50 protein-coding genes, 2 tRNA genes and 1 rRNA gene are annotated in these 48,446 nt (G+C 36.0%); 1 reads left to right on the forward strand and 52 read right to left on the reverse strand.

Annotated features, from left to right (window positions below; translation table 11 throughout):
- Nucleotides 1-420: 420 nt before the first annotated feature.
- The 42 genes from lysS to metG form a co-directional block, all read right to left on the reverse strand.
- Nucleotides 421-1,920, reverse strand: a complete 1,500-nt coding sequence (lysS, locus tag AC22L0_RS28510; protein WP_000369667.1) for a lysine--tRNA ligase — start codon at nucleotides 1,918-1,920, stop codon at nucleotides 421-423.
- A gap of 159 nt (nucleotides 1,921-2,079) precedes the next feature.
- Nucleotides 2,080-3,078: a tRNA dihydrouridine synthase DusB gene (dusB, locus tag AC22L0_RS28515; RefSeq protein WP_087964913.1), complete on the reverse strand. Its 999-nt coding sequence runs from the start codon at nucleotides 3,076-3,078 to the stop codon at nucleotides 2,080-2,082.
- Nucleotides 3,079-3,101: 23 nt separating this feature from the next.
- On the reverse strand, nucleotides 3,102-3,305 hold the full coding sequence (locus AC22L0_RS28520) for a helix-turn-helix domain-containing protein (protein ID WP_000387024.1): 204 nt from the start codon (nucleotides 3,303-3,305) through the stop codon (nucleotides 3,102-3,104).
- Nucleotides 3,257-3,772: a 2-amino-4-hydroxy-6-hydroxymethyldihydropteridine diphosphokinase gene (gene folK / locus AC22L0_RS28525; protein ID WP_001059447.1), complete on the reverse strand. Its 516-nt coding sequence runs from the start codon at nucleotides 3,770-3,772 to the stop codon at nucleotides 3,257-3,259. Before folK ends, AC22L0_RS28520 begins: the two co-directional genes overlap by 49 nt.
- Nucleotides 3,769-4,131 (reverse strand): dihydroneopterin aldolase, encoded by a 363-nt coding sequence (gene folB, locus AC22L0_RS28530; protein ID WP_000358062.1) that lies wholly within the window; start codon nucleotides 4,129-4,131, stop codon nucleotides 3,769-3,771. The genes folK and folB overlap by 4 nt, the downstream gene beginning before the upstream one ends.
- On the reverse strand, nucleotides 4,132-4,992 hold the full coding sequence (folP, locus tag AC22L0_RS28535; RefSeq protein WP_002103948.1) for a dihydropteroate synthase: 861 nt from the start codon (nucleotides 4,990-4,992) through the stop codon (nucleotides 4,132-4,134).
- Nucleotides 4,967-5,839: an aminodeoxychorismate lyase gene (gene pabC / locus AC22L0_RS28540; RefSeq protein ID WP_000909872.1), complete on the reverse strand. Its 873-nt coding sequence runs from the start codon at nucleotides 5,837-5,839 to the stop codon at nucleotides 4,967-4,969. The genes folP and pabC overlap by 26 nt, the downstream gene beginning before the upstream one ends.
- A complete protein-coding gene (pabA, locus tag AC22L0_RS28545) occupies nucleotides 5,833-6,420 on the reverse strand; it encodes an aminodeoxychorismate/anthranilate synthase component II (protein ID WP_000602296.1) in 588 nt (195 codons plus the stop codon). Before pabA ends, pabC begins: the two co-directional genes overlap by 7 nt.
- 5 nt (nucleotides 6,421-6,425) lie before the next feature.
- A complete protein-coding gene (gene pabB / locus AC22L0_RS28550; RefSeq protein ID WP_001189719.1) occupies nucleotides 6,426-7,823 on the reverse strand; it encodes an aminodeoxychorismate synthase component I in 1,398 nt (465 codons plus the stop codon).
- 222 nt (nucleotides 7,824-8,045) lie between these two features.
- Nucleotides 8,046-8,969, reverse strand: coding sequence for a cysteine synthase A (cysK, locus tag AC22L0_RS28555; RefSeq protein WP_001261719.1), 924 nt, complete (start codon nucleotides 8,967-8,969; stop codon nucleotides 8,046-8,048).
- A 113-nt stretch (nucleotides 8,970-9,082) separates the two neighbouring features.
- Complete coding sequence (gene hslO / locus AC22L0_RS28560) at nucleotides 9,083-9,958, reverse strand: redox-regulated molecular chaperone HslO (protein ID WP_000656372.1); 876 nt, start codon at nucleotides 9,956-9,958, stop codon at nucleotides 9,083-9,085.
- Nucleotides 9,959-9,964: 6 nt separating this feature from the next.
- A complete protein-coding gene (locus AC22L0_RS28565) occupies nucleotides 9,965-10,753 on the reverse strand; it encodes a type III pantothenate kinase (RefSeq protein ID WP_000578368.1) in 789 nt (262 codons plus the stop codon).
- Between the two features lie 244 nt (nucleotides 10,754-10,997).
- Nucleotides 10,998-12,899, reverse strand: a complete 1,902-nt coding sequence (ftsH, locus tag AC22L0_RS28570; RefSeq protein ID WP_001079672.1) for an ATP-dependent zinc metalloprotease FtsH — start codon at nucleotides 12,897-12,899, stop codon at nucleotides 10,998-11,000.
- 85 nt (nucleotides 12,900-12,984) lie between these two features.
- Entirely contained in the window at nucleotides 12,985-13,527 is a 543-nt protein-coding gene (gene hpt / locus AC22L0_RS28575; RefSeq protein WP_000981844.1) for a hypoxanthine phosphoribosyltransferase, read from the reverse strand.
- Entirely contained in the window at nucleotides 13,524-14,954 is a 1,431-nt protein-coding gene (gene tilS, locus AC22L0_RS28580; protein WP_000655458.1) for a tRNA lysidine(34) synthetase TilS, read from the reverse strand. Before tilS ends, hpt begins: the two co-directional genes overlap by 4 nt.
- Nucleotides 14,955-15,184: 230 nt before the next feature.
- Nucleotides 15,185-17,656, reverse strand: a complete 2,472-nt coding sequence (spoIIE, locus tag AC22L0_RS28585; protein WP_487272558.1) for a stage II sporulation protein E — start codon at nucleotides 17,654-17,656, stop codon at nucleotides 15,185-15,187.
- A 259-nt stretch (nucleotides 17,657-17,915) separates the two neighbouring features.
- Nucleotides 17,916-17,987, reverse strand: a tRNA-Glu gene (locus AC22L0_RS28590).
- Between the two features lie 13 nt (nucleotides 17,988-18,000).
- Nucleotides 18,001-18,074, reverse strand: a tRNA-Met gene (locus AC22L0_RS28595).
- A gap of 159 nt (nucleotides 18,075-18,233) precedes the next feature.
- Nucleotides 18,234-18,719: a S1 domain-containing RNA-binding protein gene (locus AC22L0_RS28600; protein ID WP_000021451.1), complete on the reverse strand. Its 486-nt coding sequence runs from the start codon at nucleotides 18,717-18,719 to the stop codon at nucleotides 18,234-18,236.
- Between the two features lie 87 nt (nucleotides 18,720-18,806).
- On the reverse strand, nucleotides 18,807-19,166 hold the full coding sequence (gene divIC / locus AC22L0_RS28605) for a cell division protein DivIC (protein WP_001208739.1): 360 nt from the start codon (nucleotides 19,164-19,166) through the stop codon (nucleotides 18,807-18,809).
- A complete protein-coding gene (gene yabQ / locus AC22L0_RS28610) occupies nucleotides 19,163-19,816 on the reverse strand; it encodes a spore cortex biosynthesis protein YabQ (protein ID WP_000059777.1) in 654 nt (217 codons plus the stop codon). Before yabQ ends, divIC begins: the two co-directional genes overlap by 4 nt.
- Nucleotides 19,813-20,121, reverse strand: a complete 309-nt coding sequence (gene yabP / locus AC22L0_RS28615) for a sporulation protein YabP (protein WP_001059104.1) — start codon at nucleotides 20,119-20,121, stop codon at nucleotides 19,813-19,815. The genes yabQ and yabP overlap by 4 nt, the downstream gene beginning before the upstream one ends.
- 58 nt (nucleotides 20,122-20,179) lie before the next feature.
- Entirely contained in the window at nucleotides 20,180-20,455 is a 276-nt protein-coding gene (locus tag AC22L0_RS28620) for an RNA-binding S4 domain-containing protein (protein WP_001234876.1), read from the reverse strand.
- Between the two features lie 14 nt (nucleotides 20,456-20,469).
- On the reverse strand, nucleotides 20,470-21,930 hold the full coding sequence (gene yabN, locus AC22L0_RS28625) for a bifunctional methyltransferase/pyrophosphohydrolase YabN (protein WP_000014241.1): 1,461 nt from the start codon (nucleotides 21,928-21,930) through the stop codon (nucleotides 20,470-20,472).
- A gap of 12 nt (nucleotides 21,931-21,942) precedes the next feature.
- Nucleotides 21,943-23,544, reverse strand: coding sequence for a putative polysaccharide biosynthesis protein (locus tag AC22L0_RS28630; protein ID WP_000387590.1), 1,602 nt, complete (start codon nucleotides 23,542-23,544; stop codon nucleotides 21,943-21,945).
- 230 nt (nucleotides 23,545-23,774) lie between these two features.
- Nucleotides 23,775-24,311: a stage V sporulation protein T gene (spoVT, locus tag AC22L0_RS28635; protein ID WP_000648302.1), complete on the reverse strand. Its 537-nt coding sequence runs from the start codon at nucleotides 24,309-24,311 to the stop codon at nucleotides 23,775-23,777.
- A 136-nt stretch (nucleotides 24,312-24,447) separates the two neighbouring features.
- The gene (gene mfd, locus AC22L0_RS28640; RefSeq protein WP_487272559.1) at nucleotides 24,448-27,978 is read right to left on the reverse strand and encodes a transcription-repair coupling factor; all 3,531 of its coding nucleotides are present in this window, start codon (nucleotides 27,976-27,978) and stop codon (nucleotides 24,448-24,450) included.
- Nucleotides 27,979-28,083: 105 nt separating this feature from the next.
- A complete protein-coding gene (locus AC22L0_RS28645) occupies nucleotides 28,084-28,308 on the reverse strand; it encodes an anti-sigma-F factor Fin family protein (protein WP_000399438.1) in 225 nt (74 codons plus the stop codon).
- 70 nt (nucleotides 28,309-28,378) lie between these two features.
- Entirely contained in the window at nucleotides 28,379-28,939 is a 561-nt protein-coding gene (gene pth / locus AC22L0_RS28650) for an aminoacyl-tRNA hydrolase (RefSeq protein ID WP_000767702.1), read from the reverse strand.
- Nucleotides 28,940-29,011: 72 nt separating this feature from the next.
- Nucleotides 29,012-29,965 (reverse strand): ribose-phosphate diphosphokinase, encoded by a 954-nt coding sequence (locus tag AC22L0_RS28655; protein ID WP_000107420.1) that lies wholly within the window; start codon nucleotides 29,963-29,965, stop codon nucleotides 29,012-29,014.
- Nucleotides 29,966-29,986: 21 nt separating this feature from the next.
- On the reverse strand, nucleotides 29,987-31,366 hold the full coding sequence (gene glmU / locus AC22L0_RS28660; protein ID WP_000071039.1) for a bifunctional UDP-N-acetylglucosamine diphosphorylase/glucosamine-1-phosphate N-acetyltransferase GlmU: 1,380 nt from the start codon (nucleotides 31,364-31,366) through the stop codon (nucleotides 29,987-29,989).
- A gap of 312 nt (nucleotides 31,367-31,678) precedes the next feature.
- Entirely contained in the window at nucleotides 31,679-31,972 is a 294-nt protein-coding gene (spoVG, locus tag AC22L0_RS28665; protein ID WP_000454041.1) for a septation regulator SpoVG, read from the reverse strand.
- 152 nt (nucleotides 31,973-32,124) lie between these two features.
- Nucleotides 32,125-32,499 carry a RidA family protein gene (locus AC22L0_RS28670; protein ID WP_000869811.1) on the reverse strand — a complete coding sequence of 125 codons (375 nt, stop codon included), beginning with the start codon at nucleotides 32,497-32,499 and terminating at the stop codon, nucleotides 32,125-32,127.
- Nucleotides 32,500-32,618: 119 nt separating this feature from the next.
- Nucleotides 32,619-33,467 (reverse strand): pur operon repressor, encoded by an 849-nt coding sequence (gene purR / locus AC22L0_RS28675; protein WP_000702466.1) that lies wholly within the window; start codon nucleotides 33,465-33,467, stop codon nucleotides 32,619-32,621.
- A 54-nt stretch (nucleotides 33,468-33,521) separates the two neighbouring features.
- Nucleotides 33,522-34,391 (reverse strand): 4-(cytidine 5'-diphospho)-2-C-methyl-D-erythritol kinase, encoded by an 870-nt coding sequence (ispE, locus tag AC22L0_RS28680; RefSeq protein WP_000772104.1) that lies wholly within the window; start codon nucleotides 34,389-34,391, stop codon nucleotides 33,522-33,524.
- A 196-nt stretch (nucleotides 34,392-34,587) separates the two neighbouring features.
- A complete protein-coding gene (gene sspF / locus AC22L0_RS28685) occupies nucleotides 34,588-34,767 on the reverse strand; it encodes an acid-soluble spore protein SspF (protein ID WP_002094215.1) in 180 nt (59 codons plus the stop codon).
- Between the two features lie 91 nt (nucleotides 34,768-34,858).
- Nucleotides 34,859-35,119 (reverse strand): biofilm formation stimulator Veg, encoded by a 261-nt coding sequence (gene veg / locus AC22L0_RS28690; protein ID WP_000044347.1) that lies wholly within the window; start codon nucleotides 35,117-35,119, stop codon nucleotides 34,859-34,861.
- 226 nt (nucleotides 35,120-35,345) lie between these two features.
- Nucleotides 35,346-36,209 (reverse strand): sporulation peptidase YabG, encoded by an 864-nt coding sequence (gene yabG / locus AC22L0_RS28695; RefSeq protein ID WP_000242868.1) that lies wholly within the window; start codon nucleotides 36,207-36,209, stop codon nucleotides 35,346-35,348.
- 110 nt (nucleotides 36,210-36,319) lie between these two features.
- The gene (gene rsmA / locus AC22L0_RS28700; protein ID WP_000651548.1) at nucleotides 36,320-37,198 is read right to left on the reverse strand and encodes a 16S rRNA (adenine(1518)-N(6)/adenine(1519)-N(6))-dimethyltransferase RsmA; all 879 of its coding nucleotides are present in this window, start codon (nucleotides 37,196-37,198) and stop codon (nucleotides 36,320-36,322) included.
- A complete protein-coding gene (rnmV, locus tag AC22L0_RS28705; RefSeq protein ID WP_000692835.1) occupies nucleotides 37,195-37,752 on the reverse strand; it encodes a ribonuclease M5 in 558 nt (185 codons plus the stop codon). The genes rsmA and rnmV overlap by 4 nt, the downstream gene beginning before the upstream one ends.
- A gap of 214 nt (nucleotides 37,753-37,966) precedes the next feature.
- Nucleotides 37,967-38,734: a TatD family hydrolase gene (locus AC22L0_RS28710; protein ID WP_000895843.1), complete on the reverse strand. Its 768-nt coding sequence runs from the start codon at nucleotides 38,732-38,734 to the stop codon at nucleotides 37,967-37,969.
- Between the two features lie 166 nt (nucleotides 38,735-38,900).
- Entirely contained in the window at nucleotides 38,901-40,883 is a 1,983-nt protein-coding gene (gene metG / locus AC22L0_RS28715; protein ID WP_487272560.1) for a methionine--tRNA ligase, read from the reverse strand.
- 485 nt (nucleotides 40,884-41,368) lie between these two features.
- On the opposite strand from metG, the gene abrB reads away from it, so the two are divergent.
- On the forward strand, nucleotides 41,369-41,653 hold the full coding sequence (gene abrB, locus AC22L0_RS28720; RefSeq protein WP_000843036.1) for a transition state genes transcriptional regulator AbrB: 285 nt from the start codon (nucleotides 41,369-41,371) through the stop codon (nucleotides 41,651-41,653).
- A 20-nt stretch (nucleotides 41,654-41,673) separates the two neighbouring features.
- Here the strand turns inward: abrB and rsmI are convergent, their stop codons facing one another.
- The 10 genes from rsmI to rrf form a co-directional block, all read right to left on the reverse strand.
- Nucleotides 41,674-42,549, reverse strand: a complete 876-nt coding sequence (rsmI, locus tag AC22L0_RS28725) for a 16S rRNA (cytidine(1402)-2'-O)-methyltransferase (RefSeq protein ID WP_000267821.1) — start codon at nucleotides 42,547-42,549, stop codon at nucleotides 41,674-41,676.
- Complete coding sequence (locus AC22L0_RS28730) at nucleotides 42,518-42,808, reverse strand: GIY-YIG nuclease family protein (RefSeq protein WP_000414350.1); 291 nt, start codon at nucleotides 42,806-42,808, stop codon at nucleotides 42,518-42,520. The genes rsmI and AC22L0_RS28730 overlap by 32 nt, the downstream gene beginning before the upstream one ends.
- Nucleotides 42,795-43,535, reverse strand: coding sequence for a tRNA1(Val) (adenine(37)-N6)-methyltransferase (locus AC22L0_RS28735; protein ID WP_087964917.1), 741 nt, complete (start codon nucleotides 43,533-43,535; stop codon nucleotides 42,795-42,797). Before AC22L0_RS28735 ends, AC22L0_RS28730 begins: the two co-directional genes overlap by 14 nt.
- A gap of 82 nt (nucleotides 43,536-43,617) precedes the next feature.
- Nucleotides 43,618-43,968, reverse strand: coding sequence for a DNA replication initiation control protein YabA (gene yabA, locus AC22L0_RS28740; RefSeq protein WP_000412063.1), 351 nt, complete (start codon nucleotides 43,966-43,968; stop codon nucleotides 43,618-43,620).
- A gap of 14 nt (nucleotides 43,969-43,982) precedes the next feature.
- Nucleotides 43,983-44,810: a PSP1 domain-containing protein gene (locus tag AC22L0_RS28745; protein WP_000272429.1), complete on the reverse strand. Its 828-nt coding sequence runs from the start codon at nucleotides 44,808-44,810 to the stop codon at nucleotides 43,983-43,985.
- Nucleotides 44,811-44,815: 5 nt separating this feature from the next.
- The gene (holB, locus tag AC22L0_RS28750) at nucleotides 44,816-45,799 is read right to left on the reverse strand and encodes a DNA polymerase III subunit delta' (RefSeq protein WP_000169563.1); all 984 of its coding nucleotides are present in this window, start codon (nucleotides 45,797-45,799) and stop codon (nucleotides 44,816-44,818) included.
- Between the two features lie 35 nt (nucleotides 45,800-45,834).
- Nucleotides 45,835-46,461, reverse strand: a complete 627-nt coding sequence (gene tmk / locus AC22L0_RS28755; RefSeq protein WP_000677214.1) for a dTMP kinase — start codon at nucleotides 46,459-46,461, stop codon at nucleotides 45,835-45,837.
- Between the two features lies 1 nt (nucleotide 46,462).
- Nucleotides 46,463-47,884, reverse strand: coding sequence for an aminotransferase class I/II-fold pyridoxal phosphate-dependent enzyme (locus tag AC22L0_RS28760; protein ID WP_087964919.1), 1,422 nt, complete (start codon nucleotides 47,882-47,884; stop codon nucleotides 46,463-46,465).
- 71 nt (nucleotides 47,885-47,955) lie between these two features.
- Nucleotides 47,956-48,135: a sigma factor G inhibitor Gin gene (locus AC22L0_RS28765; protein ID WP_000776279.1), complete on the reverse strand. Its 180-nt coding sequence runs from the start codon at nucleotides 48,133-48,135 to the stop codon at nucleotides 47,956-47,958.
- Between the two features lie 188 nt (nucleotides 48,136-48,323).
- A 5S ribosomal RNA gene (rrf, locus tag AC22L0_RS28770) occupies nucleotides 48,324-48,439 on the reverse strand.
- Nucleotides 48,440-48,446 lie beyond the last annotated feature (7 nt).

The following is a 48,446-nucleotide window of genomic DNA, read 5'->3' on the forward strand; positions in this document are numbered from 1 at the left end:
GGCACGCCGCCAGCGTTCATCCTGAGCCAGGATCAAACTCTCCAATAAAGTTAGTTTGTCTAGCATCTAAAATAAAAATTGACGTTTCACGTTGTTTGTTTCGTTCAGTTTTCAAAGAACTACTTTGTCGCTCAGAAGCGACTTTATCAATATAACATTTCGTTATATTTTCGTCAACAACTTTTTTTAATAAGTTGTTTTTCGTTTGTTTTGTTTGTTACCTTTCGTGGCAACGAATATAAATATACCAGTTTGATTATTAAAATGCAATAGTTTTTCTAATAAAATTTTTAACTTAGTAAAAAAGTATAAAAACAGCACATTTCTTCTATATAAATATAATTTCTCGCACTATCAAGATTTACTATACCCACGCAACTCATGCTCAAATAAAAAAAGCTTTGGAGAAATCTCCAAAGCTTAGTCTTGTTTATGGCGCATAGCAGGGAATAATAATACATCACGAATAGATGGTGCATTTGTTAATAACATAACTAGACGATCAATACCGATTCCTAATCCACCCGTAGGAGGCATACCGTACTCAAGAGCTTCAATATAATCGTCATCCATCATGTGAGCTTCGTCATTACCTTGTTCGCGCTCTTTTAATTGCGCTTCAAAACGTTCTTTTTGATCGATTGGATCATTTAACTCAGTGAATGCATTTGCATGTTCACGCGCAACGATAAATAATTCGAAACGATCTGTAAATCTTGGATCTTCATCATTCTTTTTCGCAAGCGGCGAGATTTCTACCGGATGACCGTAAATAAATGTTGGTTGGATTAATTTATCTTCTACTTTTTGTTCGAAGAATTCATTTATAATATGACCAACTTCCATTGTATCTTTAATTTCTACATTATGTTCTTTTGCAAGTTCACGCGCTTCTTCTATACTCATCGGATTCCAGAAATCAGCTCCAGAGTATTGCTTAATCGCATCTACCATATGAAGACGTGTCCATTCTGGTTCTAGATTAATTTCATAATCACCATACTGGATTGTTGTTGTACCCAGTACTTTTTTCGCGATATGAGCAACCATATCTTCTGTTAACTTCATAATATCTTTATAATCAGCGTATGCTTCATATAATTCAATCATCGTAAACTCAGGGTTATGACGAGTTGATACACCCTCATTACGGAATACACGGCCGATCTCATATACTTTTTCTAAACCACCCACAATAAGACGCTTTAAATGTAGCTCAATTGCGATACGCATATATAATTCCATATCTAACGCATTATGGTGTGTAGTGAAAGGACGCGCAGAAGCTCCACCTGCAATTGCATGCATCATAGGTGTTTCCACTTCAAGATAACCGTTGTCATCTAGGTATCTTCTCATCTCACGAATAATTTTACTACGAGTAACGAACGTTTCACGACTTTCCATACTTGTAATTAAGTCTAAGTAACGTTGACGGTAGCGTTGTTCAACATCTTTTAATCCATGGTATTTATCTGGTAATGGACGAAGAGATTTCGTTAATAGCGTAAAGCCTGTTGCTTTTACTGAAAGTTCTCCAACGTTTGTTTTGAACACTTTACCTTCAATACCTACTAAATCACCTAAATCTGCTGTTTTAAATAATTCGTACTCGTCATCTCCAACAGCATCTTTACGAACATAAATTTGAACTTGTCCATGTAAATCTTGAACATGTGCAAATCCAGCTTTCCCTTTTCCGCGTTTTGTCATAATACGACCAGCGATAGAAACAGCGATTTCCTTCTCCTCTAATTCCTCTTTAGAGAACTCTCCATATAGACTCACTAAGTCAGTTGTTGAATTTGTGCGTTCAAATCTTTTACCGAACGGGTCAATTCCTTGTTCACGTAAATTATGTAGCTTTTCACGACGAACAATCAATTGGTCGTTTAATTCTTCGTGGTTCATGTTATCCATGATATTGATATCACTCCAGCTCTATTTAATTTTACAATATATACAGTATAGCATTTTCTACTCAACTAGAAAAACTGCCAGCAACTAACTGGCAGCTCTTCTTTCTTTCACGTAATTATAGGAAGTGTATAGAAGAATGTCAATCTCCTATGTCCATTATTAACCAACGTAAATTGTTTGTTGTTTCGCTTCCACTTCTTCTACAAATGTACCTAACACATTCGCAAGGTCTTCCCGTGTGTTACAAGCATTAATACCATTACGTACACTCGCATTACCACGAACACCTTTTAAATACCAAACTGCATGTTTTCTCATCTCTCTTACAGCGACACTTTCATTCTTTAAGTCGATAAGACGATCTAGATGCAACATACATACATCAATTTTCTCGCGCACTGTTGGTTCCGGCATTAATTCACCTGTCTCCAAATACTTTACCGTACGATAAATCATCCACGGATCTCCAAGAGCAGCACGCCCAATCATAACACCATCTACACCGATTTCATCAAGCATACGCTTTGCATCTTGCGGCGTTGCGACATCACCATTTCCGATAACCGGGATATTTACAGATTGTTTTACTTGTTTAATAATATCCCAATCCGCTTTTCCTTCATACATTTGCACTCGTGTACGTCCGTGAACCGCCACAGCTTGGCCACCAGCACGCTCAACAGCCCTAGCATTTTCTATTGCGAAAATATGTTCTTCATCCCAACCGATACGCATTTTAACTGTAACCGGCTTTTCAACAGCATCTACAACCGCTGCTACTATTTCATATATTTTATTCGGGTCTAAAAGCCACCTTGCTCCAGCATCACATTTAACGATTTTCGGCACTGGACAACCCATATTAATATCAATTATGTCTGCTGTCGTATATTTATCTACATATTTCGCAGCATCTACAAGAGTTTCTTTCTCTCCACCAAAAATTTGTAAACTTAATGGCTTTTCTCTCTCGTCGATATATAACATATCTAATGTTCTTTTATTATTAAGTAATATTGCCTTATCACTTACCATTTCAGCACAAACTAATCCGGCACCAAATTCTTTTACTGTTAAACGGAATGCAGAGTTACACACTCCCGCCATCGGTGCTAGTACAACCGGATTTTTCATCTCGATATTTGCAATCTTTAACAATCAATCTACTCCTTCCTGTACAATCACTTTGGCATTAATTCCTCTATCGAAACATTTAATGCCTTAGCAACTTCTACTACAAAATCTTGAGAAGGCGATCTATTCCCTCTCTCAACCTCACCTAAAACAGATACAGATACCCCTAGTGCTTTAGCAAAACCTTCTTGTGTGTAACCTTTTAGCTTTCGAAAAGCACGAATGCGTCTTCCCCATTTTTCTGCTTCCATACCGTTACTCCCTCTCGCCTTTTCATTTCTTCTACTTGTGAACATGAAATGTTTTGTTTTATGTCTTGATTAATTTCTAACAACGGAACGATAACAAAAGCTCTTTCAAACATCCGCGGATGCGGAACAATAAGATTCTCTGCTTCAATATTCTCTTGATTATAAAGTAAAATGTCAAGGTCGATAGTCCTCGGCCCCCACCTAATTTCCCTTTTTCTTCCTAGGTCATTTTCTACTTTTTGTGTTACTTTCAATAATTCTTGTGGTGATAAATTGGTAGAAATTTTTATAACTAAATTTAAAAAGCAACTTTGGTCAGTATAGCCAACTGGCTCAGTTTCATATACAGATGAAATATCATCAACCTGAATATAAGGATTTTTATTTAAAAACTGAATCGCTTCGGTTAGATACGTATAACGCTCTCCAATATTTGACCCTAATGCAATGTAAGCTATATTGTTCATGGACGTTCTCTCGTAATTTCTACTGCTACAGCACGATAATGACCCGGTATCGGTGGATCCGGCTTAATTACCTTAATTGTACAGCGCGAAATACTTTCATATTGTTTTAATATATCTGCAGCAATATTTTCAGCGATACTCTCCACAAGCTTATACTTTCTATCCTCAACAACTTTTCTACATAATTCGAAAAGCTCGCCATAATTGACCGAATGCTCTAAGTCATCACTTTCCCCTGCACGCTTTAAATCCAACTCCACCGTTAAGTCAACTTTAAATCTCTGACCTAATTTATTCTCCTCTGGGAACACGCCATGATAACCATAAAACTCCATATCATGGATATAAATTTTATCCAATTACCTTACCCCCTTACCAATCATCGCATCCATCATTTTAGCCATACGCGCCATTTCTTTCACATCATGGACACGAACAAACTCACAGCCCTTTTCAATACCAAGACAAACAGTAGCTCCCGTTCCCTCAAGGCGTTCCTCTACTGGCAAATCTAATACGTGCCCAATAAAGGACTTTCTCGAAGTACCTAAGAGAACCGGATAACCTAGCACATTTAACTGTTCTAAATTACGCATCGCCTCTAAGTTCTGCTCAGGTGTTTTAGCAAAACCGATACCTGGATCTAAAATAATATTCTCATCTCGCACACCAGCATTTTTAGCAATTTTAATACTGTCATACAAATCAGCAATCATATCCGCCATTAAATTACGATAATTCATGTTATCGCGGTTATGCATTAAAATGATGGGTACATCGTAATGAGCTGCGACTTCAGCAATTTTCGGCTCCGCCTTCGCTCCCCAAATATCATTAATAATATGAGCACCAGCCTCAATTGCTTGCTTTGCAACTTCAGCTTTATATGTATCGATAGATATAGGCAATTTTACTTCTTTTGAAACTGCTTGAATCATCGGGACAACTCGCTTTATTTCTTCTTCTACTGATACTTTAGCAAAACCCGGGCGAGTAGATTCGCCACCAATATCAATAATATGAGCACCTTCACCTTGCATTTCTTTTGCGTGACGTACCGCAGCATCTACCTCGTTGTAACTCCCACCATCAGAAAACGAATCTGGTGTTACATTTAAAATCCCCATAATTAATGTCTTTTCATTTAAATTCAATGTATATTCGCCGCAGCGTAAATCATAATCCCACTTCAAACTACACATCTCCTCTTCGTAATTCATTTTTGCTCCATAATTTCTCTCTTTGCATTCCATAAAGGTACATTAAACTTTTTGTAACCACTCCTACTTTACCCGGAAAATCCTGCGCTTCTATACGATAAAGCGGAACAATTTCTTGAATGGAGTTTGTTACGAAGACTTCATCCGCTGAAAGTAGCTCATCTTTTGTAAAGAAACCTTCCTTTACTTCTATATTTAATTCTTCAGCACTCTTTATAATAAACGCACGAGTGATACCATTTAAAATCCCTGTCTCTAACGAAGGTGTATATAAAACATCACCTTTCACAAAAAATAGATTGGAAACAATACCCTCTGCAACATAACCTGCTTCAGTAAGAAAAATACCTTCCTTACTCACAACATTTCCAATTTCACGCTTCCCTAAAATATTATTTAAATAATGATGAGACTTCAGACGAAATGTTCCTTCCGGTGTATTTCGCACTTGTTTTAGAATAACACCTTCTTTTTCCACTACATCTCCTGGAGCTGTTAAAGGTTTTATAAAAACAATAACCGAAGGCTCTTCATACATTTCCGTTTGTAATCCTATTTCATCTATACCCGCTGATACATTAAAACGTACATATGCATGCTTCAATTCATTCTTAGCGAGTAAATCTTTCAAAATAAGCATCACGTCATTTTTTGTCATTGTCCATTTAATTTGCAATGTATCCAGCGCTTCTATTAAACGGTCATAATGATCATCCAATAAGAAAGGATGACCATTATAAATACGAAACGTTTCAAAAACTCCAAGACCATATAAATAACCATGATCATAAGGAGAAATTTTCGCTTCACTTGCTTCTACATACTGACCATTTACGTAAATTAACATAACGTTGCACTTGGACTGTATTTACAAATGAAATTCTGTAACAACTCTTTCCCATGAGAAGTCATAATAGATTCCGGATGGAATTGCACACCCTCTATCGGCAATGTCTTATGACGAAGTGCCATAATTTCTCCTTCCTCTGTCCAAGATGTTACCTCTAAGCAATCGGGTAACGTCTCTTTCTTAACAATAAGGGAATGATAGCGCGTCGCAGTAAACGGATTAGGAATATCCGAAAAAATCGTCTTTCCATCATGATGCATAAGCGACGTTTTCCCATGCATTAATCGTTCTGCACGGACAACCTCTCCACCAAACACTTGTGCAATGGATTGATGCCCTAGACAAACTCCAAAAATCGGAATCTTTCCAGCAAAGTATTTAATAACTTCCATACTAATCCCCGCTTCATTAGGACTACATGGACCTGGAGAAATCATTAGAAAATCTGGTTTCATATTCTCAATATCTGAAATGGTCACTTCATCGTTACGTTTAACAACGAGCTCTTGTCCAAGTTCTCCAAGAAACTGCACTAAATTAAATGTAAAAGAATCATAATTATCAATCATTAATATCATTTCTCTCACCTAACCGTTTCTTCGCTACGTTCTTTTGCACGCCATAAAGCAATCGCCTTTTTTAACGACTCTTTATATTCATTTTCTGGATTTGAATCAATTACAATTCCCGCCCCTGCTTGTACATGAGCTTTTCCATCTTTAGCAAGAAGCGTTCTAATTACAATATTCAATTCTGTATCTCCAGAATAACCAATCCAACCGATTGAACCTGTATAAATCCCTCTTCGAACAGGTTCTAATTCCTCAATAATTTCCATCGTACGTATTTTCGGGGCACCAGTAATTGTTCCCCCAGGGAATACAGCCTTCACTAAATCAAAAGCATCTTTATCTTCTTCCACCTCACCACGCACATTAGAAACAATATGCATAACATGTGAGTATTTCTCAATTACCATAAATTCATCTACTTCTACAGTGCCATATTTACAAACACGTCCTAAATCATTTCTTTCTAAATCCACAAGCATTACATGCTCTGCTCTTTCTTTTTCGTTCTCAATTAATTCTCTTGCTAATTCTTCATCCTCTTGCTCATCCGCGCCTCTAGATCTCGTTCCAGCAATTGGTCTTGTACTTACTTCAGTTCCTTGTTTCTTAATTAACAACTCTGGCGATCCACTAACAATTTGAAAATCCCCAAGCTCCAGGTAACCCATATATGGAGATGGATTAATTTCACGAAGACTTGTATAAATTTCTAGTGGGTGTGTCTGTAACGTTCTTTCTTGTCTCGTCGACAAGTTTACTTGGAACACATCACCCGCCCCAATATATTCTTGAATACATTCAACTGCCTTCATAAAGCCGGCTTCAGTAAAAGCAACTGCTTCACTTTTCTTTTCAGGACTTTCAAAGGGCACAGTCACTTCAGGCGCTTCTGTCATCCAAAGACTCTTCCACTCATTTAGCCGTTCTTTTGCCTCTTCATATTTATCTACATAATGCGTAATAACCCATAACACTTGTTCTTTTTGATCATAGACAAATACGTCATCAAATAATAAAAAGAAGATGTCAGGTATATTAATATCATCTTCCGCAAGAGAAGGCAGCTTTTCAATATAACGGATACAGTCATAACTGAAATAGCCAATTGCACCACCTTGAAAAGGCGGATACTCTGGGTTATAGTCCGTCTTCCATTGTTCCATATATTCTTGCATTAAATCTAACGGATTCCCTCGTTTTATTGTTTCCTTACCACTTTCACTTATATGTAACGTTTCATCCTTCCCTCGGATTACCGCTACTGGGTTCAGCCCTACAATGTTATAACGACCGCCACGGCCGCTTTCTAACAAAATATGTTGCGATTTACCCTGAGAAAGAAATTTATATTGCTTAAAGAAATCTAACTGATATGGAATAGAAAGCGCTAAAGATTTTCTTCGTTGCATATCAACACCCCGTCTTCTTTTATCCCACCTTCTTAGATTAACCAGCTCAAACTACATAAGTTATTTATATAGAGATTGATTATACTCGAAGGCTAGTGAAAATAATTTAATTATACTACCTCTTATTTTACATGAAGTTTTCTAGTCATTCACTCTTTTCCTATTTCCAATCCCAAAAGAAAAAGCACCCTTTTTCAAGGATGCTTTTTCAATCGCGTTTAATTATGATTCAAATTGATAAAGTGGTGTACTTAAATAACGTTCACCGTTACTCGGGATAATAACAAGTACCTTTTTCCCTTTACCTAACTTTTTCGCAACTTCTGTTGCTGCATAAATAACTGCGCCTGAAGAGATACCAACTAAAATACCTTCCTCTTTAGCCACTCTTCTCGCATATTCAAATGCTTGCTCTGTTTTCACTTGAATAATTTCATCATATACTTCTACATCCAACGTCTCCGGAACAAATCCCGCCCCAATTCCTTGGATTTTATGTGGACCTGGTTTCCCACCAGATAATACTGGTGAATCTGCAGGTTCTACTGCATAAATTTTAATATCTTTATACGCTTCCTTCAGTACTTCACCAGCACCAGTAATCGTTCCACCTGTACCAATACCTGCAATAAACGCATCTAATTGGTCACCCATTTGTTCAATAATTTCTGGACCTGTTGTTAAACGGTGAATTTCTGGATTCGATTGGTTTTTGAACTGTTGTGGTATAAAGTAGCCATGCTCTTTTGCTAATTCAGTCGCTTTACGAATTGCTCCACCCATTCCTTCAGGCCCTGGAGTCAATACTAATTCCGCACCGTAAGCACGTAATAAATTACGACGCTCAATACTCATTGTTTCTGGCATTACTAAGATTGCATTATATCCTTTAGCAGCCGCTACCATCGCTAAACCAATTCCTGTGTTACCACTTGTCGGCTCAATGATTGTATCGCCCTCTTTTAATAATCCATTTTTTTCAGCATCTTCAATCATAGCTAATGCGATACGATCTTTAACGCTACTCCCCGGATTCATAAATTCTAATTTTAAGTATATATCTGCGCTGTCTGATTCTACGATGCGGTTCAACTTAACGATCGGCGTTTTCCCGATTAATTCTGAAACTGATTGTGCCACTCGCATTCCTGTCACTCCTAACACCGAGTATTTTTATTGGTTTTATCTATATTTAGATTTTGTCAGAAAATTCCCTGTTTGTCAATTCATTTGGAGGATTGCTCCTCTTAATTCCCTTATTACAAATTCTCGATTAAATTTGTAATATCTTCTTTAGAGAACTTGTATCGTTCATTACAGAAATGACAGTGAACTTCTGTCTCTTCCTCTTCTTCACGAACTTGCTCTAACTCTGTTTTACCTAAACTAATTAATACACTCTCAATACGCTCGCGTGAGCATGTGCAATTAAATTGAACATCCATTGTTTCTAATACTTTTACTTTATCTTCTCCAAGAACTGCATATAGTAGCTCTTCCGGAGAAAGTCCTTGTTCAATCAACGTTGATACAGGTGGAATCTTTTGTAAACGGTCTTCAATAAATGAAATCGTTTCATCTTGCGCACCCGGCATAATTTGAAGGATGAATCCACCTGCCGCTAATATGCTATCATCTCCATTTACAAGAACACCAACACCTACAGAAGAAGGCGTTTGTTCAGAAACTGCAAAATAATACGTAAAGTCTTCTCCTAATTCTCCTGAAACGATTGGAGATTGACCAATAAACGGCTCACGCATTCCAATATCTTTAATTACAGTTACAAACCCCTCTGTACCTACCGCTTGATATACACGTAACTTCCCTTGTTCTGTTCCTTCAAAATCAACATGCGGATTCGTTACATAACCACGTACATCTCCATTTGCATGAGCATCTACTAAGATAGGACCAATCGGACCGTTACCTTCTACCTTAATCGTTAACTTTTGCTCACCTTTTAACATTGCGCCCATCATTGTACCCGCAGTTAAAGAACGCCCTAGTGCCGCTGAAGCTGTTCTCCATGTATCATGACGTCTTTGCGCCTCACTTACTGTATTTGTTGTACGTACACTATACGCACGCACTTCTCCATCAAACGCTAACGCTTTTACTAAATAATCTTTCATACGTATTTATTCACCTTTCTCATGCTGTAAATTTGCATTACGTTCATATAACATGTATAAACCTTTTAACGTTAAAAATGGATCTACAATATCAATTACATTCGATTCTTCGGAAATTAATTTTGCTAATCCACCTGTTGCAATAACTTTAGGTTCTTGTCTAGCTTCTTCTTTCATACGCTTAACAATACCTTCCACTTGTCCAACATAACCATAAAGAATACCCGATTGCATCGCACTTACTGTATTTTTCCCAACTACACTGCTTGGTTTTGTAATTTCGATACGAGGAAGTTTTGCTGCTCTGCTATATAAAGCCTCTGCTGAAATCATAATTCCTGGCGTAATAACTCCACCCATATAATGCTTTTCTTCGTTAATATAACAATATGTAGTAGCCGTACCAAAATCAACAATAATAAGCGGACTTCCATATAAGTGGATTCCTGCTACTGCATTTACAATTCGGTCTGCGCCTACTTCACGCGGATTTTCATATTTAATATTTAGCCCCGTTTTTATCCCAGGCCCTACTACAAGCGGTTTAATTTTAAAATATTTTTCACACATGCGCTCTAAAGCAAACATAATTGGTGGTACGACTGAAGACACAATAATACCTTTCACATCTTCAAACGAAAGACCTTCATGCTCAAGCAATTGCTTTACAAGCATTCCATATTCATCTTCTGTCTTATGACGATCTGTTTCCATGCGCCAATGCTGACGAAGTTCCCCCTCTTCAAACACACCTAGTACAGCATTTGTGTTCCCTACATCCAATACAAAAATCATATTCTCACCACTTATCTTATTTAATCTATATTTGTGCAGTATGTATAAAACTTATAAAAACATCATATCACACATACTTATATAATCAGCTTTCCTATCCTCATCATTTTACAAAAAGATTGCTCTCTATTTCAATTTTTAATACTAGTTTTACTTAAATTACTTTATCCACTAAGTTCTCAATAGTAATTAACAAAGGTTTTAACAAACAAAAAAGGAGTGACGATAGTCACTCCTTCGTTTCTTACTTATCTTCTTTATCTTCATCGTCTTTCTTCATGTTGATGTTTACTTTCACATCATCTGAAGATGTTGGACGTTCTGGCAATCTGCCGTAATCACATAAATGATTGATTTGCTCAGCATCTAACGTTTCTACTTCAAGTAACGTTTTTGCAATAAGATCTAGCTTATCACGATTTTCAGTAAGAATGTCTTTTGCACGAGCATAACATTCTTTCATAATCGTTTGCATTTCTACATCGATATCGTGTGCAATTGCATCACTGTAGTTTTGCTCTGAATGGAAGTCTCTTCCTAAGAACACTTGACCACCTTGCGAACTACCAAATTGCATTGGTCCAAGCTTATCACTCATACCGAATTCTGTAACCATACGTCTTGCAATGCCCGTCGCACGTTGGAAGTCGTTGTGAGCACCTGTACTCACTTCACCAAATACAATCTCCTCAGCTACTCGACCACCAAGTAAACCAGTGATTTTATCAAGTAACTCTGGCTTTGTCATGAAGTAACGATCTTCTTTCGGAAGCATTACTGCATATCCACCAGCTTGACCACGAGGGACAATTGTTACTTTATGAACGACATCAGCTTCATCAAGAACAACACCAATTACAGTATGACCCGCTTCATGGAAAGCAACGATATTACGTTCTTTTTCAGAGATAACACGACTTTTCTTAGCCGGACCTGCAATAACGCGATCCGTTGCTTCATCAATGTCACTCATATCAATTTTCTTCTTATCTTGACGCGCAGCTACTAAAGCAGCTTCGTTTAATAAGTTTTCAAGATCAGCACCAGAGAATCCTGGCGTACGAGTTGCAATTGCTCTTAAGTTGATATTCTCATCAAGCGGTTTATTACGAGCATGCACCTTCAGTACAGCTTCACGGCCATTTACATCTGGCCGATCTACTGTAATTTGACGGTCAAAACGACCTGGACGTAATAATGCTGGATCAAGAATATCAGGACGGTTTGTCGCAGCGATGATAATAATACCTTCGTTTGCACCGAATCCATCCATTTCAACAAGTAATTGGTTCAACGTTTGCTCACGCTCATCATGGCCACCACCAAGACCTGCGCCACGTTGACGCCCTACTGCATCAATTTCATCAATGAAAATGATACAAGGAGCATTTTTCTTTGCATTTTCAAATAAATCACGTACACGTGATGCACCGACACCCACAAACATCTCTACGAAGTCAGAACCACTGATAGAGAAGAATGGAACGCCAGCCTCACCTGCAACAGCACGTGCTAATAAAGTTTTACCTGTACCTGGAGGTCCAACTAATAGGACACCCTTTGGAATACGAGCACCAACTTCAGAGAACTTACGAGGGTCTTTCAAGAATTCAACTACCTCAACAAGTTCTTGTTTCTCTTCATCCGCACCAGCAACATCTCTGAAACGAACTTTTTTCTTTTCATCATTATATAACTTCGCCTTACTTTTCCCGAAGTTCATAACACGGCTACCGCCGCCTTGAGCTTGGTTTAATAAGAAGAAGAATAAAATGAAGATGATGACAAATGGAATGATTGAAGTAAAGAATGTTACCCAGGCACTTGTTTCTTCTGCTGGTTGATACTTAACTTCGGCACCTTTCGCTTTATCATTAATTTTCTTTTGTAATTCCTCAGTATTTGGTGCATAAGTAACAAATTGTTCTCCTTGGCTAGAGTTATTGAATTGTCCTTTTACCTCAAATACACCATTTTTCGGTTGAAGTTGCACATTACGCACTTCACCGCTTTCTAGTTTAGTAATGAATTTGTCGTAGCTAACTGATGTCGTTTTTTGTGTCGAACCATTAAAATAGCTCACGATTCCAATTACTACTAAGAATATCAGTAAATAAAAGATGGTATTACGGAAGATACGATTCATTCCTAACCTCCTCTCACGGCATAAACACTATAGTAAATCGTAACATAGAAAAACTTTCCTATACAATTGTGAAGCCTATATTTAATTAATTTGAGTAAACGCTTGGTTTTAATACGCCTACATAAGGAAGATTACGGTACTGCTCTTTATAATCTAATCCATATCCTACTACAAATTCATGTGGAACAGTAAATCCAACATAATCCGCTTTCAGATCAACCTTACGGCCTGTTGGCTTATCTAATAATGTAACAATTTTTACAGACTTCGCTTTACGATATTTGAATAAGTCTACTAAGTAGCTTAGTGTAAGACCACTATCAATAATATCTTCGACGATTAAAATATCGCGACCTTCTACAGAAGTATCAAGATCTTTTAAAATTTTCACTTCGCCTGTTGAAACTGTAGAGTGACCGTAACTAGATACAGCCATAAAATCCATTTCAAGATATGTATCTGTTCTCTTTAATAAATCTGCCATGAATGGCATTGCGCCTTTTAATACACCAATCGCAAGAGGTACTGTGTTTTTATAATCCTCTGCAACAATTGCACCTAGTTCGCGCACCTTTTCTTGTATTTGCTCTTCAGAAATTAATACTTTTTCGATATCTTGATTCATCATTTCATTATCCTCCCGGAAGACTCCTTGCTTTTGTAGTGAATAATCATATATTTATCCTTCTTTGCCATCTCTTTCGAAATTGCAAATGCAGACCGCTTCAACAAGGGTACCCAAATAATGGTCCCACTTGCATCACAAACGACCGGCCATTCTTCTCTTTTTTCTTTCGGTACTTTTGCTTCGATAAAAATAGCTTTTATCTTTTTCGTGCCATTCATACCTTGTATTGACATGCGATCTCCATTTTCCCTAGAACGAATACGAAGTGGATATGATATATCATTATACTTAGCAACAAATACTGTTTCATTCATGTTACTTGGTATATCTTCGCTCACCTCTGTTACAAATTCATCCCCGTTCAATAGCGTAATGGTCCCGGGTACTGATAAATCTTGTAAAAAAGGAGAAACAATTTCTTGTTTAAATCTAAAGCTACACTCCTCGTATGTACGAACAATTTTCAAATCACCTGGAAAATCAAGTGAACCTGAAGGTTGTGTCCGCTTAAAAAACTCAATCACCTTGTCAATATGTATGGAAGAAAGAGAAGATGGAATCTTATATTCATAAAGATAGTTTAATATTAGTTGAATCCCTCTTCTTTGTAAAGGCATAGACATGGATTCAAAGGCAGGAATTGATAAGCTAATTTGTTTATCACTTTTTTTTGTAATTACTTTATTCATTTTCTCAAAAGCTAATTCCTGCAAATAAGCCTCATCCTCTTGCATCTGCACGCTAAATTTTTGGAATTTCTCATGCACTTGTGGATTTTCTTCTTTCAAATGAGGAAGGACATATTTACGTAATCGATTCCTTGTATATACTTCCTTTTTATTACTCGGATCTATACGTGGCATTAAATTTAGCTTATTACAGTAATCAACAATTTCTTCCTTCGTTACCCCAAGTAACGGCCTAATTAAATACCCATTATGAAAAGGACGCTTCACTGCAATTCCTGCATATCCTTTCGGAGTACTCCCTCTTACAAGACGCATTAAAATTGTCTCGACTTGATCATCTCCATGATGTCCAAGAGCAACATATCTTGCATCATATTTCTTCATTATTCTTTCCAAAAATGCATATCTGCATTCTCTAGCAGCAACCTGTGCATTCATTCCGTATTGCTGTTGATATTGTGATACATTAATCCTTATCGTTTCACAAATAATTCCCAGTTCTTCACAAAGGCCCTGCACAAACCGTAAATCCTCATGAGATTCATCACCTCTAAACATATGATCCACATGAGCTACTACAATTTCCAACTGTTTTTCCGCTCTTTTTTCTAATAAATAATATAAAAGCGCTAACGAGTCAGGACCACCAGAAACTCCCACAACAATTGTTGAATCATTCTTTAATACATCATGCTGCTTTACAAAGTCATCTACTTTTTCAACAAATGTATCTTTCAACTTCGTAATCACCTTTCATTAAACAAGAACAGCAACGTTAGTTGCCTTGTCTACAATGGTACAACTTTTACAAACATTGTGCAAAAAAAAGATATACAAAAATTACATTTTTATCTTACATCCTCCGTGTATATTCACAAAATTAATAACATTACCTTTTTCCACAAAAAAACCTAGGTATTCACCTAGGTTTTTAAAATCAAATTATAGATAAACATTCCACTTACATTTTACTGCGCCTGCATTCCTACAATCGGAATCGTAGCCCACTTCGGCATATTTTTCTTCACTTTTGCCACTACAATAGTCATATCATCATTTATATAACCATCACAAGAGCGAATCACTTCTTCCATAATGATATCAGCAATTTCTTGCGGGTCTTCGGTTTGCAATTCTTTAATTTTTCGTTTCATCCACAATTCATGATTCTCCACATGCTGTGCTCCTTCAAAAATCCCATCGCTCATCATAATAAGAATATCGCCCGTTTTTAATTGTTCACCCACCACATCAACTTCAACATCTTCAATGATTCCCATCGGCAAATTACTTGCTTCAATTTTCAAAATATTATTTGCGCGTTTAACAAAACTCGGCGTTGATCCAATCTTTAAAAACCTTGCACTCGCATCCCGCAAATCTACCATAGCTAAATCTAACGTCGTAAACATCTCTTCTGTCGTTCTCAAAGAAAGAATTGAATTGATAGACTTAATTGCTATTTCTTCATCAATGCCCGATTGGAGTATTTTTTGTAATAATTTCACCGTTTCCTTACTTTCCATATGAGCCCTTTGCCCATTCCCCATACCATCACTAATTGCAAGTGCATATTTACCAACACTTAAATCCATCATCGCATAAGAGTCACCCGAAACAAATCCACCGCCTTTTGCAGCTGTAGCCAATCCTGTATCAAGAGAATACGTCTTCGCCGAACCAAATGATATTAAACTATGGCCATTTGGATAAGAAGACTTTTCTTCATGTTTAACGACAATATTTTCTTTAAGGATATCCGAAAGCATCGGTGCAACTAACTTTTCACATTCACCATGTTCATTAGATGCAACTGGAATTAACATTTCAATATCAATACTTCCTCTATCTAAACAATAAATATCAACATGCTCTACTTCGACACCAAAATCACGGAATGCTTGCATAATCTGTTCTTCCTGCACTTGATGATTTTCACGCTCTCGTTGTATCTCCTTAGCAAAATCCTCCATAACCTTTGATACACCTAATAGTTGCTCCGCTACTATTCTACGATTTTCCTTCATTTGTTTTCGTAATTTTTGTCCCTCATAGAAGTGATCTAATTCACCCGCTACTAAATCCGTCACTTTTTTCCCTCTCACACAATGCTTGTCCCACTCACGAACTAATTTACGATTATGTTGCAGGGTTCCTTCTTCCGTTTCATTCATTATTTGTTTCATATAATCGTACGTTTTATCAAAATTCACTACCCAGCATTGATCCTTTTTAAAGCATGTTTGACATGTTTTCGCAGTAATTGTACTCAAAAACAAATCTGCTTCTGTCTCTTTATCTTCTTCCTCTACATACCCATATACAGAAAAGCTATTAGATAAAGCAGCAAATACATTTGCAAATTGGTTGATTTTATTTGCTGTAACATCACGCATCCTTCTTAAATATTGTTGTTGGTCTTGCGAATGCTCTTGTGTACCTGGCATAAATTTAGCAATACGATCCAAAACAAGCTTCGGTGTTAATAAGAAGATAACAATCGCTACACCTGACTCAATTAAAGTTGTTACAATATTTGTCTGTTTGTCCACATATAATGTAATTAAGCTTGTCCCAATTAATAAACCTAAACTAACACCTAAACGCTTCCCTTCTTTTAACAATCCACCAAGCAATCCAGAGAAAGCAAGAAGGCTAAGCTGAGACAAGCTAGACACATTTGCTAAACTTAATATTAGTCCTGTTACAACCCCTACTGTGGATCCTGTGGCAGCACCTGCAATAAATGCAAATACTAGCACTAAATACCTTGTAAAAATATGTTGAATAGAAGCATCATATACAAACCAATCTGTTGTACCCGTTAAAACAGATGCTAGTAATATAATCAAACAAACAATTTCTTCCGTCTCTAATGCCTGTTGTTTTCCTTTCCTTTCCACTAAAAGCGGGACGCTTTGTAAAAATATCATAGTTAATACGAAACTAAGCCCAGCCTCAATGGTACTAACGAGTAAATCGTACATGGTGACAGTTTGTTGCGCAAAATATACAACAACTAAGTGTGCGGTTAATGCGGAGATAAATACTTGAAATGGAACAAGTCCAACAGTTTTACGTGTAAATCGACTAAAGAAGATATTATAAATGAAGAAGGTAAAGATAGATGCAAAGGTAAAAAACAAATTATCTATCGATACCGAAAGAGCTCCTCCCATTAGAGCTAAAAATGCTAGCGGCATCTTATCCCGCTTCATAACATAAACAGCAGCAAAAAATGGCAGTGCAAACGGTAAAATATTTGTTAATATATATGCTCGTCCCAAAAGAAAACCAATAACAACAATAATAAATCCCCATCTAAAGAAAACTTTCTCAAATTTCATTCGCAACTTACTCGTCCACTTTATTCCTCCAAGCTGACTCTCATTCATTGCCAATGCACTTGTATTCATAGTATTCCTTCCTGCTTTAGGCATATTTTTAACACCACCTGCATAGTTTAATTACTGTCATTATAAAAGATGATTGTTGGTTTTTTTGTCAAAACAACAGTTTTCACTTTTATAATCGTTCGACTTTTTATTCGAAATAACTCTACAGATATACACGGTATGTAAGTTATTTTTGAGATTTTAATTAAATATTCAGAAAATATAGGGTGATTTTGTAGAAGTGTTGTATATCTTAATTTATTTAACAAAAAAAGATCATGCAAATTTGCATGATCTTTTTAGATGACCCGTACGGGATTCGAACCCGTGTTACCGCCGTGAAAGGGCGGTGTCTTAACCACTTGACCAACGGGCCGTTAAATTAAATATAGCGGCGGAGGGGATCGAACCCCCGACCTCACGGGTATGAACCGTACGCTCTAGCCAGCTGAGCTACACCGCCATGTCGTCTTATTTAACGGACAATTAGTATCTTACATCAGATACTAATTAAAGTCAACACATCTCAAAAACTTTTTTAAAAATATTTTTAACATATAAAAAAGCACCCTGAGCCATCACTCTGGGTACCTCTCTATATGTTAAAAACTAAACGTCCTTATTATCCGCGACGCGCGCCACGGCCACCACGTTTAGACTCTGTGTTACGCTTTAAAGAAGTTAAACGATCTTCGCTATCTTTTAAGAAGCGTGCCATCTTTTGCTCAAATGTTTCTTTCGGAGCTCGGTCGTTACCGCCACCGCGATTATCTCTGTTGAAAGAGCGATTATTACGTTGTGGACGTCCAGAACGTTGTTGATCACCACCGCGTTGGTATTCACCGCGTGGACGATCTCCTTCTGTTTTTTCACGTTCTTTCGCTTTTTTGATAGATAAACCAATCTTTCCATCTTTTTCAACATTAATAACTTTTACTTCTACTTGGTCGCCCACTTTTAAGTGATCGTTAATATCTTTTACATAGTTATCAGCAACTTCACTAATATGAACAAGACCCGTTAAGCCCTCTGGCAGCTCCACAAAAGCCCCAAAATTTGTAATACCTGTTACTTTACCCTGTAACTTGCTGCCTACCTCGATTGACATAAAAAAAATGCTCCTCCTTAGTGGTTAAAAAGTCAAATTTTACTTTATTATATATAATCCTAAAATATAGTGTCAATAAGACATACTCTACTTAGAAACAGGAAAAATTATCTCCCCTTTACCAGAGAAGAAATAATCCCTTCTAGCAATCTTTAATACGTACTCTTCATCATTTAACTTTTGAACTTCGTCTTTTAGACTTTTTTCTTTATTCGTTAATGAATCCAGTTCTTTTTTCATGTCCTTAACTTTTGCTTCTTTTGCTTTAATGGAACTGTTTTGTTGATAAAACGTTACACTAATACTCGCAATAATTGTAAAAGTAAAGACAAGAAAAACCGCTAAACGGCGATAAAGTCGCTTCCTGTTCTCATCCGTTTGTATTATATGCTCTTTAACAGGATTTGGACTCTGTTTTTCGATTGTTCTTTGTCTCAGTTCCCTCATTTCCGAGGTCCCCCTAACTTCTTTTTTATATGCTCCCATAGTTGGAAGATATGTCCCTTCAATTTTGCTATATATTGCAGGAACCCTATATGTTTCACTATAAAAAGTTTAACACGATTAGGGAGAAGTTTCCATATGAGCGAAGCAATAAATCGAACAGGCCAGAAAAAAACTTTCCATATGAAAAGTAATATCCAAATCACCATTTTCCATAACACATGTCCAATTGAAAGCAGTATACGAAATAAGAATAATATAAATGCAATAAATAGCTGCGCTATAATAATAACAGGTTTTATCATGAGTAGCTGTATAATTCGAACAAAAAAATATGTTGTTTGCATAAAAATATAGATGAGAAAATTTAACAGCTTCATGTATAGTGCCTTCAGTAAGCTTTGATATGCCGCAAAACCACATAATAATGCCAAAAACACATATATACGTAGCTCAGCTTCATTTACGAGAAGCAATACATAAAAGACGGATAATGCTTGGACAATCCAAAATAATATATCATGTATAAATACAAGCCAACGTTTACGTTCTTGGCGCTTTAAAAAACGTTGATATGTATCTAAAGACGCTCCAATCCAAGCACCCATTCCAATCATTGAAAGCATTGTATACAACTGAATTGTTAAGCTCATTTAAACAACTTACTAAAGAAACCTTTAGTTTTTTCCCCTTGATTTTCATCAATATACAGCATCTCATTAACTTTCCCTTTAATCGACACAATACCTTTTTCCACATCTAAATTTTTCATTTGTAAATTTTGACCACGAATTGTTAAAAAACCCATTACGGTCTCTAGTAAAAACTCTTCGCTATCAAAACTCTCTACCTGCTTCACACCGGTAATATCAATTATACGCCTGCCACGCATAATAATGTCATGCTCTACAGAAACATTTTGTTGATTAGAAGACGTAGGTGAGTAACCATTATTCACGTAAATCCCCCCATAGGTTTTTACTAGCTAATAGTAATGTATGAGGGGATAAATGATTTTAGAACAAGCCTTCTTCCGCTTTTACTTTTTCTTCACGAACTAAGCTATACATATTTGCTGCATCTTCTTTTTTAGTTGTTTCTTTTAATTCATTTATTTTCACAGTCACTATTTTTTGACCAAAACGAATTGTTAATTCGTCAGCTACTTTCACATCAGAACTTGCTTTTGCCACTTGACCATTAATAGATATTCTTCCTTGATCAGCTACTTCTTTCGCTAATGTTCTTCTTTTAATTAAACGTGATACTTTTAAAAACTTATCTAGACGCATATCAAATCCCCCTATTAGCGCTCTGTCTGTTTCGCTTCTTCCCATAAAACATCTAACTGTTCTAATGATAAATCTTTCATCTCTTTATTCATTTCAGCTACTTTTGCCTCCATGTATAAAAAACGACCAGTAAATTTCTCATTAGTTGAACGTAACGCCTCTTCTGGATCTATTTTGTAATGACGAGCTATATTAACAAATGCAAATAGTAAATCACCAAACTCACCCAGCATCTTTTTCTCATCCATATTTGTAACCTCTTGTTGGAACTCTTGCCATTCTTCCAAAGCTTTCTCTATCATCGGTTGCACATCAACCCAATCAAATCCAACCTTACCAGCTTTCTTCTGAATTTCATAGGCGCGTAGTAACTGCGGCAAACTTTTGGGAACGCCATTTAAAACAGATTCTTTCACGAATCCTTTTTCTTGTTTTTTAATTTCTTCCCAATTTGCAATCACTTCATCAGCGCTGTTTACATCCGTATTTCCAAACACATGCGGATGGCGACGAACCATTTTCTCAGATAGAGTTCGAATGATATCATCTATAGAGAACCAACCTTCATCTTCTCCGATTTGAGCATGAAGCATAACTTGTAATAATATATCACCTAATTCTTCTACTAAGTGATCATCATCCTCTTCATCGATTGCTTCCAACACTTCATAAGCTTCCTCAATTAAATATTTCTTTAATGATTGATGTGTTTGCTTTTTATCCCACGGACAACCATTTGGACCACGAAGTTCCGCAATAATTTCTCTAAGAACATCAAACTGTTGATACAAGGACGCACGCTCCTGAACTGGCGGCACGTACACACTCGTTAAATTATTCAATTCCGTTTCATGATCTAACATGTACAACGGTACCTTCTTTACTTGTTCAAATGAAGTTCCTGCAGCTGTTACGATATACACTTCATAATCATCTGGTAACATCTCCATTAATGTTAATTTTACATCAGATGCAACGAATGCATCATATACTTGGCAAAAGATTAAATGTTGACGCAGTTCTAATTGCCCTCTTTCAAATGATGTAGCATCAAGTAATTGGAATCCTTCAATCGGATCAATCTTTAGACTTGCAAACATAGGATCAAGGAAACTTTGTCCCCCCTCAATTCGCACTTCAACATTTGAAACTTCTCCTTTTTCCAACAGTAGCTGAACTGTTCTTTCTGCTACAAGTGGATGCCCGGGAACAGCATAGATAATTTCTGTACCTTCAGCTTGTTCTAGCAATTTATTCGCAATTGTTTCATATACAATTTCAAACGTATCATGTGCTTCATATACAGCATCAAAAGACGTATATTGTACGCCTTCTTTCTCCAATTCTTCTATAACTGGATGTTCTTTCGTTCTAACAAACAGATGGTCTGCTTCTTTTATTTTTCGATATACACCCATCGTTAGCTGATCTAATTCACCAGCTCCTAAACCTAAAATAGTAATGATTCCACTCACAACCAGTCACCTCTATCCACTCTTCTTCAATGAACCTTCTTTTTTCTCTTGTTTCATAACGGTTCCTAATTCTTTTTTTGTAAATACACGTAATTTCAAAATAAAAAACATATATGTCAATCCGCCAATGGCTACACCTAACAACGCTTCAAGTGTCGCGCTTCCTCTATGTTCCGTATCAATTACTAATCCAGACATCTGTAACACACGTGTGAACATCATTAATACAAATCCCATACAGATACCACTAATTACTATCCCTAACATATTTCGCTTATTGATAAGTGACCCTGATACAGCTCTCGTAAGCAACAAAGTATTTAGTCCAGAGATTATAATTAACGCACATAAAGTCGCAAAGGCTGCACCTTTCACACCAAAATAAGGCATGAATATATAATTTAACGCTAACTTTAAGCAACCTCCAAATACAACAAATAATGCTGGCTTAAACGTTTGCCCCAATCCTTGTAAAATAGAAGCTGTCGTAATTGACAATGAACTAAATAAAATAGATAACGATAAAATAGATAAAACATCTGATCCATCACTGTTTTCAAACAACATAATATTCGTAGGTTGAATAATACAAGTTAGTCCAATAGCTGCTGCAAGTCCAATAACACATGTTATTTTCACTGCTAACTTTACCTTTTCTTGAATAAAGGAAAGATCTCCTCTTTCCTTCGCCGCTGTAATAATCGGAATAAGTGACAACGAGAAAGAAGTCGTCACAACAGTACCTAATTGCATTAGCGGAATACTTCTATCATAAACACCCTTTAATACCTTTGCATTTTCAGCCTGTTCTCCCGCACCAATAAGTAAGCTGTAAAAGGACACTGAATCAGCCATCTGTATAAAAATAAGCACTAAATTACTAACACAAATCGCTAACCCCTGCCAAAAAAGGATTTTAACTATTTTCCTTTTACCCTTAATTCTCGCTGCACTTTTGAAGAATATAGAACGAAAATCTTGACGCATATACAATATAAGTACAATAATCCCAATAAGACCTCCCGCAATTGAGCCTAACATAGCCCCTGCACCAACTGTATATAAATCAAATCCGTGAGCAATTAGGAATAGCGATAAAAATACAATAATAGAAACTCGAATTGTTTGTTCTATTACTTGCGAAACAGCCGTTGGCATCATATTATTAAATCCTTGAAAATACCCTCTTGCTACAGACAAAAATGGCATCAATAAGAATGAAAATGAAATAACACGTAGTAACTTATCTAAGTGTATATCGCCCATAGCTACCGCAATTGTTTCGGCCCCAAAAAACAATGTAAAGAAGCCTATAAAACCAATTCCTAATAAGAACCAAAAAGATACACAAATAATTTCTTCTGCTTCTTTTTGTTTTCCCCGCTCTAATCGTTCTGCAACCATTTTCGAAATGATAACAGGAAATCCATAAGTAGCTAAAATTAAACAAAATCCATAAAACGGGTAAATTTGTTGGTAAATATAAAACCCAATATCCCCCGCTATATTTTGATATGGAATACGGTAAAAAGCGCTTAATACTTTTGTAACGAAACTTGCAATCGTTAATATAATAGCCCCACGCCAAAAGGCTTGATACTTCTTCGCTTCCATACAAGAAAACTCCTTTTTCTATTCTCACCTCTCGTATTATATCATAAAGAAAAGAACAAACTCCCTTCCCAACACGGGTAATAATGAGTTCCTACACGTTAAAAATATTCAACGAAAAAAGGTAGCAAAGTGCTACCTTCATTCAATATACATATATCTCCAAATAATTGATTTCTCAAAAAGAAAGATCATAATTAGGAAAGATTGCTACTTCTAAAATCAATATACCCTTACTGTTCCATTTGTTTCGCTAAGAAACTGGCAGCAGTATTAACCGCTTTATGCTCGATCTCGCTTATAATAGCTTCTTTTGAAAAAATAATGACGGCTCCAATCGGATCTCCGTTTGCAACAATTGGTCCAACTGTATAAGAATGAACCTTTTCTGTTACACCATCAATAATGGAAATATCACTTTCATCCGTCATAATAACAGACTTTCGTTCTTCCATCGTTTTTTCAATTAAATCGCCAACACTTTTATTTAAGTATTCTTTTTTCGATACGCCTGATACTGCGATGATAGAATCTCGATCACACACAAGCACATTATGTCCTAAGCTGTCATATAAAGCATCAGCATATTCTTTTGCAAAATCACCTAGCTCACTAATTGGAGAATACTTCTTTAAAATTACCTCTCCATCGCGATCAACAAATATTTCTAGTGGGTCTCCTTCTCGAATACGTAAAGTTCTACGAATTTCCTTCGGGATTACGACCCTGCCTAAATCATCAATTCGACGTACGATTCCAGTTGCTTTCATTCTAATGCTGCCTCACTTTCTACTGATGATCAAAGTGGTGAATTTACCTGTTCATGTAAAAATCACCAACTGTTAGATATAGTATTTTACACATTAGTTCTTCTATGCACGTCGAATTGTATTTTTTTATCTTATTTTAGGCATTTATTACTTCTTTTTTTACATCTGGTAAGCCTTTTAATAAATTTTCAGCAATCGTTAACCACTTCGATGTCTCTAAGCCATTTGTTTTCATAACAATTTTCAATTGTGATCCTTCCATTCCTAAACCAATCATACGTCCAAAACTATTTCCGAGCATGAATAATTTTCCACCATCAATATTTTGACTTGCTTGTTCAGAAAACAGGAATGTTACTTCAAATTTATTCTGCTTAATTAATTCAATTTGTTCTTTCATTGCCAACACTTTAATATTTGCAATTTGTAATAAATAACCAACTTCTTGTGGATAATCGCCAAATCTATCGATCATTTCTTCCTGCAATTCTTCAATATCCTCAATTGCAGAAACACCTCTAAATTGTTTATACATCATAATTTTTTGCTTACTATCTGAAATATAAGCATCTGGTAAGTATGCATCTACCTCTAAGTCAATTTCAACATTAACTATATTTTCAGTCCCATCTGTTCCTCTACGCTGTTCAATTGCATCTTTTAACATTTGAGAATATAGATCAAATCCGACAGAATCAATAAATCCATGCTGTTCTGCCCCTAACAAATTACCTGCTCCACGAATAGATAAATCTCTCATCGCAATTTTGAAACCAGATCCAAGTTCCGTGAACTCTTTAATTGCTTGTAGACGCTTCTCTGCAACCTCTGACAGCACTTTGTCACGTTTATATGCAAAGTATGCATATGCAACACGATTAGAACGTCCAACACGCCCACGAAGCTGATACAACTGTGATAATCCCATACGATCTGCATCAAATACAATTAACGTATTTACATTCGGAATATCTACACCCGTCTCAATAATTGTTGTACTTACAAGAACATCATGCTGTCCTTCTAAAAATGATAGCATAACAGACTCTAATTCGCTTTCGTTCATTTTCCCATGTGCGTACGTTACGCGGGCATCTGGAACTAACATCGAAATTTCATCTGCTTTTCTTTCAATATCCTCTACACGGTTATATAGGAAGTAAACTTGACCACCTCTTGCAAGCTCTCGCTCTATCGCCTCTCGCATTAACGCTGGATTATACTCGACTACATACGTTTGGACTGGGAAACGATTTTCTGGTGGTGTCTCAATAACAGATAAGTCGCGCACACCAAGCATAGACATATGAAGCGTCCGCGGAATCGGAGTTGCCGTTAATGTTAATACGTCAACATTCGCCTTCAATTGTTTAATTTTTTCTTTATGTGTCACACCAAATCTTTGTTCTTCATCAATAATAAGAAGCCCTAAATCTTTATAAGTAACATCTTTAGATAAAATACGATGTGTTCCGATTACAATATCTACTGTTCCATCCTTTAAGCCCTTAATTGTTTCATTTTGTTGTTTCCTCGTACGGAATCTACTTAATAAGCCTATATTGATTGGATAATCTTGAAAACGCTCTCGAATTGTTTCATAGTGTTGCTGCGCAAGAATCGTTGTCGGTACTAAAATTGCAACTTGTTTTTCATCCATAATCGCTTTAAATGCCGCACGAATAGCCACTTCAGTCTTTCCATACCCTACATCACCACAAAGGAGCCTATCCATCGGGCGTCCGCGTTCCATATCTTTTTTAATCTCGTCAATAGAACGTAACTGATCCTCTGTCTCTTGGTATGGGAAAGATGATTCGAACTCTTGTTGTTCTGCCGTATCTGGCGTATATGCATAGCCTTTTGAAGCTTCGCGCTCAGCATATAGTTTAATTAGGTCATCCGCAATGTCTTGTACAGATTTTTCAACTTTCGTTTTAACCTTTTTCCAATCATTCCCACCTAATTTGTAAACTTTCGGATCCTTACCTTCAGATCCTACATATTTTTGAACTTGATCAATTTGTTCAATTGGAACGTATAGCTTATCATTACCTTGATATTTAATATTTAAATAATCTTTATGAACACCATTAATCTCTAATGTCTCAATACCTAAAAATTTACCTATACCATGATTTACATGAACTACATAATCTCCAACTTTTAATTCCGAATAACTTTTAATACGTTCAGCATTCGATAGCTTTTGTTTACGTTGTGATTTTTTAACTTTCTTATGAAAAAGCTCCTTTTCAGTAATGACAACAAGCTTTTGCATCGGCATTTCAAATCCTGCATGTAAATCACCTACAGCAATTTGTAACCTTCCAGGCAATAAAATATCTGTACCTTCTACAATATCTGCCTCAATATCATAATCACTTAAAATATGTTGTAATTTTTTCACACGTTCATCATCTGTTCCGAGTACAACAGTCGTAAAATGCCCTTCATTCCATCTATCAATTTCTGTTTTTAACAAATTCATCTGTCCATGGAAATCTTGCATTGTTTTACATGTTACATTAACAATATTTTGCGGATGTGTGTGTGCGATATGACGCAAGAATAACGTTAAATATACAAAACTTCTTTTTTTATGATGAAGAAACCCCTCGAATGGGTGAGAGAAAGATAAATCTTGAATAATTGTTCCTTCACCAAGAAGTGATATATACCATTCCGCCTCTTCTGTTTCAAGATGTGATGCTGTTTCTTGAATACGGGAAATCTCATCTAAAATTACAACACCATCTTCTGGTAAATAATCTATCAGACTAGCAGGTTCTTTATAGAAAATAGATAAGTATTTAAACATCTGTTCTATACTTTGCCCGTTTTTCAACATCTCAATTTCATGACTTACCGTCTCAAGCACTTTAGTCTTTAGTTTATCATCAGAAAGTTTTTGCATCGTCTTAGTCAAGCCTTCTTCAAGATGCTGAATTCCTGATTTTAATTCTTCCTGTGAAAATAAAAACTCTGTTGCCGGACCAAACCTAACGTTTTCTTTTTTACCTTGAGAACGCTGTTCATCCACATCAAATAATCGAATAGAATCGACTTCTGTATCAAAGAATTCAATACGAAATGGTAGTTCTTCAGTTAAAGGATAAATATCTAATATTCCCCCACGCAAACTGAACTCCCCTGGAGCTTCTACCATCGACTTACGTTCATAGCCAATATGATGTAAAGTATGCAAGAGCGCATCTAAATCAATCTCTTGCCCTAGATTGATTTCAACTTGCTTTTGCTTCCACAATTCTTTTATTGGTAAAAATCTACGCAATCCTGCCACTGGCGCTACAATGATTCCATTCTCTCCCGCAGCCAAGCGATTTAACACATCTATACGTTGCGCCTTCAATTCTGGACTTGCAACTCCAATTTCCGATGCTATCAGTTCATTCACTGGATATAACCACACATCTTTTTCACCAAGTAACGCCACTAAATCTTCATGTACTTTTTGTGCTTGGTATAAGTTATGTGTCACGATTAATTGTGATTTTTTTGTTTTTTTATATAAAGCCGCCATTAATAATGAACGAGAAGACGTTGCCATCCCTGATATAAGTTGTTCTTTTAACCCATCTTCTAACCCATTAATAACCGATTGTATCTCTTCATTTTTATAAAATTGCTCTAATAAACCTATCATTTTTAAAACTCCTCTCAACATAAAGAGCAAGTCATTCTATTTTATGCAAATATTTTGGAAAAGGAAAACAGAAAAATGCTTTGGACATGCCAAAGCGACAACATTTTATTGCAGAAATTTTTCATACTCATAATACTCAGGATAAGATGCGAGCGTTTCTTGACACGATTCACAAATCGTTTTTATATATATATTTCCATTCTCATGAAAATGAATCATTTCTACTACTTCTTGCTCCGTTAGTTGAAATAAAACGTCGCTATATACTTTTTCTGCGTTAATGGAGCCTACATTACCTCCGCAGTGTCTGCAATAATAATACCCTTCCATACTAGCCTCCTAAAAATTCAATTACTACTAGTATGGGTAAAACAAAAGAGAAATATTCCCAATCTCATTTTTAACTATTGAAAGTATTCATGATTTGAAGAAAAGGCTTATTTAGCCACTCTTCACATGCATCCGCTGCTTTTTCAATAGAATGGTTAACATCCGGAATCTCTTCAGATGTAAAGCGTCCTAATACATAATCGACTACCTTCATTCCATTTTTCGGGCGATCAATTCCCATACGGATACGTTGAAATTCTTGTGTTCCTAAGTGCGAAATCGTTGACTTTACACCATTATGTCCACCAGCACTACCTTTCATGCGAAGACGCAATTTACCTACAGGAATGTCTAAATCGTCGTACATAACAACGAAGTCCTCAACATCAATTTTATAATAATCCATAAGTGGACGAATACTTTCCCCAGATAAATTCATGTATGTTAGCGGCTTTAATAAGATTACCTTTTCTCCATTAACAAACCCTGCACCAAATACACCTTTAAATTTTTGTTCATTCAAAGAAATGTTCCAACGCTTCGCAAGTTCATCAATGGCCATAAATCCAATATTATGCCTTGTTAATTCATATTCTCTACCTGGGTTCCCAAGTCCTACTATCAATTTCATTCTTGTACCACTACTTTCTTTTTTCGATACGAAAAGACGTAACCAATTTTGGTTACGTCTCATTCTATCCAATTAATTGAATAATACACTCACAGATTCTTCTTCGTATACACGAATGATTGCTTCTCCGATTAATGGAGCAACTGAAAGTTCATGTACTTTGTCGATTTTCTTCTCTTCTGGTAATACGATAGAGTTCGTTACAACTAACTCTTTAATGTTTGAATTTTGAATACGCTCAATTGCTGGACCAGATAATACTGGGTGTGTACAGCAAGCATATACTTCAGAAGCACCGTTCTCAACAAGAGCGTTTGCTGCTAATGTAATTGTACCAGCTGTATCAATGATGTCATCAATTAAAATCGCTGTTTTGCCTTCAATATTACCGATAATGTTCATTACCTCTGAAACGTTCGGGCGAGGACGACGCTTATCAATAATAGCGATTGGCGCTTTTAGACGATCTGCCATTTTTCTCGCACGAGTTACACCACCATGATCAGGAGACACGATTACGATATCTTTAAGACCTTTTGTTTCAAAGTAATCAGAAAGAATCGGTACACCCATTAAGTGGTCGATTGGGATATCAAAGAACCCTTGAATTTGTGGAGCATGTAAATCTAGAGTGATTACACGAGTTGCACCTGCTGTTTCAAGCAAGTTTGCTACAAGTTTCGATGTAATTGGTTCACGAGAACGCGCTTTACGGTCTTGACGCGCATAACCATAGTAAGGAATAACAATATTAATTGTTTTCGCAGATGCACGTTTTAATGCATCGATCATAATAAGTAATTCCATGATATGTTCGTTTACTGGGAAGCTTGTAGATTGAATAATGAATACATCGCAACCACGGATACTTTCTTCAATGTTAATTTGAACTTCTCCATCACTAAAACGATCAACAGAACATTTTCCTAGTCCTACTCCAATATGCTTTGCAATCTGCTCAGCAAGTTCCTTATTAGAGTTTAAAGAGAATACTTTCAAATTAGAATTTAGATATTGAGTCGACATCTAGATTAACCCTCCACATTATTATGATTTTTTCTTATTCAGCAATTGATCAACATAGTCTTCTTTGTTAACTTGACGTGCACGTGCTACCGATAATGCTTTTGATGGAACATTCTCTGTAATTGTAGAGCCTGCCGCCACATAAGCACCATCTTCAACTGTTACTGGAGCAACAAGGTTTGAATTACATCCAATAAATACCCCATTACCAATCACAGTTTTGAATTTATTCTTACCGTCATAGTTCACCGTAATTGAACCACAACCAAGATTCACGTCTTCTCCAACTTGTGCATCCCCGATATAACTCAAGTGTGAAGCTTTACTTCTATTACCAAAGACAGTTTTTTTGATTTCCACGAAGTTTCCAACGCGTACTTCGTCTCCAATAACTGAATCTGGGCGAATATGTGCAAATGGACCAACCGATACTTCTGTACCAAGCTTACTATCATGTACAGTAGATTGTCGAATTGTCGTACGATCTCCAATTTCACTATCGCGAATTACTGTATGCGGTCCAATTTCACAATCAGAACCAATTACAGTGTTCCCCTCAATAATTGTTCCTGGATGAAGAACTGTATCGCTACCGATAATTGCATCAGCAGAAATATAAGTGTTACTTGGATCAATAATTGTAACACCATTTACCATGTTCTTTCGGTTGATACGGTTTTTCATAATAATTTCCGCTTGCGATAGAGCGACTCTGTCGTTAACACCTAACGTTTCATCGAACTGCTCTGTTTGATAAGCTGATACGATATGACCTTCATTTTTTAAAATCTCAATAACATCTGGAAGGTAATATTCACCTTGCACGTTATCATTTGAAACTTTAGAAAGTGAAGCAAATAAAGCCTTATTATCAAAACAATACGTACCTGTATTGATTTCTTTAATAGCTAATTCTTTCTCATTTGCATCTTTATGCTCAACAATCTTTTCAACATGACCATTCTCATTACGAACAATACGGCCATATCCAGCAGGCTCTTCTATGTATGCTGTTAGCACCGTCGCCATTGCTCCTGCTTCTTTATGTTGCTGAAGTAATGCTTCCATTGTTTCAGCAGTTATTAGAGGCGTATCACCACAAATAACTAAAGTTGTTCCTTCTTCATTTGCAAGTACACTTGCAGCTTGATCTACAGCATGTGCTGTACCAAGTTGTTCTGCTTGTAATGCAAATTCACTTACGTTCCCTAGCTGTTCTTGTACCATTTCAGCACCATGTCCAACAACCGTTACAAGTTTCTGCAATCCTAATTGAGATACTTGATCGACTACGTGTTGTACCATAGGTTTTCCACATACAGGATGCAGCACTTTGTATAGCTTAGACTTCATACGTGTGCCTTTACCTGCAGCTAGAATCACTGCAAATCTGTTTGACATATAGACCCTCCATCGCAACCTATTTATCCATTAAAGATATTATCCTAAATCATCATATATTTCAAGAAACACATTTTAACTATTAAATTTTACCATAATTCTTATAAGATGTTTTACTCTTTAGTATCTTTTTTAAGAAATAAGCTATACTATTTAAAATGATTTTGAAAAAATTAGTAGTTTCTTCTTTTTATGTTAATAAATTATACAGTTTCCAAATATAAAGCAAAAAAAACAAACCCCTGTAAATGCTTACAGGAGTTTGCTACAAAATTATAAGGCTTTTTGTCAAAAGCCCTTTTCATTCGAATTTTACGAAGCACCTGCTTCTTCAAACTCAACCTCTTCTAACTCGCCTAAACGATGATACTCTGTTAAAACCGCATCTTGAATTTTAGAGCGTGTACCAGAATTAATTGGATGTGCAATGTCACGGAACTCTCCATCTGGAGTACGTTTACTTGGCATTGCTACAAATAATCCATTATTACCATCAATTACACGAATATCATGAACAACAAATTCATGGTCTAGAGTAATAGAGGCAATTGCTCTCATGCGGCCTTCTGTGTTTACGCGGCGTAATCTTACGTCAGTCACTTCCATCTTGTGTTCACCACCCTTTTCTAAATAAGCGATATATTTGTATAAATTCCACAAATTTTCTATTTTCCCTTTAATTTTTTAAAAATTTTTAAGATAAAAATTTTTAAAGTAGTTGAATATAGAGATTAGTGGAGGTTATCGCTTACAAAAGGTTACTTAACTAGGGCGATTACTTCAATTTCAACGGAAACATCTTTCGGTAATTTTGCTACTTGCACACAAGATCGAGCTGGTTTATGAGTAGAGAAATAAGAGCTATACACTTCATTCACAGCATTAAAATCATCCATGTCCTTTAAAAATACTGTTGTTTTTACGACTGTATCAAATGAAGCACCTGCTTCCTCTAATACCGCTTGTAAATTTTGAAATACTTGTTCTGTTTGTACTGTTACATCTCCTGTTACAAGCTCCCCATTTGCCATCAATGGAATTTGTCCTGAGCTATAGAACATGTTATTTACAATAATCCCCTGTGAATAAGGTCCAATTGCTTGTGGTGCCTTGCTTGTTTGAACAACTTTCATACTTTTCACCCTTTTATTATTTATTTTACTCTTTAAAAATAGTGTACGAAAGGCAGTTTGTCCATCTATTTTATAATCTATAAATAAAATAAAAAAGATAGAGCTATCTGCTCTATCTTTTATTCCGCCTCTACAAGCCCTTCATCAAATGGTGCAAGAGAATAATTCCCTTTTTCCACTTGAATCGTTTTTTCTTTCACATCAACTTCCGATAGACGAATTAATGATACAAAATTATTAATTAGTCGTTCTTCAATATCTGTGGATTCTACTAATACACCAATACCAACAACATTAGCCTTGAATTCTTCTAGCATACTCATCATACCTTGAATTGTTCCGCCAGCTTTCATGAAGTCATCAATAATTAAAACATTCGACCCTTCTGGAAGACTGCGTTTTGCTAACGTCATTGTTTGAATTCGTTTAGAAGAACCCGACACATAGTTAATACTAACAGTCGGACCTTCTGTTACCTTATTATCTTTCCTTGCAATTACAACTGGTACATCTAAGTAATTTGCCACTGCATAAGCAAGTGGAATCCCCTTCGTTGCCACCGTCATAACTGCATCAATTGGTTGCCTAGCAAAAACAGAAGCAAACAAACGACCTGCGCCATTAATATGGCGAGGATTACTCAATAAATCTGTCATGTATAAGTAACCGCCAGGCAAAATACGATCTGGGTTTTCAAATAAGCCACAAAGCTCATCAATAATTAGATCTGCCTCTTCTTCACTTATATACGGTATATATTTCACTCCTCCTGCTGCTCCTGGTATCGTTTGCAATGTGCCGACCCCTTGTTGTTCAAACGTTTGCTTAATAATAACTAAATCTTCACTAATGGAAGACTTAGCCGATTGATACCTTTCAGCAAAAAAAGTGAGAGATACTAGCTGACGAGGGTTTTGTAGCAAGTAATAAGTCATATCGACTAATCTTGTACTTCTTCTAATTTTCATACTCTCACCTCAAATCACGAATATTCTAAACAAATCATAACGTATTATACGTCTTTATTCAAGCGTTTCTCGCTCTCCTAATAAACGTACCGCATAGACTTGTTCACAAAATCCTTTTAATCCGTTATAAATGCGATGCATTCGTGAATCATGGTGTACAAGTCCAAATACAGTTGGACCACTTCCACTCATTAATACAGCATCCGCTCCAAATCGCTTCATCTGTGATTTAATACGGGCAACTTCAGGATGCATTCCAAATGTTACATCTTCTAAAACGTTACCAACAGTATCACAAATTCCTTTATAATCACCAGAATTTATGACATCAACCATTTTATCTACATTTGGATGTGTAACTCGATTTAACTTTAAATTTCCATACACATCAGCAGTAGATACACCTATATGTGGTTTCGCTAAAATAACCCAACAAGAAGGCGGAGTCTTTATATGCTCAATTTTCTCTCCTCTTCCAGTGGCAATTGCTGTGCCTCCGTATACACAGAACGATACATCTGATCCAATTTCTGCACCAAGCTCTGCTAACTCATCAATTGTAAGCCCTAAATTCCATAATTTATTAAGACCACGTAATGTCGCTGCTGCATCACTACTTCCACCTGCTAATCCAGCTGCTACTGGAATCGTTTTTTCAATAGTAATAGATACACCTTTTTTTACATTAAACTTCTCTTTTAATAATTTCGCTGCCTGATAAGCTAAATTTCGTTGGTCGTCTGGGACATACCGATTATGGGATAAAATTTCAATACGGTCTTCTGCTAATTCCGTTAGTTCTAGACGATCTGCTAAATCAATGGTTGTCATAATCATTTTCACTTCATGATATCCGTCTTGTCTTTTTCCCAGTACATCTAACGACAGATTAATCTTTGCTGGTGCTTTCACTAGTAGCTTCAATCTATTCACCCACTCTATGTACTCAATCTTTTATCGTTTATTTTACCATAAATTTATAGTAAGACGATGACACTTCCCTAATTATAACGAAAAGCATTCAGAATGAAACTACTTATGTAAAATGATGGCACCTTTTAGAGTACAAAAAGCCGAGGAATGTCTCCTCGGCTACCGTAGCACAGAAAGTATCTTACAACTACTGGTTTCGTTTCATTAATTGCTGTTCTGCAATTTCTATAGCACGTTTCACCATGTTACCAGCATCTTTCGCACGAATTCCGCCCCATCCTTCTTTCTGAACAACATCATAAAAGCCAAGCTCTTTTGCTAGCTCTTCTTTAAATTGGTTTGACATGACACCTCTTCGTCTACTCAATGCAGAGTCCCTCCTTATTTTGCTACGGTATAGTTAGTATGCAAAATAATATAGCTTTTCATTTATGGGAATATATGTAATGATATATGGATTATAAAATGACCTCATTATGAGGGTCTCCATAAAATGTTAACTCTACTGTCTCTGTTAAAACATCTGCATAACTATAAGATACACGTTGCAACGCATCTTCTTGTTGATCCAATTGTACAACAAAAACGGAACGGTATGTTTCTGCTAGTACACCTGATTGCTCCACAGTTTTTCTTCTTCCACTATTTGCTTTTAACATAAGTCGCTGTCCAAGATGGTGATCTAATTCGCTTTTTATTTCATCTAAACGTTTTGACATATACTTCGCTACACCTCGCTGTAATTTAGATTGAACACTTAAAGCACGATATATCTATCCTAATTATTAACCGCGATTCACAGCTAATATCATCCTGCGTTTGAATAGATAGAAGAAATACTATATTGTAAAAGTATCATTACGTAGTCTTTACGTTCTTACCTCTTTTTATCCAAATTCATTTAAATCCTTCCATACAAAAAAGCAAGATACATATGTACCCTGCTTACTCTTCGTAATGTTGAAAAGGTAATCCCGTTCGTAAAATCCCTCTCGTTTCAATTCCACCTAGTCCCTTTTCACCAGTAATTGTATTACGTACGACATCCCATACATTGACTCTCTCCATAAATGAAGTAAAACTAATTTTACCAACTACATATACAGGATCTAGTGCATGAATATTAATTCTAGATGGTGAACTAGCGAAATTGGCCCCTGCACGAATTAGTGCCTCAAAATGTGATTGACATGCCCCAGCAAAAATAACAAGTTGATCCAATGATGGATATTTTTTCCGCACTTCACGAACAGCCTGTACAAAATGCCTTGAATGCCTATATGCCGCTAAATCTCCCTTCACTCCTTTTGATTTTGTATATGCATCATGTCCTGTAATAACGAGAATGTCTGGGCGAAAGTGATCTATTAAGTCTACTACTTTTTCATGCATCTCCGTTTCTTTACAATGAATACCTTGAACAGGAACGCCAATTTTATTATATAAATCTAAGCACTTGCGCAAATATAAAGGGTCTCCATCTATATGCAATACACGTCCCGGCATTTGAAAATAATTTACCTCACTTGTGTATCCACCAGTTGAAGTATGTTCATGCCTTTGTTTCATCAGTACATAATCTTGTTGAAACAAACGATACGTGCGCTCCATTGTTTCTTTCTCACGCTTCACCCTTTTTTTATGTTCTCTTTGATCTATACTAATTAAATCTTCAAGTGGCGCATCCGCCACCAGTCTAATTTCTTCTCCAAACAATATAGCTATCTCGCCTTTTATTTCTATAATACGAAAAAGAATATCCCTCTTATGAGAATATCGTTCCACTAATTCTCCAACATGTAAAACCATTCTCCTACCTCCAAACTCATTAGGCCATCTTACCTGTTTTTAAAGTATGAATTTAGAGAGAGAAAGGTGACAAAAGGGACAGTTCAACTTGAACTGTCCCTTTCATATTCTTATGATAATTTATGAAGAACTAATGCATTACTTAATGTTGCAAACTCTTCAATAGATAGCGTTTCGCCTCTTCGCTTTGGATCAATTCCTACTTCTGTTAAAATTCGATCCAATAACTCCTTATCTTTCGGGAAACCATTTAAATTATTTGATAAATTATTCATTAAAGTTTTACGGCGCTGTGCGAAACTTGCTCGTACTACTTCAAAGAAGAACGTTTCATCTGTCACCTCTACAACCGGTTTAGGACGCTTTAGAAGGCGGATAATTGCAGAATCAACATTTGGCTGTGGTACAAACACTGTACGCGGTACAGTCATAACTGTTTCAACCTCTGTATAGTACTGAATGGCAATCGATAAAGAACCATACTCTTTTGTTCCAGGTTTAGCAGCTAAACGATCTCCAACTTCTTTTTGCATCATAACAACAAATCCACGAACTGGTAACTTTTCTTCAAGCAATTTAAATAAAATTGGCGTTGTAATATAGTATGGTAAGTTAGCTACTACCATTACATCTTGCCCTTCTTCAAATTGCTCATTAAATACTTCATGTACATCTGCTTTTAGTACGTCTTTATTAATAACTGTAACATTACCATATGGCGCTAACGTCTCATCTAAAATTGGTAATAGTCTTTGATCAATTTCAAAAGCCACTACTTTTTTAGCACGCTTCGCTAATTGCTCTGTTAATGCACCAATACCTGGTCCAATTTCAATTGCACCACTTTCTGAACCAATTTCTGCATGATCGACAATACGATTTAATACATTTGTATCAATTAAAAAGTTTTGTCCTAAACTTTTTTTGAATGAAAATCCATACTTTTCAACAATGTCTTTTGTACGATTTGGCGTTGCGATATCCTTCATTTTTTTTCCTCCTGTATTACTTGCTTATAAGCTTCTGCAAATGATTCCTTTGAAACTTGAAACATCTGTAATCGTTTATGTAACTGTTTTGCATTTGTATAACCAATCTTTAATAGCTTACCCATTCTTTCTCTGCGGCTCTTTGCCATTTCTCCGCCCACTAAGCCTGCATCGACTAAATCACTCCAACTAATTTCACTTGTGTAAGCTTCCATTTCTTCATGTATATTCTCTAGAGCACGGCGAATCGACTCATTAGAAGCATGTTCAATCCCAACACCCTTTTTCCTTTTAGCAAGCGCTTCTTCCTTCGGTAAAAAAGCATGCTTACAGCCAGGAACCTTGTCAGAAATAATTTTTCGAATACGCTCTCCAGGATAATCCGGATCTGTGAAAATAATAACGCCCCTTTTTTGCTGCGCTAATTTAACTTGCTCAATAACATGATCACCGATTGCTGAACCGTTCGTTTCAATTGTATCCGCATCAACAGCACGCTTAATCGCAACTGTATCATCTTTACCTTCTACAACGATAATCTCTTTTATTTTCATGCTTGCCTCCACACTCATTTCGTCTCTACTTAGTAAAACAAAAAAATGACGACTTTTCCATTATTATTTTCCCCATTCTTATATTTTAAAAAATAGAATAGAAAAATCTTTGTTCTCTGTCCTTATTGTAACACTTCATCATTCACATTTATTTTCTTGATTACTTCTACTAGTGTTTCTCAAAATAAAAAAGAACAGGTTTCACCCGTTCTTTTTATTCAACTCCAAATAAAACTTTTGCATTTTTAGTTGTCATTTCTGCTACTTCCTCATAAGAAATTCCTTTTAAATTCGCAATTTCTTCTGCTACGAGTTTTACATAACTCGGTTCATTTCGTTTCCCGCGAAATGGATGCGGCGTTAAATAGGGACAATCCGTCTCTATTAACAATTTCTCTAATGGAATCTCCGTAGCAACTTCTTTCGGTTTCTTAGCGTTTTTAAATGTAACTGGTCCACCTAACGAAATTAAAAAGTTCATATCAACACATCGCTCTGCTACTTCTACGCTACCGCTAAAGCAATGCATAATGCCTCCTACTTCAGCTGCATTCTCTTCTTCTAGAATATCGACAATATCTTGAGTTGCATCGCGGTTATGTATAATAATCGGCAAATTTACTTTTTTCGCTAATGCAATTTGTTTACGAAATACTTCTTTCTGTATTTCTTTTGGAGACTTATCCCAGTGATAATCTAAGCCCATTTCTCCAAGTGCAACGACTTTAGGATGAGAAGCAAGTTCTTCTAACCAAGCTAAATGTTCTTCTGTCATGTCGATTGCATCAACTGGATGCCAGCCAACCGCAGCGTAAATAAAATCATAGGCTTCAGCTAATTCCATCGCCTTTTTTATCGTTACTTCATCAAAACCAACAACAACTGTATAAGTAACTCCCGCTTCTTTCATTCGGGCAATAACCTCTTGCAAATCTTCTTCGAATTGCTCTGCATTCAAATGTGAATGTGTATCAAACAACATAATACATAACTCCTTTTATATTGAAATCAAGTTTATTCTACAAAAATAAGTTCTTTAATAACTTAACGATAACAATACTACAATCTTAATGCAAAAATAGAGAGTGTAAAAAGAAAAAAGACGCTTCACACATGTTACACGTGAAACATCTCTTTTCTTGTCTTAATTACTTGATTTTTGTACCATTTGGTAGATTTTGGTCAATTGATGCTAATGACAATACGCCATTCTCTTCACCCGCTAAAATCATACCTTGCGATAATTCACCGCGTAATTTTACAGGTTTTAAGTTTGTTACACAAATAACCTTTTTACCTTTTAAGTCTTCCGGCGAATAGAATTTTGCAATTCCAGAAACAACTTGACGCTTTTCTGTGCCTAAGTCTAGTTGAATTTTTAACAACTTGTCTGCTTTTTTCACAGGTTCAGCAGATAGTACTTCAGCTACGCGTAATTCTACTTTAAAGAAATCATCAATTGTAATTTCTTCTGCCTTCGGTTCTTCTTCTTTTTTCTCTTCTACTTTAGGAGCAGAGCTTTTCATTTGTTCTTTAATGTACTCTACTTCCACTTCCATTTCTAAACGAGGGAAAATTGGGTTTCCTTTTTCTACTTTTGTTCCAGCTGGAATGCAGCCAATTGTAGATAGACTTTCCCAAGATTTATGAGCTTCATCAGTAAGGCCAAGCTGAGCAAACATCTTGCTTGGTGCTACTGTTAAGAATGGCATAAGCATAATACCTGTTTGACGAAGTACTTCTGCTAAATGAGCCATTACAGAAGCTAACTTTTCACGATCATTCTCATCTTTTGCTAATACCCATGGTTGTGTTTCATCAATATATTTATTCGTACGACTAACTAGTTGCCAAATAGATCCTAACGCTACAGAGAACTCCATATTCTCCATTGCTTCTTCTACTTTTTTCAAAGTATCTTGTGCAAACGCTACTAACGTTTCATCAAATTCCGTCACATTTTCTTTAAATGCAGGGATTTCTCCGTTAAAATACTTATCAATCATAGCTACTGTACGATTTAATAAATTACCTAAGTCATTTGCTAAGTCGAAATTAATACGCTCCACAAATCCTTCTGGTGTGAATACACCATCAGATCCAAATGGAACTTCACGAAGTAGGTAATAACGTAATGCATCTAATCCGTAACGATTGATTAATGTAACTGGATCTACTACGTTTCCTTTTGACTTACTCATCTTTCCATCCTTCATTAAAATCCAGCCATGAGCAAAGACTTTCTTCGGAAGAGGTAAATCTAATGCCATTAAAATTATCGGCCAATAAATTGTATGGAAACGAACAATTTCTTTCCCAACTAAATGCACATCTGCAGGCCAGAATTTTTTATATTTCTCTTCATTTGCTGTTCCATAACCTAACGCCGTAATATAATTAGATAATGCGTCAACCCATACGTAAATAACATGTTTTGGGTTACCAGGAACACGAACTCCCCAGTCAAATGAAGTACGAGAAACCGCTAAATCTTCTAATCCTGGTTTAATAAAATTATTAATCATTTCATTTTTACGAGACTCCGGCTGAATGAAATGTGGATTATCTTCATAGAACTTTAATAGTCTGTCGACATATTTACCCATTCTAAAGAAATAAGATTCTTCACGAACAAGTTCTACATCATGACCACTATCTGGGCTTTTTCCTCCAACTACTTTGTCGCCTTCCATAATTGGATCTACTAATTGATGCTCTGTATAGAACGTCTCATCTTGTACAGAATACCAACCTTCATATTCATCAAGATAAATGTCACCTTGATCTACTAATTGCTTAAAGATTTTTTCGACAACATCTTTATGACGATCTTCAGTTGTACGAATAAAATCATCATAAGAAATATCCATCTTCTCCCAAAGCTCTTTAATTCCTGCAACAATGTTATCAACATATGCCTGTGGCGTAATATTTAACTCTTCTGCTTTCTTTTGGATCTTCTGTCCATGCTCATCAGTTCCTGTTAAATAATGCACATTATAACCTTGCATACGCTTATATCGTGCCATCGCATCTCCTGCTACTGTCGTATAAGCATGTCCAATGTGTAATTTTCCACTTGGATAATAAATTGGGGTAGTAATATAAAAGGACTTATTTTCCTCTGTCATTGTTTTGGACCTCCCGAATAACCTCATATGTATTTATAAACAGTATATCAAAAACTCATATATAAAGTGAAACTTTAATCAGTAGGGTTTTTGTTCCTCCCCACTAATTATTAGCCCACATTAATTGGGCTTTTACGAGCAGCCCAAATCTAACTTATCTTCTTTACGCCAACCTAATTTTAAATTTAGGTCTTAATGCTCGATATCTTTATCATCTATTGCTCATATTTCACAAAAATATACAATCTCCACTTTTAATTTATTATTTTTTCAGAAAATAATGTAAATAATTGTGGAATTTCCTCTCAATCTATTATATATAAGAAATAAGAAATCTATAAATCTTTTTAAAAAATATAGAATTTAAGAATTGACGGAAATGTAAATGATTGGTATCATATGTCCATAGGGTATTTTGTCGAAAAATGACGAATCTAAAAATAGACTCGAAACTTATAAACTATTTATTTAGGAGGAAAAAAATTATGAAATCTACTGGTATTGTTCGTAAAGTTGATGAATTAGGTCGTGTAGTAATTCCAATCGAATTACGCCGTACTTTAGGTATTGCAGAAAAGGACGCTCTTGAAATCTATGTTGATGACGAAAAAATCATCTTAAAGAAATATAAACCAAACATGACTTGCCAAGTAACTGGTGAAGTATCTGACGGTAACCTTTCTTTAGCTGAAGGTAAAATCATCTTAAGCAAAGAAGGCGCTGAGCAAATCTTAAACGAACTTCAAGATTATATCGAAACAGCAAAATAAGCTTCTCAATTATGAGAAGCTTATTTTTTATCGACATGATAGATTTGATATACATCTCTTTTCGACAAATCTCGATCTTTAGCGACTGTTTTAATCGCTTCTTTTGAATTCATACTTTTTTCATTTATATAATATTCAATATGATCATATACCGAAAGAGATTCCCACCATTGTTCTTCTGGAGCAGGTTCTTCTGTTGAACCAGCTACTAAAATACAAAACTCACCACGTACTTCATTTTGCTTCGTCCACTCAATTGCTTCTTCGATTGTCCCTCGAATAAATTCCTCAAATTTTTTAGTTAACTCTCGACATAATACAATCTCTCTATTTCCCAACACTTCCTGCATCGAAATTAAAGTATCGTCTAAACGATGAGGCGCTTCATAAAACATCATTGTAGTTTGTACATAACGAAGCTTTTCTAACTCCATCTTTCGTTCCTTTTTGTTTCTCTGCAAGAAACCATAGAAATAAAACTGCTTTGTTTCAAGACCGGATGCAATTAATGCTGTAAGGGCTGCATTTGCTCCAGGAAGCGGAATTACATGATATTGCTCAGCTACTGCCTCAACGACAATATCGTAACCTGGATCAGAAATACACGGCATACCAGCGTCGCTAACAAGTGCTACATTCTTTCCATCCTCTAATTTCTCTAATAGTTTCTTCCCACTTACTTCTTTATTGTGCTCATGATAACTCGTAACAGGTGTTTCAATTTCAAAATAATTACAAAGTTTTTTCGTTTGTCTCGTATCTTCAGCAGCAATTAAATCAACTTCTTTTAAAATTCGGATTGCACGAAATGTCATATCTTCTAGATTTCCAATAGGAGTTGGTACTAAATATAAAACTCCCTTTTCATTTTGTTGAAAGCTTTTTTGTTGCCACATAGCGTTCTCCTTTTTGCATATATGCCTCTTTTTGTTTTCTCGTTAATTGCTTAAAGTAATACTCCGCTTGCATAGCTGTACGCTTATCATCGTGGGTCTCTACATATTTTAAAACAACAGGAAGCCTGACGCGTGTATACTTAGCCCCTTTGCCGCTATTATGAGTCTGAATTCTCTTTTCTATATGGTTTGTATATCCAGCATAATAACTTCCATCAGAGCACTCTACCACATAAAAAAAGTGCTTATTCTTCTCCATATAAAATCGAACGTAGCTCCTTTGTATATTCGTTATTGTTCTCATATACAACGAGAGGCGGTAAAATTTTCAAATCTGCATTTCCATCCTTAATTCCTTCAATTAACAATATATTTGCTTCTTTTCCAACCTTAGGATAAACAAATTGCACACGCTTTGGTTCAATTTTATATTTACGCATTAATGTGACAATGTCTAGTAATCGCCCTGGACGATGTACAAACGCTACTTTCCCACCTTGTTTTACTAACTGACTACTTACAGATACAACATCTTCTAATGTACACATAATTTCATGACGAGCTATCGCTAAATGTTCATTCATATTTTTCTCTGAAGTTTGAGGTGTTTGAAAATATGGTGGATTACATGTAACAACATCATATTGATGACGCCCAAGTTTCTCTGGCATATCTTTCAAATCTCCATGTATGAGGTGAATTCTTTCCTCCAACCCATTGTATTGAACACTTCTTACTCCCATATCATATAAGCGTTCTTGAATTTCCACCCCAGTAATATTTCCTTTTGTTCTTGTACTTAATAGAAGGGGAACAACCGCGTTACCTGTACACAAATCAAGTAAATTCCCCTTTTGAATTGGTACCCATGCAAAATCTGCAAGTAAAACGGCATCTAAAGAAAAATTAAATACTGATGGGCTTTGTATAATCTTCATGTCTTGTGCTAATAAGTAATCTAAACGTTCATCTTCATATAAATTCATATACTGCTCCTTTTCTTACCCTTAACCTACCCTATTTCATGTATAAAAAATTACCTTTCCAATTATAATTGGAAAGGTAATTTCACTTTTTATTTAAGAATGACAGACAGAATAAACAATCTCCCTCTTTACGTACACTTCCATAATGTAGATTGCAAATATGAAAACCTTCTTGATACAGTCTCGCTAAATTGTCATAGCCTTCACCAATATCTGTTTTCGGCTTCACTTCTTTACGTTTTTGAGTTTTTTGTTTTTCTTTATTCTGCACTTCTTCAAAACGGTGTCGCAAATTGTTATTTTCCATTTTTATATGCTGGTTTTCTTCCAACAACTCTGCAAGATGCTGTTTTAACTCTCCCAACTGTTTATATAAATGTCCAATTTGCTCTTCCATACTAGAAACCGATTCAAAAATATCTTTTTTCTCCACAAGCACCCACCTCATTAATCTGTGGTTTGACTCGAAACGACCCCTTTATTCACTAACTCATCTAACGTATATTCTACTATCCGTTCCTTGTCTACTAGTTCCACTTGAATTAATCTTTCTAAAATATTTAATCCGATAACACGGCCAGTACCATGCGGGGTTTGTATACGTTGATCTAAATCAGGAAGTTGTTCCTTTGCTGCCTCATATTCATCATTCTCATATTTTAAGCAACACATTAAGCGACCACATAAACCAGAGATTTTTGCAGGATTTAATGATAAATTTTGATCCTTTGCCATTTTAATGGATACAGGTTCAAAATCCCCTAAAAAAGTAGAACAACAAAGCATACGACCACATGGACCAATACCACCTAGCATCTTCGCTTCATCACGAACACCAATTTGTCTTAGTTCAATTCTTGTTCTAAAAATTGCGGCTAAGTCCTTCACTAGTTCGCGGAAATCGATCCGACCATCCGCAGTAAAATAGAAAATAATCTTATTACGATCGAATGTATACTCTACATCTACAAGTTTCATATCAAGATTATGCTCTACTACCTTTTGTTGACAGACTTGATATGCTTCTTTGGCAGCATGTTTGTTCTCTTCAACAATGGTACGATCATTTTCATTTGCAATACGAATAACCTTTTTTAGCGGTAATACAACGTCGTTTTCATCAACTTGTTTTTTGGTAATAACTACTTTTCCGTATTCAATACCTCTTACCGTTTCTACAATGACAAACTCATTTTCAGAGATATCGAACTGGTTTGGATCAAAGTAATATACCTTTCCGGCCTTCTTAAAGCGAACACCTACTACATCATACAAAACGGTCATCCCTCCTGCAACCGCAACACTAACTGTTCGAACACAAGCTGCGCATTTACATTAGCGTTGATTCTATTTTTTGCCTCTAATATATTAAAGAGAGCTGATACAATGCGCTTCTGAGCATAGGAAAACGATTCAAACATCTCTTTCTGATCATGAAAAACAAGACGATCTTCTTCTCCAAGTTGAACATATAATAAATCCTTATAAATAAGGAGTAACATATCTAAACCTTGCTGTAATTGTTCTTTCTCTCCAAAGTGTTTTCCCCATTTTTCTTGTACAAAAAAAATAGAGGTTTTATCTTTTTCGAGCGCTTCACATAATTTTATCACTAAAGCTCGTGCTTGTGCAAACCATTCATCACTACATAAAGCTAAAGCTTCATCAAAACTATTTGTAAGTTGAGCAGCAAGTGTCGATAAAGATGCTGTAATCCCTTCATCCTGTAATCTTCTAATTAAAGATTCCGTAGGTAACGGTCTAAACGTAACAACTTGGCAACGAGATAAAATCGTATTTAAAATTTGATGACTTTGTTCAGTAAGTAAAATAGCAGTTGTATCACTACTTGGTTCTTCTAAAAATTTCAAAAGTGTATTTGCCGCATTTGCTGTCATACGATCTGCGTGCTCAATAATATATAATTTTTTATTTGCCTCTAATCCTGTTTTTGAAAACTCTTCTTGTAAATCATGAATTTGCTGCTTTTTAATAGATAATCCGTCTGGTTTTACAATATGTAAGTTAGGGTGGTTACCTGAATCAATTCGCTTACAGTTTGTACATACATGGCAGGGCTCTACCCCATTCCGCTCAGAACAGAGGAAACTCTTTGCCATTTGAATTGCTGTCGCAAACTTTCCTGTCCCTTTCCCTCCCTCTAACAAGTAAGCGTGGGATATACGCTCTTTTGCAATGCTATTCATCAACATTTTTACACCGATGGGTTGTATAGCAGAAAGCTGCTCCCACGTCTTCGTCATAATGCATACCTCACTTATTTCATTCTTTCCTTCTATTATAACAATTTATCTTCTATAATCTGAACAACTTCTTCTATAAGTTTTTCCATCGGCTGATCAGCATTTACCAATACAATACGATCCGAGAAACGTTCTACAACTTGTAAATACCCTTCGCGCACACGTTTATGGAAAGAGATATCTTCCATATCTAGTCGATTTACTTCACGTCCTGCATCTTTTTCAATCCGAGCCAAACCAACCTCAGGCTCAATGTCTAGATAAATTGTTAAACTAGGCATACAGTCCTCTGTTGCGAAACGATTTATTTCAAATACCTTATCCATACCCAATCCTCTTGCATAGCCTTGGTATGCTAAAGAGCTATCTATAAAACGATCACATAACACGAGGTAGTTCTCATTAAGTGCTGGCATAACTTTTTCTACTAAATGTTGTCTGCGCGCAGCAGCATAAAGAAGCGCTTCTGTACGTGCTTCCATCATCGTATATTCTTGTTTATGTAAAATCGTCCTAATGTCCTCAGAAATTGCAATACCGCCTGGTTCCCTTGTCGCCATTACCTTTTGTGCTTTTTTTTCAAAATATGGCAATAAGCTTTTAATTAACGTTGTTTTACCTGAACCTTCTGGGCCCTCAATTGTTACAAATAATCCCTTCATCCTAAAACCTACTTTCTATATCATACACTTTCATATATTTCGTATTACCTTGAAAACGAGCTCCTGCTCTCTCTAAATACATAATTTGCTCTTTATGCTCTGAAGTAATTCTCTCTCCATACATAATCAATGGAATTCCAGGTGGATACGGAATCACCATTTCCGCCGCTATCATTCCAACAGCCTCTTCTATAGATACTATCTTTGTTTCATATCCGTCTAGTTGTTTATACGTATACGGTAAAAGAGAGAATTCACCTTTATAAGTATAACGAATAGATTCCCTCTTGTCTTTCACCTCATAATGTTGCAATGCTACTCGGATCATCTCTATAACCTTCATATATCCCTCATTTACTTGTAAGGGTAAAATAAATAGGACATTGTACGGATCAGCCATCTCTGTATATATACCGACCTTTTCAAATACAGACTGTAATTCGTACCCTGATAACTGACAACGAGTTTGTACGGTGACCTTTAACTCATCTTGCAACGGATATTCTAAAATGGCGATTTGGGGAATAGAACGTAATTGTTCCTTAAATCTTCGTAAAAACTCAATAATTTCACTGTGACCTTCTTCTTTTATACGCGCCATTGTAAAGCGTGCTATATCCAAGGAAGCCATAATTGGATACGATGGACTACTAGATTGTAGCATACTTAAATAAGTAGTAACCTTCTCTTCGTCTACTAAGTGACTATTTATATGTAAATAGGAACCCATTGTCATTGCGGGTAATGTTTTATGTGCAGAATGAACTACAATATCTGCACCATATGTTAATGCTGACTTCGGGAATGGTTCTCCCAAGCACAGATGTGCCCCATGTGCCTCATCTACCAAAACAGGGATTTTATGTGCATGTGCAAAAGCGATGCTTGCCTCTAGATCCATACCCATACCATAATAATTAGGATGCGTTAAAATGAGTGCTTTCGCATTTGGATACTTTTCAATTGCTTTCTTAATAATTTCGTTACGAACTCCCACCGGTACGTTATAAGCTTCATCAATCCATGGATCTAAAAAAATGGGATTTGCTCCCGCAAGTTTTAAAGCATTAATAATTGATTTATGGCAATTTCTTTGTACAAGAACAATATCATGTTCCCCGCAACAAGACAAAATCATTGCTAAGTTCCCGACTGTTGAACCATTAATTAAAAAATAGCTCCTCTTTGTATTATAAACTTCAGCCAATAATTGTTGTGCCTCATCTATACATTCAAACGGACTATGCAAATCATCTAGTCCTGCTAACTCAGTTACATCAATAGATAGAATATCTTTAAACTCTCTTATTGCCTCCTGAGGGAAGTTTAAACCATTCTTATGACCTGGAACATGAAAGGATAACGGCCCTCTTTCTTTAAACTCTATTAACGCCTCATATAAAGGCATACGATTTTGATTCATCTACATCTCTTCCTTATTATTCATTCTCTATCTATTATACAGAACAAAAAAAATAATAGGCATATGCCTATTTAAAAATATGATACTTCTAGTTTTCGAAGCTGCTTTAAATAATGTATATATTTCGGATCATCTGTCTCTGTATTCACCATATCCTTTTCACATTCATAGCATATTAAATTATTATAAACATATATACCTTCTTTTCTTTTTGTCTCACAAACAATACAAACTTCACTTTGTAATTTCATAGCCTTCCCTCCCTATTTCAGTGAACCTATTTTATACTTCTAATCCTTAACAATTTACAGAAAAATATACACCCATCTTTTATATAATATGATTAACTCTTGGCAACGTGTTTGTATCACCCTTACTTCTTTCCCATTCTTTTTAACAATACAAAAAAACACAAGTCAAATGACTTGTGTTTTTAGTTGCTTGGCGACGTCCTACTCTCACAGGGACAAGGTCCCAACTACCATCGGCGCTAGAGAGCTTAACTTCCGTGTTCGGTATGGGAACGGGTGTGACCTCTCTGCCATCATCACCAAACTATGAA

The organism is Bacillus sp. LQ01 (assembly GCF_057624735.1).

What these genes read in the sequence shown, in the direction of transcription:
- lysS (WP_000369667.1), bottom strand. Translation starts at nt 1,920, where the DNA reads ATGGATAACATGAACCACGAAGAATTAAACGACCAATTGATTGTTCGT.
- veg (WP_000044347.1), bottom strand. Translation starts at nt 35,119, where the DNA reads ATGTCAAAACGTTTAGATGAAATAAAAAGCGAATTAGATCACCATCTT.
- AC22L0_RS28670 (WP_000869811.1), bottom strand. Translation starts at nt 32,499, where the DNA reads ATGAAAGTTGTTCAAACAAGCAAGGCACCACAAGCAATTGGACCTTAT.
- folP (WP_002103948.1), bottom strand. Translation starts at nt 4,992, where the DNA reads ATGAATTACGAAGAGGAGATGTGTAGTTTGAAGTGGGATTATGATTTA.
- spoVT (WP_000648302.1), bottom strand. Translation starts at nt 24,311, where the DNA reads ATGAAAGCAACTGGAATCGTACGTCGAATTGATGATTTAGGCAGGGTC.
- pabB (WP_001189719.1), bottom strand. Translation starts at nt 7,823, where the DNA reads ATGCAACGAAGAAAATCTTTAGCGCTTTCTATTCCATATCAGTTAGAT.
- folK (WP_001059447.1), bottom strand. Translation starts at nt 3,772, where the DNA reads ATGAACAATATAGCTTACATTGCATTAGGGTCAAATATTGGAGAGCGT.
- hslO (WP_000656372.1), bottom strand. Translation starts at nt 9,958, where the DNA reads ATGAAAGATTATTTAGTAAAAGCGTTAGCGTTTGATGGAGAAGTGCGT.
- AC22L0_RS28760 (WP_087964919.1), bottom strand. Translation starts at nt 47,884, where the DNA reads ATGAATCAAAATCGTATGCCTTTATATGAGGCGTTAATAGAGTTTAAA.
- abrB (WP_000843036.1), top strand. Translation starts at nt 41,369, where the DNA reads ATGAAATCTACTGGTATTGTTCGTAAAGTTGATGAATTAGGTCGTGTA.
- pabC (WP_000909872.1), bottom strand. Translation starts at nt 5,839, where the DNA reads ATGTTAATTTACGTAAATGGTCAGTATGTAGAAGCAAGTGAAGCGAAA.
- AC22L0_RS28655 (WP_000107420.1), bottom strand. Translation starts at nt 29,965, where the DNA reads ATGTCGACTCAATATCTAAATTCTAATTTGAAAGTATTCTCTTTAAAC.
- AC22L0_RS28520 (WP_000387024.1), bottom strand. Translation starts at nt 3,305, where the DNA reads ATGGAAGCAGAAAAATGGGGAAGACGCATTCGTGCTTTTCGAAAGCTA.
- AC22L0_RS28645 (WP_000399438.1), bottom strand. Translation starts at nt 28,308, where the DNA reads ATGGAAGGGTATTATTATTGCAGACACTGCGGAGGTAATGTAGGCTCC.
- spoVG (WP_000454041.1), bottom strand. Translation starts at nt 31,972, where the DNA reads ATGGAAGTGACTGACGTAAGATTACGCCGCGTAAACACAGAAGGCCGC.
- tmk (WP_000677214.1), bottom strand. Translation starts at nt 46,461, where the DNA reads ATGAAGGGATTATTTGTAACAATTGAGGGCCCAGAAGGTTCAGGTAAA.
- AC22L0_RS28710 (WP_000895843.1), bottom strand. Translation starts at nt 38,734, where the DNA reads ATGTTGTTTGATACACATTCACATTTGAATGCAGAGCAATTCGAAGAA.
- AC22L0_RS28565 (WP_000578368.1), bottom strand. Translation starts at nt 10,753, where the DNA reads ATGATTTTTGTATTGGATGTAGGGAACACAAATGCTGTACTAGGTGTG.
- yabQ (WP_000059777.1), bottom strand. Translation starts at nt 19,816, where the DNA reads ATGAGCTTAACAATTCAGTTGTATACAATGCTTTCAATGATTGGAATG.
- spoIIE (WP_487272558.1), bottom strand. Translation starts at nt 17,656, where the DNA reads ATGCCTAAAGCAGGAAGGAATACTATGAATACAAGTGCATTGGCAATG.
- rsmA (WP_000651548.1), bottom strand. Translation starts at nt 37,198, where the DNA reads ATGAAGGATATCGCAACGCCAAATCGTACAAAAGACATTGTTGAAAAG.
- rsmI (WP_000267821.1), bottom strand. Translation starts at nt 42,549, where the DNA reads ATGTGGCAACAAAAAAGCTTTCAACAAAATGAAAAGGGAGTTTTATAT.
- AC22L0_RS28600 (WP_000021451.1), bottom strand. Translation starts at nt 18,719, where the DNA reads ATGTCAATCGAGGTAGGCAGCAAGTTACAGGGTAAAGTAACAGGTATT.
- mfd (WP_487272559.1), bottom strand. Translation starts at nt 27,978, where the DNA reads ATGATAGGTTTATTAGAGCAATTTTATAAAAATGAAGAGATACAATCG.
- cysK (WP_001261719.1), bottom strand. Translation starts at nt 8,969, where the DNA reads ATGCGAGTGGCACAATCAGTTTCAGAATTAATCGGGAAAACGCCGATC.
- ftsH (WP_001079672.1), bottom strand. Translation starts at nt 12,899, where the DNA reads ATGAATCGTATCTTCCGTAATACCATCTTTTATTTACTGATATTCTTA.
- AC22L0_RS28620 (WP_001234876.1), bottom strand. Translation starts at nt 20,455, where the DNA reads ATGCGTCTAGATAAGTTTTTAAAAGTATCACGTTTAATTAAAAGAAGA.
- AC22L0_RS28730 (WP_000414350.1), bottom strand. Translation starts at nt 42,808, where the DNA reads ATGGAGAAGAATAAGCACTTTTTTTATGTGGTAGAGTGCTCTGATGGA.
- divIC (WP_001208739.1), bottom strand. Translation starts at nt 19,166, where the DNA reads ATGAGGGAACTGAGACAAAGAACAATCGAAAAACAGAGTCCAAATCCT.
- pth (WP_000767702.1), bottom strand. Translation starts at nt 28,939, where the DNA reads ATGAAATTGATAGTAGGACTTGGGAACCCAGGTAGAGAATATGAATTA.
- purR (WP_000702466.1), bottom strand. Translation starts at nt 33,467, where the DNA reads ATGAAAATTAGAAGAAGTACAAGATTAGTCGATATGACTTATTACTTG.
- yabG (WP_000242868.1), bottom strand. Translation starts at nt 36,209, where the DNA reads ATGGTTTTACATGTTGGAGAATTAGTGGAACGATATTCTCATAAGAGG.
- AC22L0_RS28765 (WP_000776279.1), bottom strand. Translation starts at nt 48,135, where the DNA reads ATGAAATTACAAAGTGAAGTTTGTATTGTTTGTGAGACAAAAAGAAAA.
- AC22L0_RS28630 (WP_000387590.1), bottom strand. Translation starts at nt 23,544, where the DNA reads ATGGAAGCGAAGAAGTATCAAGCCTTTTGGCGTGGGGCTATTATATTA.
- pabA (WP_000602296.1), bottom strand. Translation starts at nt 6,420, where the DNA reads ATGATATTAATGATTGATAATTATGATTCTTTTACATTTAATTTAGTG.
- metG (WP_487272560.1), bottom strand. Translation starts at nt 40,883, where the DNA reads ATGACAGAGGAAAATAAGTCCTTTTATATTACTACCCCAATTTATTAT.
- holB (WP_000169563.1), bottom strand. Translation starts at nt 45,799, where the DNA reads ATGACGAAGACGTGGGAGCAGCTTTCTGCTATACAACCCATCGGTGTA.
- AC22L0_RS28735 (WP_087964917.1), bottom strand. Translation starts at nt 43,535, where the DNA reads ATGAATTTATATGAAGATGAACGTTTAGATTACTTATTAGCACAAGAC.
- glmU (WP_000071039.1), bottom strand. Translation starts at nt 31,366, where the DNA reads ATGTCAAACAGATTTGCAGTGATTCTAGCTGCAGGTAAAGGCACACGT.
- hpt (WP_000981844.1), bottom strand. Translation starts at nt 13,527, where the DNA reads ATGATGAATCAAGATATCGAAAAAGTATTAATTTCTGAAGAGCAAATA.
- rnmV (WP_000692835.1), bottom strand. Translation starts at nt 37,752, where the DNA reads ATGAAAATAAAAGAGATTATCGTTGTAGAAGGTAAAGATGATACAGTT.